Origin of the sequence: Nonomuraea sp. AD125B (assembly GCF_041402765.1) — a bacterium.
Classification (GTDB): Bacteria; Actinomycetota; Actinomycetes; order Streptosporangiales; family Streptosporangiaceae; genus Nonomuraea; species Nonomuraea bangladeshensis.
In genome coordinates, this window is record NZ_JBGLOU010000027.1 from 55,196 (window position 1) to 95,757 (window position 40,562).

General features: G+C 70.8%; 35 protein-coding genes, 4 tRNA genes and 2 pseudogenes (1 of these 41 cut by a window edge). 15 read left to right on the plus strand and 26 right to left on the minus strand.

Annotation, left to right across the window (positions count from 1 at the left end):
* A protein-coding gene (gene lpdA, locus ACBR40_RS44350) for a dihydrolipoyl dehydrogenase (protein WP_329589107.1) crosses the window boundary here: on the plus strand, positions 1-1,266 show its 3' portion. The gene continues 114 nt to the left of window position 1, outside the view; 1,266 of the gene's 1,380 nt are visible here — the last part of the coding sequence; the start codon falls outside the window, past its left edge; its stop codon occupies positions 1,264-1,266.
* Positions 1,267-1,335: 69 nt separating this feature from the next.
* Here lpdA and ACBR40_RS44355 read toward each other — a convergent pair whose 3' ends face one another.
* On the minus strand, positions 1,336-2,253 hold the full coding sequence (locus tag ACBR40_RS44355) for an RNA polymerase sigma-70 factor (RefSeq protein WP_344214059.1): 918 nt from the start codon (positions 2,251-2,253) through the stop codon (positions 1,336-1,338).
* Positions 2,250-2,993 (minus strand): SDR family NAD(P)-dependent oxidoreductase, encoded by a 744-nt coding sequence (locus tag ACBR40_RS44360; protein ID WP_344212925.1) that lies wholly within the window; start codon positions 2,991-2,993, stop codon positions 2,250-2,252. The genes ACBR40_RS44355 and ACBR40_RS44360 overlap by 4 nt, the downstream gene beginning before the upstream one ends.
* A gap of 106 nt (positions 2,994-3,099) precedes the next feature.
* On the opposite strand from ACBR40_RS44360, the gene ACBR40_RS44365 reads away from it, so the two are divergent.
* From ACBR40_RS44365 to ACBR40_RS44380, 4 genes are all read left to right on the plus strand, one after another.
* Positions 3,100-3,804, plus strand: a complete 705-nt coding sequence (locus ACBR40_RS44365) for a Clp protease N-terminal domain-containing protein (protein WP_371252604.1) — start codon at positions 3,100-3,102, stop codon at positions 3,802-3,804.
* Positions 3,805-3,980: 176 nt separating this feature from the next.
* Positions 3,981-5,423 (plus strand): hypothetical protein, encoded by a 1,443-nt coding sequence (locus ACBR40_RS44370; RefSeq protein WP_371252605.1) that lies wholly within the window; start codon positions 3,981-3,983, stop codon positions 5,421-5,423.
* Positions 5,424-5,528: 105 nt separating this feature from the next.
* Complete coding sequence (locus ACBR40_RS44375; RefSeq protein ID WP_344212931.1) at positions 5,529-6,017, plus strand: hypothetical protein; 489 nt, start codon at positions 5,529-5,531, stop codon at positions 6,015-6,017.
* 84 nt (positions 6,018-6,101) lie between these two features.
* Entirely contained in the window at positions 6,102-6,893 is a 792-nt protein-coding gene (locus tag ACBR40_RS44380) for a hypothetical protein (RefSeq protein WP_371252606.1), read from the plus strand.
* 15 nt (positions 6,894-6,908) lie between these two features.
* Here ACBR40_RS44380 and ACBR40_RS44385 read toward each other — a convergent pair whose 3' ends face one another.
* Entirely contained in the window at positions 6,909-7,499 is a 591-nt protein-coding gene (locus ACBR40_RS44385) for a class I SAM-dependent methyltransferase (RefSeq protein ID WP_371252607.1), read from the minus strand.
* Positions 7,500-7,632: 133 nt separating this feature from the next.
* Here ACBR40_RS44385 and ACBR40_RS44390 point away from each other — a divergent pair, with 133 nt between their 5' ends.
* Positions 7,633-9,678 (plus strand): cellulose binding domain-containing protein, encoded by a 2,046-nt coding sequence (locus ACBR40_RS44390; protein ID WP_371252608.1) that lies wholly within the window; start codon positions 7,633-7,635, stop codon positions 9,676-9,678.
* Here ACBR40_RS44390 and ACBR40_RS44395 read toward each other — a convergent pair.
* The 6 genes from ACBR40_RS44395 to ACBR40_RS44420 form a co-directional block, all read right to left on the minus strand.
* Positions 9,650-10,687 carry a P1 family peptidase gene (locus tag ACBR40_RS44395; RefSeq protein WP_371252609.1) on the minus strand — a complete coding sequence of 346 codons (1,038 nt, stop codon included), beginning with the start codon at positions 10,685-10,687 and terminating at the stop codon, positions 9,650-9,652. The genes ACBR40_RS44390 and ACBR40_RS44395 overlap by 29 nt on opposite strands.
* Before the next feature lie 25 nt (positions 10,688-10,712).
* On the minus strand, positions 10,713-11,357 hold the full coding sequence (locus ACBR40_RS44400; protein WP_020544254.1) for a response regulator transcription factor: 645 nt from the start codon (positions 11,355-11,357) through the stop codon (positions 10,713-10,715).
* Positions 11,350-12,507 (minus strand): sensor histidine kinase, encoded by a 1,158-nt coding sequence (locus ACBR40_RS44405; protein WP_344212941.1) that lies wholly within the window; start codon positions 12,505-12,507, stop codon positions 11,350-11,352. Before ACBR40_RS44405 ends, ACBR40_RS44400 begins: the two co-directional genes overlap by 8 nt.
* 3 nt (positions 12,508-12,510) lie before the next feature.
* Positions 12,511-13,206 (minus strand): ABC transporter permease, encoded by a 696-nt coding sequence (locus tag ACBR40_RS44410; RefSeq protein WP_344212943.1) that lies wholly within the window; start codon positions 13,204-13,206, stop codon positions 12,511-12,513.
* Positions 13,207-13,223: 17 nt separating this feature from the next.
* On the minus strand, positions 13,224-14,123 hold the full coding sequence (locus tag ACBR40_RS44415) for an ABC transporter ATP-binding protein (protein WP_344212945.1): 900 nt from the start codon (positions 14,121-14,123) through the stop codon (positions 13,224-13,226).
* Between the two features lie 109 nt (positions 14,124-14,232).
* The gene (locus ACBR40_RS44420; protein ID WP_371252610.1) at positions 14,233-15,906 is read right to left on the minus strand and encodes a hypothetical protein; all 1,674 of its coding nucleotides are present in this window, start codon (positions 15,904-15,906) and stop codon (positions 14,233-14,235) included.
* Between the two features lie 105 nt (positions 15,907-16,011).
* Here ACBR40_RS44420 and ACBR40_RS44425 point away from each other — a divergent pair, with 105 nt between their 5' ends.
* Positions 16,012-18,651: a DUF6493 family protein gene (locus tag ACBR40_RS44425; protein ID WP_371252611.1), complete on the plus strand. Its 2,640-nt coding sequence runs from the start codon at positions 16,012-16,014 to the stop codon at positions 18,649-18,651.
* Here ACBR40_RS44425 and ACBR40_RS44430 read toward each other — a convergent pair.
* The 5 genes from ACBR40_RS44430 to ACBR40_RS44450 all read right to left on the minus strand — a co-directional run bounded on the left by ACBR40_RS44430 (position 18,639) and on the right by ACBR40_RS44450 (position 21,711).
* Positions 18,639-18,983, minus strand: a complete 345-nt coding sequence (locus ACBR40_RS44430) for an ankyrin repeat domain-containing protein (RefSeq protein ID WP_371252612.1) — start codon at positions 18,981-18,983, stop codon at positions 18,639-18,641. The genes ACBR40_RS44425 and ACBR40_RS44430 overlap by 13 nt on opposite strands.
* Before the next feature lie 86 nt (positions 18,984-19,069).
* A complete protein-coding gene (locus ACBR40_RS44435) occupies positions 19,070-19,504 on the minus strand; it encodes a nitroreductase/quinone reductase family protein (RefSeq protein WP_371252613.1) in 435 nt (144 codons plus the stop codon).
* A 93-nt stretch (positions 19,505-19,597) separates the two neighbouring features.
* The gene (locus ACBR40_RS44440; RefSeq protein ID WP_371252614.1) at positions 19,598-20,203 is read right to left on the minus strand and encodes an AAA family ATPase; all 606 of its coding nucleotides are present in this window, start codon (positions 20,201-20,203) and stop codon (positions 19,598-19,600) included.
* A gap of 3 nt (positions 20,204-20,206) precedes the next feature.
* Entirely contained in the window at positions 20,207-20,830 is a 624-nt protein-coding gene (locus ACBR40_RS44445; protein WP_371252615.1) for a maleylpyruvate isomerase N-terminal domain-containing protein, read from the minus strand.
* A complete protein-coding gene (locus tag ACBR40_RS44450) occupies positions 20,827-21,711 on the minus strand; it encodes an NAD(P)-binding domain-containing protein (protein WP_364464026.1) in 885 nt (294 codons plus the stop codon). The genes ACBR40_RS44445 and ACBR40_RS44450 overlap by 4 nt, the downstream gene beginning before the upstream one ends.
* Positions 21,712-21,838: 127 nt before the next feature.
* Between ACBR40_RS44450 and ACBR40_RS44455 the strand changes: the two genes are divergently transcribed.
* Together ACBR40_RS44455 and ACBR40_RS44460 are read left to right on the plus strand one after the other, a co-directional pair.
* Positions 21,839-22,831, plus strand: a complete 993-nt coding sequence (locus tag ACBR40_RS44455; RefSeq protein WP_371252616.1) for a GlxA family transcriptional regulator — start codon at positions 21,839-21,841, stop codon at positions 22,829-22,831.
* Positions 22,832-22,871: 40 nt separating this feature from the next.
* Positions 22,872-24,134 carry an MFS transporter gene (locus ACBR40_RS44460; protein WP_371252617.1) on the plus strand — a complete coding sequence of 421 codons (1,263 nt, stop codon included), beginning with the start codon at positions 22,872-22,874 and terminating at the stop codon, positions 24,132-24,134.
* Positions 24,135-24,335: 201 nt separating this feature from the next.
* Here ACBR40_RS44460 and ACBR40_RS44465 read toward each other — a convergent pair whose 3' ends face one another.
* From ACBR40_RS44465 to ACBR40_RS44485, 5 genes are all read right to left on the minus strand, one after another.
* Complete coding sequence (locus tag ACBR40_RS44465; protein WP_371252618.1) at positions 24,336-24,812, minus strand: hypothetical protein; 477 nt, start codon at positions 24,810-24,812, stop codon at positions 24,336-24,338.
* A 254-nt stretch (positions 24,813-25,066) separates the two neighbouring features.
* Positions 25,067-25,143, minus strand: a tRNA-Phe gene (locus tag ACBR40_RS44470).
* 5 nt (positions 25,144-25,148) lie between these two features.
* Positions 25,149-25,223, minus strand: a tRNA-Asp gene (locus ACBR40_RS44475).
* A 101-nt stretch (positions 25,224-25,324) separates the two neighbouring features.
* Positions 25,325-25,397: transfer RNA gene (locus ACBR40_RS44480), tRNA-Glu, on the minus strand.
* Positions 25,398-25,399: 2 nt separating this feature from the next.
* Positions 25,400-26,959 (minus strand): metallophosphoesterase, encoded by a 1,560-nt coding sequence (locus tag ACBR40_RS44485; protein WP_344212972.1) that lies wholly within the window; start codon positions 26,957-26,959, stop codon positions 25,400-25,402.
* A gap of 33 nt (positions 26,960-26,992) precedes the next feature.
* On the opposite strand from ACBR40_RS44485, the gene ACBR40_RS44490 reads away from it, so the two are divergent.
* Complete coding sequence (locus ACBR40_RS44490) at positions 26,993-27,343, plus strand: metallopeptidase family protein (protein WP_371252619.1); 351 nt, start codon at positions 26,993-26,995, stop codon at positions 27,341-27,343.
* Between the two features lie 134 nt (positions 27,344-27,477).
* A complete protein-coding gene (locus ACBR40_RS44495; protein WP_344212976.1) occupies positions 27,478-28,779 on the plus strand; it encodes an MFS transporter in 1,302 nt (433 codons plus the stop codon).
* Here the strand turns inward: ACBR40_RS44495 and ACBR40_RS44500 are convergent, their stop codons facing one another.
* Positions 28,780-29,109, minus strand: coding sequence for a PspC domain-containing protein (locus ACBR40_RS44500; RefSeq protein ID WP_344212978.1), 330 nt, complete (start codon positions 29,107-29,109; stop codon positions 28,780-28,782).
* A gap of 110 nt (positions 29,110-29,219) precedes the next feature.
* Between ACBR40_RS44500 and ACBR40_RS44505 the strand changes: the two genes are divergently transcribed.
* Both ACBR40_RS44505 and ACBR40_RS44510 read left to right on the plus strand, forming a co-directional pair.
* Positions 29,220-30,374, plus strand: a complete 1,155-nt coding sequence (locus tag ACBR40_RS44505; protein WP_364464089.1) for an acyl-CoA dehydrogenase family protein — start codon at positions 29,220-29,222, stop codon at positions 30,372-30,374.
* Between the two features lie 64 nt (positions 30,375-30,438).
* Positions 30,439-30,514, plus strand: a tRNA-Lys gene (locus ACBR40_RS44510).
* A gap of 154 nt (positions 30,515-30,668) precedes the next feature.
* Here the strand turns inward: ACBR40_RS44510 and ACBR40_RS44515 are convergent.
* The 3 genes and pseudogenes from ACBR40_RS44515 to ACBR40_RS44525 form a co-directional block, all read right to left on the minus strand.
* A pseudogene (locus ACBR40_RS44515) lies at positions 30,669-31,148 on the minus strand (site-specific integrase); the annotation flags it as partial.
* Positions 31,149-31,765: 617 nt separating this feature from the next.
* Complete coding sequence (locus ACBR40_RS44520) at positions 31,766-32,221, minus strand: DUF4383 domain-containing protein (protein WP_371252620.1); 456 nt, start codon at positions 32,219-32,221, stop codon at positions 31,766-31,768.
* A gap of 306 nt (positions 32,222-32,527) precedes the next feature.
* Positions 32,528-34,318, minus strand: a complete 1,791-nt coding sequence (locus ACBR40_RS44525; RefSeq protein ID WP_371252621.1) for a long-chain fatty acid--CoA ligase — start codon at positions 34,316-34,318, stop codon at positions 32,528-32,530.
* A 246-nt stretch (positions 34,319-34,564) separates the two neighbouring features.
* On the opposite strand from ACBR40_RS44525, the gene ACBR40_RS44530 reads away from it, so the two are divergent.
* Positions 34,565-35,656 (plus strand): hypothetical protein, encoded by a 1,092-nt coding sequence (locus ACBR40_RS44530; RefSeq protein ID WP_371252622.1) that lies wholly within the window; start codon positions 34,565-34,567, stop codon positions 35,654-35,656.
* A 540-nt stretch (positions 35,657-36,196) separates the two neighbouring features.
* On the opposite strand, the gene ACBR40_RS44535 is transcribed toward ACBR40_RS44530, so the two are convergent.
* Both ACBR40_RS44535 and ACBR40_RS44540 read right to left on the minus strand, forming a co-directional pair.
* Positions 36,197-37,423: a GDSL-type esterase/lipase family protein gene (locus ACBR40_RS44535; protein ID WP_371252623.1), complete on the minus strand. Its 1,227-nt coding sequence runs from the start codon at positions 37,421-37,423 to the stop codon at positions 36,197-36,199.
* 516 nt (positions 37,424-37,939) lie between these two features.
* Complete coding sequence (locus tag ACBR40_RS44540) at positions 37,940-38,284, minus strand: hypothetical protein (RefSeq protein ID WP_329589040.1); 345 nt, start codon at positions 38,282-38,284, stop codon at positions 37,940-37,942.
* A 449-nt stretch (positions 38,285-38,733) separates the two neighbouring features.
* Here ACBR40_RS44540 and ACBR40_RS44545 point away from each other — a divergent pair, with 449 nt between their 5' ends.
* Positions 38,734-39,876 carry a hypothetical protein gene (locus ACBR40_RS44545; RefSeq protein WP_371252624.1) on the plus strand — a complete coding sequence of 381 codons (1,143 nt, stop codon included), beginning with the start codon at positions 38,734-38,736 and terminating at the stop codon, positions 39,874-39,876.
* A gap of 421 nt (positions 39,877-40,297) precedes the next feature.
* On the opposite strand, the pseudogene ACBR40_RS44550 reads toward ACBR40_RS44545, so the two are convergent.
* Positions 40,298-40,450, minus strand: a pseudogene (locus tag ACBR40_RS44550) (tyrosine-type recombinase/integrase); the annotation flags it as partial.
* Positions 40,451-40,562: the final 112 nt, after the last annotated feature.

The following is a 40,562-nucleotide window of genomic DNA, read 5'->3' on the forward strand; positions in this document are numbered from 1 at the left end:
GGAGGCGTCTGCCTGAACGTGGGCTGCATCCCGTCCAAGGCGCTGCTGCGCAACGCCGAGCTGGCCCACATCTTCCACAACGAGGCCAAGACCTTCGGCATCAGCGGCGAGGTCACCTTCGACTACGGCGCGGCCTTCCAGCGCAGCCGCAAGGTGGCCGACGGCCGGGTCAAGGGCGTTCACTACCTGATGAAGAAGAACGCCATCACCGAGTACGACGGCCGGGGCACCTTCCTCGACGCCAACACCCTCCAGGTGAACGGCGAGACCATCACCTTCTCCCACTGCATCATCGCGGCCGGGGCCACCACCAGGCTGATCCCGGGCACGCAGTTGTCGGAGCGGGTGGTGACGTACGAGGAGCAGATCCTCACCGAGGAGTTGCCAGGCAGCATCATCATCGCGGGCGCCGGCGCCATCGGCGTGGAGTTCGCGTACGTGCTGCACAACTACGGCGTCAAGGTGACCATCGTCGAGTTCCTCGACCGCGTCGTGCCGCTGGAGGACGAGGAGGTCTCGGCCGAGCTGGCCAAGCGCTACAAGCGCCTCGGCATCGAGATCCTGACCTCGACCCGCGTGGACGGCATCGAGGACACCGGCTCCTCCGTCAAGGTCACCGTCACCAAGAACGGCCAGCAGCAGGTGCTGGAGGCCGACAAGGTCATGCAGGCGATCGGCTTCCAGCCGCGCGTCGACGGCTACGGCCTGGAGAAGACCGGCGTGGCGCTGACCGACCGGGGCGCGATCGCCGTGGATGGCCGCTGCCGTACGAACGTGCCGCACATCTTCGCCATCGGCGACGTCACGGCCAAGCTGATGCTGGCGCACGCCGCCGAGTCCATGGGCATCATCGCGGCCGAGACGATCGGCGATGCCGAGACGATGGAGCTCGACTACGTCATGATCCCGCGGGCGACCTACTGCCAGCCGCAGGTGGCGAGCTTCGGCTACACCGAGGCGCAGGCCCGCGACCTGGGTTACGACGTGAAGGTGGCGAAGTTCCCGTTCACGGCGAACGGCAAGGCGCACGGCCTCGGCGACAGCGCCGGCTTCGTCAAGATCATCAGTGACGACACGCACGGCGAGCTGCTCGGCGCCCACCTGATCGGCCCCGAGGTCACCGAGCTGCTGCCGGAGCTGACGCTGGCCCAGCAGTGGGACCTGACCGTGCACGAGGTCGCGCGCAACGTCCACGCGCACCCGACGCTCGGCGAGGCGGTCAAGGAGGCCATCCACGGGCTCGCGGGGCACATGATCAACATGTGATCGCGGCGACGGAGGTCGTACGCGCGCAACGTGACCCCGATGCCCCGCCATCGGGTCACGTTGCCTCGATCATCCCCGCATCGCCTCGCGGGCCTCGCGGCTGACCTGGTACGCGTCCGCCACCGGGCCCAGGTGCCGCAGCTTGTCCGGGTTCGCGACCGCGCGGATCGTCGCGATCCGGCCGTCACGGATCTCCAGCGCCAGCGTGTTGAGCACCTTGCCCTCCGCGTCGCGGAAGACGGCCCCCGGCTCGCCGTTCACCTCGCGCGGCTCGACCGAGCCGCCGATCGCGAGGAGCGCGGGGACCAGCCGGGCGAACACCCGGGCGACGTTGTCCGCGCCGACGAGGACCCGCGCGAGCGCCGGCGCCTTGCCGCCGCCGTCGCCGACCGTCCGCACGTCGGCGGCCAGCACCTCGCGCAGCGCGCCCACGTCGCCGCCGCGGATCGCGTCGAAGAAGCGTCCGGCGAGCTCCGCGCGCTCCCTCCGGCCGGCCGCGAACCGGGGACGGCCCTCGTGCATGTGCCGGCGGGCCCGTACGGCGAGCTGCCGGCAGGCGGCCTCCGACCGGCCCACGGCGGCGGCGATCTCGGGGAACTCGAAGCCGAACACGTCGCGCAGCACGAAGACCGCCCGCTCGGGCGGGCTCAGCCGTTCGAGCATGAGCAGCGCCGTCGTGGAGACCGACTCGGCCAGCTCCGCCGAGCGCTCCGGGTCCTCGTAGGGGTCCTCCAGCAGCGGCTCGGGCAGCCACTCCCCGACGTACGACTCCCGCCGCACCCGGGCCGAGCGGAGCTGGTCGATCGCCACCCTGGTGACCACGGTCGACAGGTACGCCTTGACCGAGTCGGGCTCGGCCCCGGCGTCGGCGTACCGCAGCCAGGTCTCCTGGACCGCGTCCTCGGCGTCGTCCACGCTGCCGAGCAGGCGGTAGGCGATCGAGAACAGCAGCGGGCGGTGCTGCTCGAAGCCCTGGACCCTGGTCACCATCCGATGGGACCCAGGCGGTCGATGAAGATCCCGCTCGGCCCGTCCGGGCCCAGCGTCGCGAGCTCGATGATCGGGTCGCTGCCCTCGGTGACGGTGAGCTGGCCGGTGTGGTGGTTCATGTCGGTGGCGGTGAACTTGCGGTTCACGACCTCCCCCGGGGTGAGGGCGTTGACCTTGACGTGCGGGAGCGCCTGGGCGTAGCGGACGGTGATCATGTTCAGCGCCGCCTTGGACGAGCTGTAGGCGAGTTCGTGCATCTTCGTGACCTGCTGGGTGGGGTCGGCCATGACCGCGAAGGAGCCGCCGCCGCTGGAGACCATCACCACGCGCGGGTTGTCGGCGGCCTGGAGCAGGGGCAGGAACGCGTTCGTGACCCGGATCGGGCCGTAGACGTTGGTGTCGTAGACGGCGTGCACTTCCTCGGCGGTCGTCTGCGCGGGCGGGGTGACGTTGCCTGGCGCGCCCGCGTTGTTGACCAGCACGTCCAGGCGGTCGGTGTGCTCGCGGACGAGCCGTACGGCGTCGGCCACGGACGCGTCCGAGGTGACGTCGAGCGGGACCACGACCACGTCGGCGCCGGCCTCGGCGAGCTTGGCCGCCGCCGCCCGCCCGCGGGTCTCGTCGCGCGAGCCGAGGAACACCTTCCACCCTTCCGCGCCGAGCCGCCGGGCCGTCTCCAGGCCGAGCCCCTTGTTGGCGCCGGTGATGAGCACTGTGGTCTGTTCTGCGTTCGTCATGCCCTCTGAGACGAGATGACCATCCGGCCAGTGACATGGTGTGAGCGGGTTCACACCCGTCAACCCAGGATTGACGGTCCTGATGTCGTCAACCTAGGGTTGACGTATGGAAGAAAGTGTACGACTGGACGACCTCATCTCCGTGATCAGGAAGCGGCACCCGGAAGGGGATCCCCTGGGCGAGCTGACCGACGCCGTCGCGCTCGGCGAGCACATGGGCGAGGTGGCCGACCACCTCATCGGGCACTTCGTGGACCAGGCCAGGCGTTCGGGCGCGTCCTGGACGGACATCGGGCGCAGCATGGGCGTCACCAAGCAGGCCGCGCAGAAGCGGTTCGTGCCCAAGGAGGGCGCGCCGTCGATGGCCGACGACCTGCGGGTCTACGCCCGCTACACGGACCGGGCGCGGGCCGTCGTGGTGAAGGCGCAGCGGGCCGCGCTGAGCGGAGGGCACCGCCACATCGAGCCCGGCCACCTGGTGCTCGGCCTGGCCGACGAGCCCGAGGGGCTCGGGGCGAGGACGATGGCGGCGCTCGGCGCCTCGCCCGAGGCGGTCAGGGACGCCGTGACCCGCGTGCTCGGGCCGGGCACCGAGCCCGCCGGACCCCGGGAGGTGCCGTTCGCCGCCCAGAGCAAGAAGGCGCTGGAGCTGACCCTGCGGGAAGGGCTGCGGCTGGGGCACGAGCATCTGGGCACCGAGCATCTGCTGCTGGGGGTGCTGGGGCTGGAGGACGGGCCGCTGACGCGGGCGCTCACGGACCTTGGTATCACCAAGGAGGGCGCGGAGCGCGAGATCGCCGCGGCCCGCTGACCTCCGGGAGCGGGCGGGCCTCCGGAAGCGGGCGGGCCTTCGGGAGCGCGCGGGCCTTCGGGAGCCGCGCTGGCCTCCGGGAGCGCGCGGGCCACCGGAAGCAGGCGGGCCACCGGAAGCAGGCGGGCCACCGGAAGCAGGCGGGAATGTCATCGTCGGTTGCTAGCGTGCCGGACATGCTGGAGATCGGCGATGTGGTGGCCATCCCGTTGCCGCTGGGCGGCTACGGCGCCTGCCAGGTGACGGCGGCGGGCGAGCGCCTGACGGTGTGCGTGCTCGACTGGCGTTCCGACGCGGTGCCCGAGCTCGACGACGTGCGCTCGGCCGGGCCGCTCCGCGTCGACCACCACTCGTGGTGCGGCGATCCCGAGGTGGTCGACGTCCCCTCAGGCGAGCAGTTGCCCGGCGACGCCGTGCGTCTCGGCCGCCTTCCGGTCCGGCCCGAGCTGCCGGAGGCGTCCACCGCCTACGGCTCCTGGCCGGGCATCGGGCTGCAGGTGGTGCTGCAACGGCGCTGGGAGGCGGAGGTGCCCGGCGCGGTGAGGGAGGCGTACAAACGGGCCGGGCACGGCAGGGTCCAGGTCGACCTGGGGGGCGGGGCCGTGACCAGGCCGGCCGCCCTGCCCGCGCTCGACCTGCGTGACCACGCGGGAGACGTGCGGTGGGAGGGGCTGGACGCGCTGCCCCGCCTGACGCAGCTCAGCTGGCGCGGCCCGGAGCGCGGCCTGCTCGCGGCGCTGGAGGCGCGGCCGCTGATCACCGCCCTGCGCTGGGAGGATCCGCCCGAGCTCGTCGACCTGAGCCGGACCGGCCTCCACGGGCTGACCCTCGTCGCGGGCGCGGGGCCGCGCCGGGTGGTCCTGCCGCCGGGGCTGATGACGCTCTGGCTGCAGGGCGGGGCTCCGGAGGCGGTGGAGGCGGCCGCCGAGGGCCGGTGGATCAGGCTCACCACGCGCTCGGGGGTGCCGCGAGGGTTGCGCGGCGTTCGCGATCTGGCGGTGGAGGCGTCGGGCGACGTCACCGGCGCGTCCCTGGGCGACGTGGAGGGGCTTGAGCGGTTGTCCGTCCGGTGGGGCCGGCCGTACGGCGGCCTGGCCGGGCTCGACGCCCATCCCCGGCTGCACACGCTGGAGCTGGCCGACGCGTACGGCGTCGAGCCGTCGATGCTGCCCGCCCCCGGCGGGCCGCTGCGGCTCCTGCGCGTCGACGGGTTCAGGAGCAGCCGGTCCAGGGCCGTCCGGCAGCGCTACCAGGGCACCGGCGTGTCCGTCGAGATCCGGGGCGCGAAGCCGGACCGCTGGCTGGCGACCAACCTGGACAACCCGCTCCGCGACTGGGTGGACGACCACAAGCGGGCCGGCGAGGCCGCCTGCCGGGCCTACGCGGCGGCCTCCCGCGCGATCTCGGCCCTGGACGTCCACGATCCGGGCGCGGTGGCGGACGCGCGCCCGATCCTGCAGAGCTTCGTCGAGGCGCTCAACGGCATCGAGGAGCGCTACGAGATGATCGACACCCTGCGGCGCGAGGAGGCGGGCGAGGCGTTCTTCCTGCTCGCGGAGGGGGCCGGGGTCCCGCCGTCGGAGGCGGAGGCGTGGTTCGGCGACTGGCGCGAGTTCTGAAAGTGGTTGAGCCGACAATTGTTCTACGTGCCGACAATCACATTTTCATCTAATTTTCAGGTTCCCTACAGGCTTCTCTGACCCTTCGAGGCCAGGGTCCTGACTATGACCTCAACCGCGGAGAGGGCGGCGCACCGCCGCCGGTTCGCTCAAGCAGGCCCGATCTCGCTGCGCCTCGGTCTCCTGGCGCTGGTCGCGATCGGCATCGTGGGAGCCGGGTTCGAGCTGGCCTTCGAACGCCACTGGCGCTCCCCCGTCCAGCTCATCCCCTGGGTCGCCCTGGCCCTTCTCGCGGTCGCGCTGGTGCTGCTCGCCCTGAGCGAGGCCCCGCGGGCGGTCACCGCGGTGCGGGTCCTCGCCGGAGTGGTGCTGCTCGCCTCGGCGTACGGCGTGTTCATGCACGTGTCGGTCAACCACGGCATGGGCTCGATGGCCACCGAGTGGGACACGCTCTCGCCGCTCTCCCAATGGTGGTACGCGCTGACCAAGACGGTCGGCACGGCCCCGCCGCTCGCGCCCGGCATGCTCGCCCAGAGCTCGCTGCTGCTCCTGCTGGCCAGCCTGACCACGAGGAAGAAGGCTGTCGCCTCCTGACCTTCTGGGCCCGGCGGCGAACTTCCGGACCGTGACCGGCGTCACATGGTGCAACAAGCGCATATGTGAGGCTGGTGAAAGTAAGTGACATTAGGTCGCATCTTCATCGCGGTAGCCGCTGTGGCGGCCCTCGCGCTCGGCACCGACGTGGCCGCCAACGCCGCCACCAATACCGCCGCCACCACCGCGGCCGAACCCCGGCAACCGGTCGCCGAGACCCGGGTAACCCCGGGAGCGTACGAGAGCGCCCCCGACGAGCCGGCGTGCGTACGGATCCGCGGCGCGGAGGCGTGCGTCGGCCCGGACGGCAGCGACCGGCCGGGCATCACCGTCGAGGACACCGCCGGCGACCGGCTGCACGCCGCCGTCGAGTACTACCAGCACGGCTACCTCGGCACCGAGTACGTCATCCACAACCTGGCCGGCAAGGGCCAGGTGCGCGGCAGCCGGGAGATCGGCAAGGTCGTCACCTTCCGGGTCGCGCTCTACCGGGGCGACCGCCTGGTGAAGCACGGCCGCTGGAAGACCGTCCAGAACATCGCCAAATATCCAACTAAGCGGGACACCCGGATCACCCCGGCCACCGCCCGCGCCCGCGCCAAGGTCTGCACCACCACCCGCGGCGCGGCCATGACCTGCTTCGCCGAGCGCGGGTCGGCGTACGTCCTCGCCTGTGACGTACGGGCCGACAAGTACCAGGCCCGCGCCGAGTACTTCGTGGGCGGCGACCCGACCACCCGCTTCGAGATCCGCCAGCTCGCGGGCACCGACACGTGCGGCAAGGCCGAGCACGGCGAGCTCGCCATCAGCATGTACCGGGCCGCGCTCTTCGACGGCCGCCACCGGGTCGCCGACCAGCTCTACAGGTACAACTGAGCCCAAGGGGGGCGGTCAGGCGGGCTCGCGGTGGACCAGCAGGTACCGCCAGAACAGCAGCCGGCTGATCCGCGCTCCGGGCAGCAGCCCGGCCGCCTCCCGCCGGATCTCCGCCAGCGACATCTCCGGCGGCCGCACCGGAGCCCGCACACCGGTCTCCTGACCGCGCTCGCGCACCGCCACGGCGGCCCGCGCCACCGCGTTAACCGGGACGGCGGCCAGGCTCCACGCGAGGTCCGCCGGCGTCTCCCGGTAGCAGCCCAGGATGGCGAGGACCCCGCCGGGCGCCAGCGCGCTCCGCAGCCGGGAGACCGTCGCGAACGGCACGTGGTGGATGCTCGCCAGGCACGAGATGAAGTCGTAGTGCCCCTCGGGCAGCTCCATGTCCGTGATGTCCGCGTGCAGGAACCGGGGCCCGCCGCCCGCCGCCCGCGCCGCCTCGATCACCTCCGCCGCCGGGTCCACGGCGTCGACCTCGATGCCGCGCGCGGCCAGCCGCCGGGCGAACCGCCCGGCGCCGCAGCCGACGTCCAGCGCCCGCGCGCAGCCCGGCGGCACCCGGCGCAGCAACGTCCGGTGGTAGTGATCGTTGTGGTCGAAGGGCATGAACGTGATCGTAGGGGGCCGTGAAAGTTTCACGTCCGGTTGACCGGGCCGGACGCCGCGCCACATGATCCTCATGCCTCCTGGTCAGGAGGGGGCGTCGAGTGATGACCGCTATCCGTGGCGAGGTGCTTCGATGCCGAGATCCCTGTTACCGGCCGCGTCCGCAGTCCTGCTGGCGCTGACCGTGCTCAACGCGCCACCGGCGCACGCGACCGCCGCCGACCCGTCCCCGGTCGCCGTGACCGTCAACGCGCGGGCCGCCCTCGCCACCGTCCCCGAGACCGGCATCGGCGCCAACCACGCGATCTGGGACACGAACCTGGGCACCGACGCCGTCGCCGACTCGCTGAAGGCCGCGGGCGTGAAGCTGCTGCGCTACCCCGGCGGCTCCTACTCCGACATCTACCACTGGGAGACGCACACCGCCCCCGGCGGGTACGTCGCCCCGAACACCGACTTCGACACGTTCATGCGCGGCGTCCGCCGCACCGGCGCGCAGGCGATGGTGACCGCCAACTACGGCACCGGCACCGCCGCCGAGGCCGCCGCCTGGGTCCGCCAGGCCAACGTCACCAAGGGCTACGGCGTCAAGTACTGGGAGATCGGCAACGAGAACTACGGCAACGGCCACTACGGCACCGCCTGGGAGGCCGACGACCACGCCGACAAGAGCCCGGCCGAGTACGCCCGCCACGTCGTCGCCTACGCCGACGCCATGAAGGCCGTCGATCCCACCATCAAGATCGGCGCCGTGCTGACCACCCCCGCGAACTGGCCCGACGCCATCACCGGCGAGGGCGACGACGGGAGCTGGAACAAGGTCGTCCTGTCCGCCGCAGGCTCCAAGATCGACTTCGTCATCCTGCACTGGTATCCGGGCGCCCTCGACCGGACGGGCCACGTTCCCGACATGATCCGGCTCACCCGCGAGCAGATCACCAGGTACGCCGGAGCGGGCGCCGACCGGATCGGCATCGCGATGACCGAGTTCAACACCGGCAGCAGCAGCAACGGCACCAACACCCAGCCGGGCGCGCTGGCCGCCGCCGACGCCTACGCCACCCTGCTGGCGAACGGCGTGTTCACGGTCGACTGGTGGAACGTCCACAACGGCATCGGCACGGTCACCGAGGTCGAGGGCCACACCGACTACGGCGACTTCGGCCTGCTGTCGAGCGGCACGTGCACCGCCGACAACTCGGTGTGCGAGCCCGCGCTGAACACCCCGTTCGCGCCCTACTACGCGCTGCAGATGGTGAGCAGGTTCGCCCGGCCCGGCGACCAGTTCGTGAAGGCGGCCACCGACCAGCCGAAGGTCACCGCGCACGCCGCCCGCCGGCCCAACGGCGACCTCGCGGTCATGCTCGTCAACACCTCGTCCGACACCTCGTACCCGGTCACGATCGGCTACGCGGGCTACCGCCCGGCCTCCGGCGCGCCGACCGTCCTGACGCACACCAACGGCGCGACCGCCATCACCACCACCACGTCGGGGACGGCGACGGCCCAGACCCTGCCGCCGCTCTCCCTCACCACGATCGTGCTGCGCCCGGCCACCTCGCAGGCGGGCCTCCCCGGCGCGCCCGGCCAGCCGAAGGCCGCGAACGTCACGGACCAGGCCGCGACGATCACCTGGCCCGCCGCCTCCCCGGGTAGCCGCCCGATCGCCAAGTACGAAATCCACCGCCAGAACGGCGCGATCACCGAGCAGCTCGGCGAGACGCCCGGCACCTCGTACACCGTCGGCAACCTCACCCCGGGCACCCGCTACACGGTCAACGTGATCGCCCGCGACGCCGGCGGCGGACTGTCCTGGTCGTCGCCGCCGCTGACGTTCACCACCGGCACGCCCGCGACCAGCTCCTGCTCGGTCCGCCTGACGAACCAGACCGACTGGGCGAGCGGCTACGTCGGCAGCATCGACATCACCAACCGCGGGGCCGCGCTCAACGGCTGGACGCTCAGCTTCACCTGGCCCCGGGCGTGGCAGAGCCTCGGCAGCGGCTGGGGCGCGGGGTGGACCGAGACCGGCTCGCAGGTCAAGGTCGTCAACGACCCGGCGAGCCCCACGCTGGCGACCGGCGCGACGGTCACGGTCGGGTACGTCGGCAACTACAGCGGCCCGAACGTCCTGCCCGCCGTCTTCACCCTCAACGGCACGGTCTGCCGAACGGAGTGACCTGGGACCGCCGGTCGTACGGCACCGCGTGCGCCGTACGGCCGGCGAACCCGGTCGTGGTCGTCGCCATGAACAGCGAGTTGAGCAGCGCCTCCTCGACCGCGTCCATGACGGCGGCGAACAAGGGGTCGAGCGCCGCGTCCGGCACCGCCGGGCCGCCGGCCGGCGCGGTGCTGAAGGCGATCGCGTAGTCGCCGCTCCCCTGCGCGTACGACGCCCCCACCCGTCCCATGGCGAAGACCGCCCGGCGGGCGAGCCGGCCGAGCCGGCGCGCGTCGAGCGGCGCGTCGGTGGCCACCACGATCATGCACGAGTTCCCCGGAGGCTCCGGCCGCCGCGACCCCGGGACGACCTCCTCGACCGGCACGGGAACGCCCCGCACGGTCAGCACGCCGCCGAAGTTGGCCTGCGCCAGCGCGCCGACCGTCATCTCGGTCCCGCCCGCCGTCACGCGGCGCGACGAGGTGCCGATGCCCGCCTTGAAGCCGAGCGCCGTCGTCCCGGTGCCCGCGCCCACGCACCCCTCCGCGGGCAGCCCGCCGGTGGCTCCTTCCAGCGCGTCGAGCACGTGCCGCTCGGTGATCGGCCGCCGCCGGATGTCGGACAGGAACCCGTCGTTCGTCTCCCCCACCAGCGGGTTGAACGACACCCCGTCGGGGCGGCGCCCCATCAGGTACGTCAGCACCGCGTCGGCCGCGCGGAACACCGACAGCGTGGCGGTCAGCACGACCGGCGACTCCAGCACGCCGAGCTCGTCCACCTGGGTGGAGCCGACCAGCTTGCCGTACCCGTTGCCGGTGTGGACCGCCGCCGGCAGCCCGCCGCCGTCCAGACCCGGGGGGACGATCGCGGTGACCCCGGTGCGCAGGTCCGCCCCGTCGTCCACGGTCGTGTGCCCCACCAGGACGCCGGGGACGTCGGTGATCGCGTTCAGCGGGCCGGTCGGCAGCGCGCCGACGACGACCCCGAGCGAGCGCGCCCGCACCCGCTCACCCCCGTGAGCATGCATGCGCCACATTCTGCTCGACGCCGCCTCAGCGGCCGTCGTCCAGGGTCAGCAGGCCGCGGCGGAAGGCGGTCGCGACGGCGGCGGCGCGGTCGTTGACGCCGAGCTTGGCGTAGATGTGCAGCACATGGCTCTTGACCGTGGCCTCGCTGATGAACAGGCGGGCCGCGGCCTCCCTGTTGGTGGCGCCGTCCGCGATGAGCCGCAGGATCTCCAGCTCCCTGGCGCTCAGCGGGTCGGCGGGCGTACGCACCTGCCCGAGCAGGCGGGTGGCGACCGACGGCGACAGCACGGCCTCGCCGCGCGCCGCCGTCCGGACCGCCCGGGTCAGCTCGTCGCGGCCGGTGTCCTTGAGCAGGTAGCCGGTCGCGCCGGCCTCGATGGCCGGCAGGACGTCCCGGTCGGTGTCGTACGTCGTGAGGACCAGCACCCTGGCCCCGATCCCCAGCTCGGCGAGCCGTTTGATGGCCGTGACGCCGTCCGTGCCCGGCATGCGCAGGTCCATGAGGATCACGTCGGGGTCCAGCGCCCGCGCCAGCTCGACGGCCTGCGCGCCGTCCCCGGCCTCGCCGAGCACCTCGAAGCCGGGATCGCCGGCGAACATGCCGCGGATGCCGTCGCGGACGATGGGATGGTCGTCGGCGATCAGCAGCCGGATCGGTCGCTCAGCCACGCGCCACCGCCGGCAGGCTCGCGGAGATCGCGGTGCCCGCGCCGCTCTCCGACTCGATCTCCAGCGTGCCCGCCAGCCGGTCCACCCGCTTGCGCATCGCGGTCAGCCCGAACGCGGTGAGCTGGGGGTCGAAGCCGATGCCGTCGTCGCGTACGTCCAGGGTGACCACATCCTCCATGTACGACAGGGTGAGCCCGACCCGGGAGGCGTGCGCGTGCTTGGCGACGTTCGCCAGCGCCTCCTGGGCGGTGCGGAGCAGCGTCTCCTCGACCTCGGGGTGCAGGGGGCGGGCCGGGCCGGTGACCGTGAACTCCGGCGTGAGCCCGTTGAGCTCGCCCCACCGGGCGGCGACGTCCCGCAGCGCCTCCGGCAGCGGCGCCGACTCCAGCGGGCCAGGGCCCACCGCGTGCACCGAGCGCCGGGCCTCGGCCAGGCTCTCGCGCGCCAGCCGCAGCGCCAGATCGACGTTCCGGCGCCAGTCGTCGGCCTGCCCGGCCGCCTGGAGCTGGGTGATGATGCCGGTCAGCCCCTGGGCGAGGGTGTCGTGGATCTCGGCGGCCATCCGCCGCCGCTCGTCGAGCACGCCGGCCTCGCGGGCCTGGACGAGGAGCTGGGCGTGCAGGCCCGCGTTCTCCCGCAGGGCCTCCTCAAGCTGGGCCACCATGCGCTCGCGCTCCGCGCTGCGCTCGTCGGTGATCTGGCCGACGAAGCTGAACAGCGCGACCCCGGCCACGATGGCCCCGGTGAAGAACACGTACGTGAGGATCCCGGTCGGCGTGGGCTCGGGCAGCCCGCCGCTGTAGGCGGCCACGCTGAACGCGGCCACCCCCGTCACGCCGGCGAAGCGCCACATCCCGTTCAGGTAGCGCCAGGAGTGCAGATAGCCGATGAAGCCGAAGAAACTCGCGAACCAGATGCTCTGCGTGCTCAGCACGCCGATCAGCAGGACGAGCCCCGCCACGTACACCGGGCCGCGCGGCACCAGCCACACCCACCCGGCGGCCGACGCCGCCAGGCCGAGCGTGACCCACGACACCGTCCCGCCGTCGCTGACCAGGGCGAGCACCACGGAGACCGCCAGCAGCACGTACGGCGCCGCCGCGAGCTGGCGCTCCAGCACCCGTTCCCACCGGTCGAGCCGGCTGGTCATACCTCACTCCCAGCGGAAGAGCCTGGCCGCCGCCGCGCTGACGACCAGGGCGTAGGCCGCCATCACCGCCAGCAGCAGCGGATCGGGAGCGGCCCCCGCCCAGACGTCCCGCAGGCACTGCCCGAACGCCCCCATCGGGGTGTACTCCCCGACACGAGCCACCATATCCGGCATCTGATCGGCAGGCTGCATGAGACCGGCGAGGTACGCCATCGGGAAGTACAGCAGCACGCCGATCCCGTTCGCGGCCCTGCCGTTCGGCGCCAGGGCGGCGATGAGCAGGCCGACCGCGAACATGCTCGCCGTCCCGAGCAGGAACGTCAGCACGACCGCCGGCACCCGGTCCGGCAGGTGGGCGCCGAGCACGGTCCCCGCCACGGCCAGCAGCAGCCCGCAGGCGGTCACCGCGAGCACGAGCTGCAGCAGCAACTGCACCACCAGCAGCCGGCCCGGCCGCACCGGCGTCGCCGACATGCGCCGCAGGATGCCCCGCTCCCGGTAGGTGGCCAGCGTGGTCGGCACCATGTACAGCCCCACGAGTCCCACCGCGATGGCCAGCGCCATCGGCAGCAGCACCCGGTCGCCCGGCTCGATCGAGCTGCCGAACACCACCAGGATGAACAGCGGGATGAGCAGCGAGAACACCGCGCCCGGATCGCGGGCGAGCAGCTTGGTCTCGACGAAGGTGAGCTTCAACATGACTATGTCCTCGGATCTCAGTTGTCGTCGAAGGGACGGCCGGTCAGCGCGGCGAACGCGTCGTCCAGCGTGCGCTTGTCGATCCGCAGATCGCTGACCAGCACCTGGTGGCGGGCCAGGTGCGCGGTGACCGCCGTCGCGAAGTCGCCGCGGCCCGTGACGACCACCCGGTCCCCCGTACGGGACACCCCGGTCACCCCCGGCAGTCCGGACAGGTCCGGCGCCTCGCCCGCCTTCAGCGTGAAACGCATCCGGTGCTCGCCCTCCAGCAGCCCCGCCGGCGTGTCCAGCGCCACGATCCGGCCGCGGTCCAGCACCGCCACCCGGTCGCACAGCTCCTCGACCTCGTCCATGAAGTGGCTGACCAGCACCACGGTGACGCCGCTCGCGCGTACCTGCTTGATCAGCTCCCAGGTGGCCCGGCGGGCCTGCGGGTCCAGGCCGGTGGTCAGCTCGTCGAGGAACGCCACCCGCGGCTTGCCCACCAGCGCGAGCGCGATGAACAGCCGCTGCTTCTGGCCGCCGGACAGCTTCCCGAACCGGGCGTTCCGCTTCTCGGCCAGCCCCCACTCCTCCAGCAGCGCCCGCCAGTCACGCGGGTCGGCGTAGAAGGAGGCGTACAGGTCGAGGGCCTCCCACACCTTCAGGTTCTCCGGCAGCTGGGTCTGCTGGAGCTGCACCCCGATCTGCTCGCGCATCCTGCGCGCGTCACGGACCGGGTCCAGGCCGAGCACCCGTACGGTCCCGCTGTCGGGCCGCCGCAGCCCCTCCACGCACTCCACCGCGGTCGTCTTGCCGGCGCCGTTCGGCCCCAGCACCCCGAAGATCTCGCCCTCCTCCACGGAGAACGACACCCCGTCCAGAACCTTCAGCCCCGCGTAGCTCTTGCGCAGGTCGGTGACTTCGATGACTGCCATGCTCAAAGCATGCTGTGACCTGCCCCGACCCCGAATCGACCGCCCGGCCACGATCGTGCCGGCACCCTGCTGACCGAAAAATCCACCGAACGGTGGATACCGCGCCCGCTCACCGCCGGGCCGGGTAGACGAGGATGAGGTCCACGCCCTCCCGCGTGTACAGCCGCAGCCGGTAACGACCGGGGCCGCCGCGCGCGAGATCCGGGAAGCGCACCCTGCTCGCCGAGAGCGTCTGCATGACCAGGCGGCCCGATCCGCTGACGATGTCCGCCTCGACCACCTTGTCCCAGCCTCGGCGCCGCAGCGGCGGCGGGGCCGAGCGCAGCGCCTTCGCCGTGACACAGGTCGCCCAGTCCTGGGCGGGCGTGAAGACCAGGGCGAGCTGACCGCTGACCGCCAGGGTCTCGGTCGAATAGGCGTCCCAGATCGTCTCGGCATCCCCCGAGGTGTCCGCCTCCGCGTCGTAGATGCCGTAGGGCTGACCGTCCCAGTCGTAGTACGACGCCGTCGCCTGGAACCGCGTACGCAGCGCCGGCCACGGATCGCGGCACCGGGCGTCCTCCGCGCGCGCCTCACGCCTCAACTGCTCGCGCCGCCGGCTCCTCTCCTCGGCCCGTTGCCGCTCCACCTGCGCGGACGACAGCAGCAGCTCCGGATGTCTCCGCCCGATCACCTCCGGGCAGAGCAGCGCGAGCAGCGCGGGCCGCGCCCTGACCGGCTCCCCGCCCGCGAACCTGGCGCACGCGGCCTTCCCCTTGCCGATCAGCTCCTGGTCGGAGACCTCCCGGCCGGGCTTGCGCACGCTGCACAGATAGGCCCGGTCGCGCTCGTGGACGGGGACGTCCGCGACCCGCGGCGGCGTCGAGCGCAGCCAGCAGTCCATGCCTCCCTCGCTGCGCCAGGTGTAGGTGAGCCGTGGCGCGTACTCGGGCCCGACGACCATCAGCAGGGCGACGGCGGCCACGGCCGTGACCGCCGTGGGCACGCGCAGCGGCTCCGGCCGCCTCGGCTCCCGGTTGAGCTCCCGGTTGAGCTCGCGGTTGAGCTCGCGGGCCGTACGCGCCAGCCAGACGACGTAGAGGACGTCCATCGCCTCGGCGATCGACTCGATCGTGCTGCCGCGCGTCAGGGCGTCCACGAGCTCCACCAGGAACGGGCTCGCGAACGTCCCCGCCCCGGCGAGCAGCGTCCCCCGGCTCCAGCGCCCGTCGCGCCGCTGCGCGAGCAGAACCATCACCATCATCACTAACGCGGCCACTCCCGCGACCACGACATGCACCGGGATCATGAGGGTCAGGGGCCGCGGATCGCCGGCGAGGGCGTCCATGCCCGCGCTGACCGGCTCCGCCAGCCCGAACAGGAGCAGAGCCAGCCGGAAGAACCGCCCCGACCCGGTGACCACCACCGTGAGCAGCACGAGCGCGGGCATCCAGAGCGCCAGACCGATGACCGTCTCGACCAGATCCGGCAGGTACGAGGGGATCAGCAGCCACACCACGTTCGCGTACAGCAGCACCCGCAACCACCTGGCCGCCCTGCCCATGGGCACGCCCGCGGGCGCGGGCCTGCGCAGGACCTGCCAGAACATCCACGCGTTCACCAGCCCGAGCAGCAGCAACCCGCCCAGCACCGGCAGCAGCGGCGACCCCCCGACGGCCTCGCCGGGCGGATACCACATGGTGACGAGCCACGCGGGCGTCGCGGACCCGGCCACCAGACCGAGGACGACCGACCCGAGGGCGATGGCGAAATAGGCAGCAGCCGCCAGACGGTGTAATCGCACACGTGATCGTAGTACGACGGACCGGAGAGGCGCTTTGTCGGTGACGATCAATAGCCTGCGACCCATGATGGGAAACGGATCATCCGTCCTGACCGAGGCGTCGGCGTGAACCCCACAGCGCAGGCGGTGCTCGACCTCATCGAGACCGGCTCCGTCACGGACCTCGTGACGTTCCTGCACGGCCTCGACGACGACAGCAGGCGCGCGGTGGCCCGGAGCCTCCCCGCCCACCTGAGCGAACGCAGGCGCGGCGGGTTCGAGGCCGAACGGCGGATCTGGGAGCTCGCGCCCCTCTACCGCCTGGCCGGGGCGGCCTGCTTCGGCGGGGCGGAGCAGGTGGCGTCCTGGCTCAGCCGGCGCGAGCTGACCGGGGTGGAGCCGAAGGCCGACGCCGTGCACGTCATGTCCGTGCTCAGGGACCGCCCGCTGGAGTGGCGCCGCGACCTGGCCGTCCGCCTGGTGCGCCGGTTGCGGCCGGCGCGGTCCGGTTCGACCTGGCGGCGCGCGGAGTCGCTGCGGGCCTGGGACCTGGCCGCGGCGCTGGTGATCGACACGGGTGTGGAGCCGCCGGAGAACGACGCGTTCGTGTCCGGGTGGGTGCTGCGGATGGTCGAGCGGCAGTGGATGAACCAGGGCACCCCGATGCTCGCCGGTGATCCGCTGCTCGGCCACATGCTGCCGCGCCTGTTCGAGGCGGCGGGTGTGGCGGACGGCCTCGACTGGGGCCGGTGGTCGGAGGGCCACCTGACCATCATCGGCGAGCTGGTCGAGCTGGCCCGGACGGGCCGCGTGCCGCGTCAGGTGCTGCTCGACGGCTGCGTGAGCCGGTTCCTGACCGGCGGCGGCGCGGCCGAGGCCGCCCCCTTCGTCACGTTGTGGCGGGCGCTGCGCCCGGAGGCGGCCGAAATCCCGGTGACCGACTTCGTCCGCGTGCTGCCGTCCGCGTCCTCGCCCGTGGTCCAGCTCGCGCTGGAGGAGCTGCGCCGGTCGGAAGCGCTCGACACTGATCTGTTCGCCGAGGCGGTCCAGGCGCTCACCTGCCGGCCGGAGAAGAAATACGTGGCGGCGGCGGTGAAGTGGATCGCCGACGCGCCCCCGGCCAGGGGCGCCGCCGCGGTGGCCGCGCTGGCGCCCGTGTTCGACCTCGACCCGCCCAGCCTGCGCGAACGCGCGGTCCGCGTCGCGGTCAAGCTCGCCCCGCACACCGCCGAGCCCGGCAGGCAGGCGATCCGCGAGGCGGCCACCCGGCTGCCCGCCGACCTGCACGAGCGCCTGGCCACCGCCTTCGGCCCGGTGGACGAGCCCGAGCCCGATCCCGTGGCCGCTCCCCCGCTGACCGCGACCGCGCTCCCCGCCCTGCCCCCGCCCATCGCATCCGTGGCCGAACTGGCCGCCGAGCTGGACAAGCCCCTCTGGCCAGAGGATCCAGCGCGGATGGAACGCATCCTCGCCGCCCTGGTCGAGCTGACCCATCGGAACCGCGACGCCGTCGTGCAGGGGCTGCAACCCTGGTGGCAGACGAACTGGCGGCACCCCTTCGAGGCGGCAGCCTACGCCTACGGCATCTCCGGCTTCGACGAGGACGACATCCCCTCGCTGCTGTTGCGCTGCGCGCTGGCCGTCGTGTCCCCCGCGGACAGCCGTAAGCTGACCGCGCTGCTCAACGGCAAGAGCCAGCGCCGGCGATCCGAGCCCGCCCCCTACCGCTTCGTCCAGCAACGTTTCCGCGAGGTCATCTCCCTGTTCGAACGGGTCGGGACGCTTCCCGTGCTGCTGGCCACGCCGACCGCGCCCACCGGACACGTCGACGCCGCCACCCTGGTCACGCGCATGGAGCGACTCGATGGCGCCGAACCGCTCACGTACGACTTCGTCCAGGCGTTACTGCGCCTGCCGCGCGAGCTCGACCCGGAGCCGGCCGTACGGGCGGAGAAACTGGCCTCGGAGGCGGGCCGGCGGCTGGCAGCCTGCCTACGTGCCGGCGGCTTGCCCGATCCCGACGTGACCTGGGGGCTCGAGTCGTTCGACCGCCCGGCGTCCTACCACCAGTCGCTGTGGGAGGTGCACGCCCGCCTCGCACCGCCCGAGGGCATTCCCGGGCCGCTCGCCGAGCTGTGGACTCTCGCGCCCAAGCCCGGCTATCCCACCTTCTACCGCAACATGACGTGGTGGCCGCCCGTCATGCCCTCGCACCGGGAGGCCCTGGCCGCACACCTCCTCGAATGCCTCCCCTGGAGCCACCAAGTGGAGGCGGTGGCCGCCCTGGCACACAACGACGGCCCTGTGGGCATCGCGACCGCGAGCACGATCGTCATCGGAATGGGGGCGCAGCTCCCCGCCCAGCGGGCGCTGGCCGCCGAGGCGATCCTCACGCTGGCCGCGCACGGCGAGCTTCCCGCGGCCGACCTCGGCCGCGCCGTGGGTCACATGGTCCGCGGCGAACAGGTCAAACTCTTCCGGATCACCGCCGTCCTCGACGAGGTCACGGCGGCCGGGGCACACGCCCACGTGTGGACGGCCCTGGCTGAGGCGGTGCCACTGCTGCTGCCCGCCCCCGGCGAGAAGGCCAGACCAGGGCTGGGCGACCTGCTCAAGGTCGCCGTACGGGCGGCGGCGCTCACCGGGGCACGCGGCGAGTTGCCGGGGCTGGCGGAGCTGGCGGCCCGCAAGGGCTCCAGCCTGCTGCTCCACGAGGCGCGCCGCCTCCACGAGACGCTCTCCGCCGGAGCCGCCTACTCGGGATGATCCCGCAGCCATGCCTCGATCAACCGGCTCGCCAACCAGTGACGGTTGACGAAGGCGAAGTGCTCCGCCGACACCCCTGTGCCGCCGCCCGATCGCCGGCGCGGATCGGCTCCGTTCGCGAGAAGGAGCGCCGTCATGTCGACATGGAGCGGATCGCCTGTCTGCGCGTGGCCGTCCACTTCCACATCGATGGCGTGATGCAGAAGAGTCAACCCGTAGTGCTCCTCATGGACGTCCACGCCTTCGTCCAGGAGCGCCTGAAGCTTCTCGGCGTCCTCCATCTCAACAGCGAGATGCGCGGGACTCATGCCATGGTCGAACCGGTCCTTCATGGCGACATCCACTGGCAGCCCATTACCTCTCGTAGTGATAGCGACAGGCGGCGATCATAGTCGCGTCATCGTCGAGTCGAGCCTCCCTAGTTGATCCGGAAGACGGGAAAGCCCGGAGCGACCGCCTGCACCTGCTCATCGGACGCCTTCGCGCCGACCCCCTCGAAGAACCGGCCGACCTCCCAGCCCCAGCGCTTCAGGTACGCCCGGAGAACGGCCGGCTTCTCGTCGTCGGGCAGTTCGGTGGCGGTGAACGTCTCGACACGGCGGCCCACGTGCAGCTCGCCGTTCCCCGCGACCCGCAGGTTGCGGACCCACTGGGTGACGCCTCGGGGTGCGACCAGGTAGCGGGTGCCGTTCAGGGTCAGCAGGTTGACCGGCGTCGTACGCCATTCGCCGCTGGAGCGGCCACGGACGTACAGGATCCGGGAACCCATGAGGCTGATCCCGAGCCGGGTCAGCCCGGCGACCATGCGGTTGAACAGGTGGTCCATGCGGGTGGGCTCGATGTAGCGGGACATCGCAGGCTCCTCAGACAGAGAGTTCCGAGAGCACTGCTCTCGCTTAAGAACAAGCATGCCGGGAGAACCGCTCACAGTCAAGAGCACTGCTCTCTAATTGGTCCGCCAATCTCCCCGTGAACGGCCACGCACACGCAGCTGTTCGAAGGCGGAGACCACCGGCGGGTTCGCCAGAGCGGCGCTGATCAGCTCGGCGACCTCCGCCGGCCCCTGGACGGAGGTGTCCACCTCCAGGTCGTAACAGCCATGCGCGTGGACCGGCTCATCGAGAGGCGGCGCCGACGTCATCCTGTCGGTTCGCCCCCGCTCACGCCGTTCCACCTCCTCCAGGGGACATCGAATCCCGACGAACAGCACCGGAATCCCCTCGAACAGTGCGAGGTAGTGGTCCAACGTCTGCGGCGTGATCACCGCCTCCGAGATCACGTCATGGCCGAGCAGCGTGAGACTGCGCAGCAGGTGCAGGTAGCCATCGAGCACTCTGCGGAAAAGCACTCCTCCGTGGTCCTGCAGCCAGTGTCGACCCTGGTAGCCGCCGCACAACTCGTCCAGCGAACAGTGGAAGAACGGCTCGGCCAGCTCCTCCTGCAGGGCTTTCGCCACGGTCGTCTTCCCTGAGCTCGGGGTTCCGTTGAGCAGGACCAGTCGCCCGACTCGCTCGGGGACGGGACCGAGAAGGCTGCCCGGGTGAAGGTCCATGACTCACGGTAGGACGGCAGCGGCCACGTGATCCACTGGATTGAGCACGGTCCCGTCCCACTGCCATTCCCCGCGTCGGGCCCGTCCGGGCAGCTCGATGCGGCCCGTGCACCACAGCAGGGTGTCGGTCGAGCCGTGCCCTGACGGCGCGTCGGGGAAGAGGCGGGCGAGGACCGCGCTGCTGAGGTCGCCGGGCGGAGCCCAGGGAAGGCCGAGGGCGCGGGTGAGGTCGTACGTGTGGACGATGAGCTCGGTCATTCCCATGGCGGCGAATCCGGCGGCGTCGGAGTGGCCCCACGGGTGCCAGGCCCGTACGTGGGGAGCCGCGCCGCGGACGGTGGAGGTGAGGAGGGAAACGGCGATGCCGAGCCCGTCCAGGCAGCCGGAGATCGGGGCCTCGGGGTCGAGCGAGGCGAAAAGCGTGACGTAGCGGTCGTCGGGCTGGGCGATGAGCAGGCCGGCGTAGCCGACCAGTCCGAGGGCCAGGTGGTCGAGGGTCTGGCGACAGGTCCAGTCGAGGCCCTGGGCGGGGCGTGACCAGTCCTGGTCGGCTCCCTTGCGGAGCACGCCCAGGCAGTCGTCGGCGGCGGCCGTCAGCAGGTCCGCCCATGGCGTGGCGGCGGTCATCGGCCGTCCGCCGGTTCCCGCAGGACCTCGATCAGGCTCGCGTAGCTGTCGGAGCCGTGGCCCGCGGCCTTGGCGCGTTCCATGAGCGACTTCAGGAGCTCGGGCAGGGCGTTGTCGACGCGCCGGGCCTGCGCGGCGTGGAGGAGGTGGTCGATGGCCGCGATCTGCACGTCGACGGTGGCGTCGTCGCCGGGGTAGCGGCCGGCGTCCACCTGGGGCGCGTAGGCGCTGAGGAAGCCGGCCACGGCGGTCAGCCAGCGGATCGCGACGGGAGTGAAGACCGCGGCCGGCGTCTTCTCCGCGCCGACCACCGCGGCGCCGTGCAGCCAACCGGTCATCGTGGACCACATCAGGCCGAGCAGGGCGGCATCGTACAGAGAGGCGAGACCGGGGTCGGCGCCCAGGTGCAGGGGGTCGCCCAGAGCCGCCAGGGTCGAGCGGTGCGCCTCGAAGACCAGGTCAGGACCGCTGTAGAGGAACATCATCTCGGGGCTGCCGACACCGGGCGGCGTCGTCATGATCGCGCCGTCGAGATAGTCGGCGCCGTGGGAGCCGGCCCAGGCGGCGAACTCGTGCGCCTGCTCGGGGGAGCCGGAGGTGAGGTTGACCAGGACCCTGCCCGAGAGCGACCCGGCGACGGGTTCGAGGACGGCGCGCAGCGCCTCGTAGTCCAGTACGCAGGCCACGATGAGCCGGCTCGCCTCGATCGCCTCCCGGGGCGTCGCGGCCAGGCGGGCGCCCCGGTCGACCAGCGGCCGGGCCTTGTGCGCGGAACGGTTCCACACCGTGGTCGGGTGCCCGTGGTCCAGCAGCGCACCGGCCAGGGCCGAGCCCATCAGGCCCAGCCCGACGACGGTGACGGATCGGCGGTCGGTGTTCATGCCACAACTCCTTGTACGTCCGCAGGTGAAGGTTGATCAGTCGCAGGCAACCCTCGCAGCACGCGCCGTCCGGGAACAGTGACACTGATGACGATCACCACCAAATTCCTGCCATACCCTTCGAGGCATGAGCGCAGGATCCGTGGCCGTGGTCGTGTCCGAGGGGATCGGGGTCCCCTCGTGGGACCTGTACGAGCTGAGCATCCCCTGCACCGTCTTCGGCAAGCCGCAGTCCGACCTGGCCGACCCCTGGTACGACCTGCGCCTGTGCGGCACCGGGGAACCGCCGGCCGACTCCGGGCTGCTGCTGCGGACTCCGTACGGACTCGACGACCTGGTCGGCGCCGGCACGGTCATCGTGCCCTCGGTGCCCGACTCCTGCGTCGAGGAGGGCAAGCCGCTGCCGCAGGCGCTGATCACGGCCCTGCGCCGGGCCTACGAGGGGGGCGCCCGCATGGTCTCCCTGTGCACCGGCGCCTTCGCGCTCGCCGAAGCGGGGCTGCTCGACGGCCGCCCCGCGACGGCCCACTGGATGCACACCGCCCTGCTGGCCGAGCGCTACCCGAAGGTGCGGGTGGACGACTCGGTGCTCTACGTGGACGACGGTGACGTGCTCACCAGCGCCGGCCTGACCGCGGGCCTCGACCTCTGCCTCCACCTGGTACGACGCGACCTCGGCGCGCATGTCGCCAACCAGCTGGCCCGCCGGATGGTGGTGCCCGCCCACCGGCCCGGCGGCCAGGCGCAGTTCATCGACATGTCGGTGCCCGCCGCCGGCGACGAGGGGCTGGCTCCCGTGCTGGACTGGGCCCGGACCCGGCTGGACCAGCCGCTGACGGTGGACGACCTGGCGCGGAGGGCCGCGATGAGCCCGCGCACGTTCTACCGGCGGCTCCAGGCGGCCACCGGGACGACCCCTCTGCAGTGGCTGCTCGACCAGCGCCTGGGACGAGCCCGGATCCTCCTGGAATCGACCGACCTCCCGATCGAGAAGATCGGGGAGCTCAGCGGGCTGGGCACGGCCAACAACCTCCGCCGCCACTTCCTCAGGCACCTCGGCATCTCGCCGAGCGACTACCGGCGCGCCTTCCCCCGTACGACGCCCGCGTCATTCCCCTGATGACACGCCCCGGCTCCGGGCGCGTGGCACAATCTCGCGGATGTCGAAAACGGTATCGCTGTGGCGCCATCGGGATTTCCTGCTCTTATGGAGCGGCCAGACAACCAGCTCCCTCGGCAACGAGATCTCCTACCTGGCGTTACCGCTGGTCGCCGGGCTCGTACTGAACGCCTCACCACTTGACCTCGGTCTGCTGACCGCCGCGCGCCGCCTGCCCATACTGTTCGCCTCGCTGCCCGCCGGAGCGCTGAGCGACCGGTGGCGCAAACGTCCCGTGATGATCACTACGTTCCTGGTCTCCGGTTGTGCGATGGCGACGATCCCGCTGGCCGCCGCCGCGGGCTCGCTCACTCTGTGGCAGTTGTACGGCGTCGCGCTCGTGGTCGCGACCTGCGAGGTGTTCTTCACCCCCGCCTACCAGACCTACCCCCTCATCCTGCTCGGCCCGGACAGTCTGATGGCGGGCAACGCCAAGCTCACCAGCACGATCACGGTCGCGGGCATGGCGGGCCAACCGGTCGGCGGCGTGCTGATCTCCCTGTTCGGCCCGGCCAAGGCGGTGCTCGCCGACGCGCTCTCCTACCTGGCGGCCGCGCTCACGCTCGCGCTGATCCGCGCCCCGGAGCCCAAGCCGGAGAAGGCAGAGAAAGCCCCCAAGCTGCGCACTCAGATCGCCGAGGGGTTGCGTTATGTCACCCGCCACCGCGTCATCGGCCCACTCGTTCTCTACATGGCCACGGTCAGCTTCTGTCTGGCCGGCTTCGCAGCACTTGAGATCAACTACGTGGTACGCGAGCTCGGCTGGTCCAGCATGGCCACGGGCTTGGTCCTCGGGCTGAGCATGGCGGGCGGCCTGGCGGCCGGCGTGATCGCGAAACCGCTCACCGACCGCTACGGCATGCCACGCGTGCTGCTTGGAGCCGCCACCGCCTATCCGCTGTCCACCGCGACGATCGGCCTGGTCGACCCGGGTCTGGCCGGGCAGCTCATCGTCGGCTTCTCCTGGACCATGATGATCATCATCACGCTCATCTTCCAGAGCACCCAGCGCAGCCTCCGTCAGCTCCTGACCCCCCAGGACATGCAGGGCCGCCTGGCGGCCACCTCCCGCTGGCTCACCTGGGCGGCCACCCCGATCGGCGCGCTCCTCGCCGGAGCCCTGGGAACCGGCATCGGCATGCGCGCCACGCTCCTGGTGTTCTCGGCCGGGATGTTGATCGGTCCGATCGTGATGTGGCTCTCGCCACTGCGCGCGTCCCGGCACGAGATCGAGCAGGACGTCAAGATGGCGACGACGAGCTGACCGTCTTGGTGGCCGACGTCGCCGTCCGGGCTGCCGTCGGCACTCAGCGAGGCACTGCCTGCGCGCGGACGCCTCACCGTGGTCCACGCCCGCGGTCGGGCGGATGTGGCACGCCGAACACCCCGACCGCTCGCCGTGGTCTACCTGCACATCATCGGCCCGCCCGGACGCGTCGAGACCTCGGTTCGTCGCGTCGAAACCTCATACTGACTGCGCTACGGTGCCGACGGCGGTCCCCACGAGTCCCACCGCGCCGATCACTGCAGCGTTGACCAGGTGGAAGGCCCGAAGTCTCAGGACCATCCCCACCATGGTGATGAAGATCAGGCCGATGGAGAGGTCGGGGAGCGCTGCCAGGGCGCCCTGCGTTCCCCGGACTCCGGCCCGGTCGCCCCCATTGATGATCTGGGCGGGATAGACATGGCCGGGATCGGCCCACGAGAAGGCGCGGACCGCCGCCTTCTCGCCCGTGGCGTCGTACACGAAGCTCCCCGTGCAGACCTGCCTGCTGCGCCTGCTGGAGCCCCCGTCGTGGCACTCCAGGACGGTCAGGGTTCCGGGAGCGCCGGTGAGGCCGGTCGCCAACCCGATGTCGACCACTGCGGGAACGGTGGCCGTCAGGGTCCATCCCACCGCCGCCGCCGTCGCGGCGATGGCCAGGACGACCCTGGTGAACATGGACTCCTCCGAGGCGTTACGCCCCGACTTCCCACGCGGAGTTCCGCGCCGACTGGAGGAACGCATGCGCAAGGGGTGGCGACCATTCGTACGGGAAGGCATGGTGTCAGCGTGGAGCAGCGTGTTTGCGACTCGCTTGGAGACCACTGGCCGGTGATCGGATCGGTCGGCTCGCCCCGGGGCGCTCCGGCCGGAGGAGAGACAGAAAAGCCCCGAAGCGATAATCGCTACGGGGCATTCTTGCTGCTCAAAAATGGTGGTCAGGGGCAGGGTCGAACTGCCGACCTTCCGCTTTTCAGGCGGACGCTCGTACCAACTGAGCTACCTGACCCAGAGCGGTCCTGACGGGACTTGAACCCGCGACCTCCACCTTGACAGGGTGGCGAGCACTCCAAACTGCTCTACAGGACCTTGCTTGCCTTTCGGCGTTTCTTGCTGTTTGCGCTCGCTTAGCTTACCAGCTCTTCGGTGGTCTTAGACCGGCCGTTTTGCTCGTGCGCTAGACGCTCGCGTGCCCCCAACGGGATTCGAACCCGTGCCGCCGCCTTGAAAGGGCGGTGTCCTAGGCCGCTAGACGATGGGGGCCGTTAGGTTTCCCTGTCGCCTTCCGTCGGAGACCTCTGAAGCATAGGGGACGATGGCCCCTGATGCCAAAGTGGCGGTCCGGCGTCGGGTGACGCGGAGCCGGTGACCGATCCCGTTGGCGACGGGGCGTTCGTGGGCTCCGGGGAAATCATACGTTGTGGGTCGGGCTCCACGTGACGCTGGATGTACACCGACTGCTCCCCCAGCCCGCCGAGGGTGACGTCGTCCCAGGCCCGGAGGCGGCGGGTCTCCTTGTCGAAGTACAGGACGGACGCCTGGACGGGGGTGGGCTGGGCGTGTTCGAGTGCGCGGAGGCCGGCGCCGCCGGTGGAGCCCTGCGTCAGCATGCGCGTGCCGGTGGGGAGCATCGTGGTGCGGCGTTCGTGGGTGTGGCCGGCGAGGATCATGGGGGCGGCACCCGAGAAGCCCTCGCCGATGACCGGGTCGTGTACGGCGATCAGGTCCGCCTTGCCGACCTTGCCCAGGTGCGCGCGGCCGAACTGCTTGAGCGCGTCCGGGTCGGAGTCCACGCTGACCGACTTGTCCGGGGTGAAGCGGGGGTCGCCGAGGCCGTAGATGGTCAGGCCGGCGACCTTGCGCGCCTGGTCGTCGAGGACGATCGCGTTCTTCTGCCGTTCGACGGCCTTCTGGGTGGTCATGGAGTCGTGGTTGCCCCTGACGTACACGTACGGGACGCCGAGCCGGCCGACCTCGTCCACGAACTTGTTCTCGGCCTTGGTCCCGTGGTCGGAGATGTCCCCGGTGTCCACGATCAGGTCGACCTTGAACTGGTCCTTGAGCGAGCGGATGACGTTCCAGGCGATGGGGTTGATGTGGATGTCGGAGACGTGCAGCACCCGGATGGACTTGGGGTCGGCGTCGTACAGCGGGAGGGTCGAGACCGTGTCGTAGAGCTTCGAGACGTTCGTGACGAGTTTGGTGAGCTGCGACCGGTACGACTCGAACCGCGTCACGATCGACTCCGCGCTGCCCACCAGCGACGGCGCGGCGGCGACCAGCCCCGAGTAGCGCGGCTCCACGAGCGAGTTGGGGCGGAAGGTCACGACGGCGAGCACCCCCGTGCCCGCGAGGGCCACGGAGGCAGCCAGAAGGCCCGTGAGGGCCACGCGCGGGCGCCTGAACACCAGCAGGGACGCCGCCAGCGCCCCCGCGCCCGCGCAGAGCAGCGAGCGGACGGCGAGGGCCCGTACGCCGTCCAGGAGGTCCTCCTCGATCACCTGGGGCAGCCGCTCGGCGAGGCGCGGGTCCTCGATGAAGGCCTTGGCACGTTCCTGGTCGATGTTCTCCAGCGTGATGCGCAGGCGCAGGGGAGCGTCGTGGGTGCGGAACGTGAGCGTCCCCAGGGGGCTCGCGTCCACCACGGTCTCCCCGTGCCAGGCCGGCCGGAGCGACATCGCGGTCTCGACGGGGCCGACCTCGGCGCGTACGGAGCCGCTGAGGAAGATGCCCAGCCACGCCCCGACCGCGGCCACGGCGAGGACGCCGGCCACGCGGGCGGCTCGTGAGCGGATGACGACGTTTGTGATGTGAACGAACTTCATGCCGTTTCTTGCTTAGCTGACAGGCGGGGCAGAATGGCAAGGGTGATCGAGGTGTCGCGGGAGAAGTTCGAGGAGCTCGTGGCCGAGGCTTTGGACATGATCCCCGGCGAGCTCGCGGCCGCGATGAGCAACGTCGTCGTGGTCGTCGTCGACGATCCGCCGGAGCCCCACCTGCTCGGCCTGTACACCGGTGTCCCCCTCACCGAACGTGGCGACTGGTACTCAGGTGTCTTGCCCGACCAGATCGAGATCTACCGCAACCCGATATGTGAGATTTGCCAGACGGAAGAAGACGTCGTCGACGAAGTACGCATCACCGTCGTGCACGAGATCGGTCACCACTTCGGCATCTCCGACGAACGGCTGCACGAGCTGGGTTGGTAACCCTTTGCTTTTGGTTGGCTTCTTTGGGTTGCGGCTTGCCATGATGATCGGGCACCTTAGGTGACGTAGCGAGCACGCAAAGCGAGCTTCGAGAGCGCATCGAGAGTCAGGCACAGCGGAGTCCAATGGGGGCCATGCGGGCACGGCGGCCGCCAGGACGTCATCGACGGGGCGAGGCCGGCACGGAAGGACAACGAGCCACCTACCGGGAAGTCATCGCCATCAGGGAGTTCCGGGCCCTGTGGTACGCCCAGGGCCTCTCGCTCCTCGGCGACCAGCTCGCGCAGGTGGCGCTCGCCGTGCTGGTCTATCACCGCACCCAGTCGGCGCTGGCCACGGCCGCGGTTTACGCCCTCACCTACCTGCCCTCGATCGTCGGCGGGCCGCTGCTGGCCGGGCTGGCCGACCGGTTCGCCCGCCGCGGGGTGATGCTGGCCTGCGACCTCATCCGGTTCGCGCTGGTGGCGGCCATGGCGCTGCCGTTCATGCCGTTCTGGGCTTTGTGCGCGCTGGTGTTCCTGGTCGTGCTGCTGAGCGCGCCGTTCTCGGCCGCGCGGGCGGCGCTGCTGCCCGAGGTGCTCGACGGCGACACGTACGTCATCGGCTCCGCCCTCCAGAACATGACCAACCAGGCGGTCCAGATGCTCGGCTTCGCCGTGGGCGGAGCGCTGATCGCCACCATGGGGCCCTACCGGGCGCTCGCTCTCGACGCCGCGACGTTCCTCGGCTCGGCGCTGATCCTGGCCTCCGGCGTACGCCGCCGCCCGGCCCCGTGCGCCGACGACGGCCCCAAACCGTCCATGTGGACGATGACCAGGGCCGGCGCGCGGCTCGTCTTCGGTACGCGAGACCTGCGCACGCTCGTGCTGTTCGCCTGGTTGTGCGGCTTCTACGTGCTGCCCGAGGGGATCGCGGCGCCCTACGCGACCCGGCTGGCCGTGGACGGCCCGCTGCCGGCGCCCGTCATCACCGGGCTGCTGATGGCCGCCATGCCGACCGGCACGGTGATCGGCGCGTTCCTGTTCAGCAGGTTCGTCACGCCCGCGCGGCGGTTGCGGCTCATGGGATGGCTGGCGCTGCTGAGCTGCGCGCCCCTGATCGTGACCGCGCTGCGTCCCCCGCTCGTCGTCGTGCTGGCGGCTTGGGTCCTGTCGGGGATCGGCGGCGCCTACCAGCTCGCGGCCAATGCCGCCTTCGTCCAGGCCGTGCCCGCCGAACGTCGCGCCCAGGCGTTCGGGATCGTGCACTCCGGGCTCATGGCCGTACAGGGAGCGGGGATTCTCGTCGGCGGGTACGCGGCGGAGAGACTCGGTCCCGAGCCGGTGGTCGCGCTGTCCGGCGTCGCCGGGGTGATCTGCGCGGCCGTACTGGCCCTGCTGTGGACCGAGTCCCGGGGCGACCGGGCCGCCCGCCTGTCCGCCGAGGCCCCCGCCTGATCACTGCTGCGGCGGCTTGTGCTCGCCGGTCCAGTCGGTCGTGCCGCGGTTGCGGCTCTGCTGCTTGTCGATGATGTTCTGCAGGACGGAGGTGTCGCTCTTCTCGTCCGGGATGAGGAGCCAGCCGATCGCGTAGACGCCGACGCCGAGGCCGCCGAACAGCGTCACGACCGCCAGGGCGATCCTGATGAGGTTGGGGTCGATGCCCACGTACTCGCCGATGCCGGAGCAGACGCCGGCGACGATCCTGCCCCGGTCCGTCCTGTGGAGCTTCTTGACGTGAGTGCTCTGGGTCTGGGGTTCGCTGCCGTAGTCGTGGTATTCGCTCATGTCTCAAGACTGCCCGTGGGGGTGGTGTTAGCACATCAGGTTTGTCCCTGGTAGAACCCTGGTAGCCCCCTATGCCCGTATGAGGCCACACCGAGGAAGGGACGACCGCCATGGACGACCTGCTCCGGCTCGACGAGCGGCTCGACGCCGACCAGCGGCTCATCCGCGACACGGTCAGGTCGTTCGTCGCCGACCGGGTGCTGCCGCACGTGGGCGACTGGTTCGAGGAGGCCACCTTCCCCGCGCGCGAGCTCGCGCCCGAGCTCGGCGCGCTCGGGCTGCTCGGCATGCACCTGCAGGGGTACGGCTGCGCCGGCACCGACGCCGTCTCCTACGGCGTGGCCTGCCGGGAGCTGGAGGCGGGCGACTCGGGGCTGCGTTCGTTCGTGTCCGTCCAGGGATCGCTGGCGATGTTCCCCATCTGGCGGTACGGCTCCGACGAGCAGAAAGAGGAGTGGCTGCCCCGGATGTCCGCCGGTGAGGCGATCGGCTGCTTCGGGCTCACCGAGCCGGACCACGGGTCCGATCCGGCCAACATGCGGACATATGCCAAGAAGGACGGCTCGGACTGGATACTCAACGGCTCCAAGATGTGGATCACCAACGGGTCCATCGCCGACGTGGCGGTCGTCTGGGCGCAGACGGACGAGGGCGTACGCGGCTTCGTCGTCCCGACCTCCACGCCCGGCTTCTCCGCCCCTGAGATCCACAGGAAGATGTCCCTGAGGGCGTCCGTCACCTCGTCCCTGTACTTCGACGACCTGCGCCTGCCCGCCTCCGCCGCCCTGCCCGGCGTCACCGGGCTCAAGGGGCCGCTGTCGTGCCTGTCCGAGGCCCGCTTCGGCATCGTGTGGGGCGTCGTCGGCGCCGCCCGCGCCTGCCTGGAGTCCGCCGTCGAGTACGCGAAGACGCGCGTCCAGTTCGACAAGCCGATCGGGGCGTTCCAGCTCACCCAGGAGAAACTCGCCTGGATGTACGTCGGCCTCGCCCAGGCCCAGCTCACCGCCCTCCACCTCGGTCAGCTCAAGGACGCCGGCACCCTGGAGCCCCGGCAGATCAGCTTCGGCAAGCTGGCGAACGTACGGGCCGCCCTCGACATCGCCCGCCAGGCCCGCTCGATCCTGGGCGGCAACGGGATCACGCTGGAGTACCCTGTGATCAGGCACATGAACAACCTGGAGAGTGTGCTGACGTACGAGGGTACGCAGGAGATCCACACGCTGGTGCTCGGTGAGGCGCTCACCGGCCTGGCCGCCTACCGGTGACGGTTTGACCGGTGCTGTGGGCGTCGCGGGCGGGGCGGTAGTCTCTGTACCCTTGCTGTTGCTAGGGGCGTTAGCTCAATTGGCAGAGCTGCGGACTTTTAATCCGTAGGTTCCGGGTTCGAGCCCCGGGCGCCCTACCACTCTTAACCCTTCTGACCAGGGATTTCGCCGCTCCCATGGAATCCGCAGGACCGCCGGCGCCCTCTTGGGAGACCGAGGGGAGACCGCCCTCGGAACGATCGCAACGCTCGCCTCGGCCGCCGCGTGCGCCAGCTCCGGCAGGACCGTCGTGTACGTGTTCTCGGTGAAATTGGTCGAACTGTGGCGCAGCATCGTGGACACCATCTTCGTGTCGGCGCCGGCGGCGTAGGCAAGCGTGGCCGCGCAGTGTCGTAGGTCGTGGAGCCGGATCGGCGGCAGGCCCGCCTCATAGGCGAGTTGGGAGAACAGCTCGCTGACCCATGACGGGTGAAGCTCCCTGCCGTCCTCGTGGGTGAAGACGCGGCCGCTGTCGGTCCAGTCCTCTCCCCACTCCAGCCGCTCCTCGTTCTGCCGAGCTCGGTGCTCCTTGAGTACGGAGACCGTGCCGGTGTCGAGGGCGATCACTCCGTCGCTCGATTCTGTCTTGGGCTCCCCCTCTTCGAAGCTCCACCCGATCTGTACGAGCTGCTTGGCGACGTTGAGCGTGCGCTCGTCCGTGTCGAGGTCCTCCCAGCGGACACCGCATCCCTCGCCACGGCGCAGCCCACGGAAGGCGATGAGGTGGAAGGGCATAGAGCCGATGCTGTGCGGCCACGTCGAGGAACGCAACGAGCTGGGCCGGGGTCCACACCATCACGGGTGACGGCCGCAATTCGAGGCTCTCCCAACACCCGTACGGCGCTGAGGGTGTGATGAGCACCTCGACTTGGTCCGCAGCGAGGCGCTGGATGCCAGGAATTACGTCGTGGTGAAGCGCAACCCGGTGGCCGAACCGACGCCGCCGCCGGCCACGGTCGTCCCCGCGAGCAGGCACGTGACGCCCGAACGAGCTCTGCTCCAACCCGGGGATGATGGTGCAGCGGCACACCGTGCAGGAGGACGGCTCCGGTGCGTCACACGCTTCGGCTCGCGGAGGAGTGGGACGGCGGCCTGCTGGCGTGCTGCGAGGTCGGTGGCGAGGTGCTGATGGTGACGCTGGAGGCGGCGGTCTGGTACCTCAAGCCACCCATTTCGGCTAGCAGAAAAGCTCTCGGGAAGGTGCCGCTACCCACTGCTCGAAAAGGGACGCGCCTGCGTCACTCGGCGAGAATGATGATTGAGACGCTGTGCATTCGACATCTCCGGCTCCCCGCTCGACCGGCACCGAACCAAAGGGACCTGGAGCGCGCGGCCACATGCGCCGCGCTCGGCTAGTGAGTGTCCAGGCGGTGCTGGAGCTGCGCACGCGTCGCCATCGCCCCGAGCGCGATCATCACGACCCCCAGCACCAGGTGCAGCCAGTTGTCGGCCGTGTTGAACGGGACGAAGTTGGCCCCGCTGCCGTGCGGGACGAACAGCCCGTAGAGCCAGAGCACCAGGTAGATGATGCCGCCGATGAGCAGGAACCAGCGTGCCCCTGCCCACGTCCTGGCCAGCAGGACGCCGGCGACCCCGAACACCAGGTGGACGATGTTGTGCAGGACCGACACCTGGAACAGGCCCAGCAGCATCGCGCCCGACTCGTGGCCGGCGAACTGCATCTGACCGTGATTGGTGGTGATGCCGGGGATGAACCCGAGGATGCCGATCAGCAGGAACACAGCGCCGACGATGAGCGCCGCCAGCTGAACCGGGGTTTTGGTGGCGGAGGAAAGAACGCCGCTCATGGCGCCTCCTTGTCGTACCGGTGATGACCATCTGTGGCTACCCCTCATGGCAGCCATCAAGCGATATGACCTGCGTGAATGTCGTTCGAAGCCCGGGCTGAACTCCGTCAACGCGAGCGACGCCAGGGGCCGCCGGCGCTGCACAAGGTGAGGGCCGGACGGCGGACGCGAGCCTCGATGACGGGCACCGGGTCTCGGGCCTTCGTCGCGAATCTTGAACACCGGCGGTGTCGCTTGGCAGCGGGTCAGCTGGCGGTGGGGATGGATGACCCGGCTCCGCGTGACAGCGGCAGCACCGTCCGCCACTCAGCGGTACAGCTCCTCGATGTCGGCCGCGAAGTCCTTGTGGACCAGGGCGCGCTTGACCTTCAGGGTCGGAGTCAGATACCCGTTCTGTTCGGTCAGGTCCACCGGAAGGATGCGGAACCTGCGGATCGACTCGGCCCGGCTCACCATCGTGTTGGCCTCGTCCACGGCCGTCTGCAGCCTGGCCAGCAGATCGGGATCGTCGCGAAGCTCGGCCGGGCCCGCCTGCCCGGGCCTGCCGGCGGCCCGCTTCCATGACGCCAGCGCGCCGACGTCCAGGGTGATCAGCGCGGCGGTGTACGGCCGCCGGTCGCCGACGACCACCGCCTGGCTGATGAGCGGATGGGTACGCAGGCGGTCCTCGAGCGGCTCCGGGGCGAGGTTCTTGCCGCCGGCGGTGACGATGATCTCCTTCTTGCGGCCCGAGATCGTCAGGAACCCGTCCTCGTCCAGGGCGCCGACGTCGCCGGTGCGCAGCCAACCGTCGGCGGTCAGGCTCTCCCTGGTCACCTGCTCGTTGCGCCAGTAGCCCCGGAACACGATCGGGCCCCTGATCAGGATCTCGCCGTCGTCGGCGATGCGAATGTCGACCTCGGGCAGGGGCGGCCCCACCGTGCCGATCTTCATCGCGTGGGGCAGGTTCACGGTCGCGGCGGCGCTGGTCTCGGTCAGCCCGTAGCCTTCCAGCACGGTGACGCCGGCGCTTCGGAAGAAGTGGCCCAGCCGCACGCCCAGCGGCGCGCCGCCGGAGATGGCGTAGCCGACCCGGCCACCGAGCGCGGCCCGCAGCCGCCGGTACACCAGCCGGTCGCACAGGCGATGTGCCAGGCGCAGGCGCCGGCCCGGCCGCCCGTCGTCCAGCGCCTGGCTGTAGGCCACGGCGGTCCGCTCGGCCCAGTCGAAGATCCTCCCCTTGCCCTGGGCGTGGGCCCGCTGCTGAGCATCGTTGTAGACCCGCTCGAAAACCCTGGGCACCGCCAGCAGGAACGACGGTCGCAGGGCGGCCAGGTCCTCGGTCAGCCTACCCCGGTCGGCGTTGTGCGCCAGGCACACACCCCGCTCCACGCAGGCCACCTGGATCACCCGCGCGAAGACATGCGCCAGCGGGAGGAACAGCAGCGTCGAGGCGTTCTGGCCGAAGATCCGCTCCAGGCTGTCGATCGCCACGCGAGCCTCGTGCAACAGGTTGCCGTGACTCAGCATGCAGCCCTTCGGGCGCCCGGTGGTGCCCGAGGTGTAGATGATCGTCGCCAGGTCGTCGGCCGACACCATCCGGCGTCGCTCCCGCAGCTGAGCGTCGTCCACGTCTTGCCCGCCCTCGCGGAGACGGTCCAGCCCGCCTCCATCGATCTGCCACACCCGCGGCGGCCTGGACAGCCCCTCGGCCACGTCCTCGACCAGGCGACGATGCGTCTCGCGCTCGACCACCACGGCGGCCGGGCCGGCGTCCTCCAGCACCCAGCGGACCTGCTCGGCCGAGGAGGTCTCATAGATCGGGACCGGCAGCGCCGCCACCGTCCACAGCGCGTAGTCCAGCAACGTCCACTCGTAGCTGGTGGCGGCCAGCAGCGCGACCCGATCGCCGGGCCGGATCCCGGCGGCGAGGAAGCCGGCCGCCAGACTGCGGACGTCGGCCGCGAACTGCCGCGCCGTCACCGGACGCCAGCCGCCGGCCGACCGGCGCTGGAAAAGGACCAGGTCGCTGTTCATCCGATCGTCGGCGAACACCACGTCGGCGAGCTGGGCGTCGGGCGCAACGGTTGTCGGGGCCGGGGCCGCATGGGTACGCATCGTCCATCTCCCTGTGAGTGAGGAAAAGGCCAACCAGGCAGGCTGGGGCACCGGACGCCGCGATAAGCAGCCGCGATAAGCAGCTCAGTGCGCTATTTCCCCAGGTCATCAGGCACAAACGAGGAGGGCCGTACGACGGCGCAACCCGGTTCCCAGGGCGGGACGACGGGCGGCTTCGGTAAAATGGGGGAGCCCCCAACGCTGGGGCCCGCGCAACGGGCTCCTGCCTACGGAGGTGAGCGAGTCATGGTGTTCGACCAGGCAGACCTACGCGAGCTGGCGGTCTTCGGCGACGAGGTCGGCGTGTTGTCGCTCTACACGACGATGGAGCCGGGCACGCAGGCCGGGCGGACCCGGCTGCGCAACGAGATCGCCGCGTTGCGCCAGGACCTGGCCGCGGGCCCCGACCAGGAGCGGGCCAGGCTCGTGGGCCTCCGCCTCGACCTGCTGGAGCCGCGGATCGACGAACTGCTCGACCCGGCGGGTCCCGGTCTCGGACGTGCCCTGTTCGCGCAGGTGGCCGGTGACGAGGTACGCACCGAGTGGCTTCAGCTCCCGGTGGGTGACCTCGCCACCCTCAGGGAACGCGCTTATCTGCTGCCGCTCGTCACCGCTGTACAGGCCGACAGGCCCGCCGGGGTGGCCAGGGTGGGGCGTGACGGCGTGCGGCTGTTCGACTGCCGGTACGGCCTGGCCGACGAGTTGGAGCCGGTCATCTTCAACCTGGCGACCGCAGGCTCGTCCGGAGAGGCGACGCTGCCGGGGCTCTCCCGGCGCGGCATCCACCCCGACCGCTTCGACCAGCGCGTCGAGGAGCACCTGACCAAGTACCTGCGCGACGCGGTCCCGCACGTGGCGGGCCAGGCCCAGCGGCTGGGCTGGGAGACGCTGCTGCTGGTGGGCAACCCCCGCGACACCTCAGTGCTGGGCGAGGCGCTGCCGGCGGGCCCGGAGATCGTCCACATGGACGCCGTGCTCGATCCCGCTTTGTCGCCGTCGGAGGTGCTGGAGTTCGTCCGCCCCGCTCTAGACGAGGCACGGGCCAGGAACGACGCCGCCCTGGCCGTGCGCGCCCGGGACCTGGCCCTGTCGGGCGGCGACGGCGCGGTCGGCCTCGACGACATCCTCTCCCTACTGCGGCAGGGCCGGGTCGAGCACCTGCTGCTCGACGAGGCGGGCCCGTGGAACTCCGAGCCCCTGGGCGTCACCCCCGAGGAGCTGGAGGAGGAGATGATCGAGCTCACCTTCGAGTACGGAGGCGAGGTCACCGTGCTGGAGACCGGAGCGGCGCAGGAGCTCGCCGAGGCGGGCGGAGTGGCTGCGATGCTCCGCTGGTGAGGACCACCCATGTCGACGCCGGTTGGTCGGCGTAGCGCATGACAGCGGCATGGCAGCCGTCTGCGGTGCTCCGCGCCGGCAGCACGGCCTGGCGCTGCAACGCCCAGCCCAGCGCCGCGGTCGGGTCGAGAGGGGCCCCGACGCCCCCGCCGCGGGAGGAGTTCACGGTGTCCGCGAGGGCGGGTGCTGGGGTGCCATTCAGGAAGGTTGCCGGGAATCCTGCGGCGTGGGCGGGCATGCCTCACATGGACTTCTCCGCGATCTAATGCTGGTGTGGCCCGTCGGCGGATGAGGCACCGAAACAGGGCTCACCCCAGCGGGGGGTGAGCCCTGTCCTGTGCTCGGGACGAACAACCGGGCGTCGTTAACAGCCCTGCACGCGTTGAAAAGTCCGCTCACGCACCAGGCCCGCTCGAGTCCGGTGACGTGGCCGCCCCCGGCAAGGCACACTCCCCCTGGGACGGAAGCGCGGGCAACGCCGGCCGTCGGGCGAGTTCGCTGAGGGTGCCTTCGAGGACCATGCACACGCTGTGGAATGGATCAGGTTTGACTCCTGGGCGTGCCCGCGTCGCAGGGCTGGGTGCCGGGATCGCGGTAGAGGGACAGCAGGCAGCGGCCAAGCGCCTGCTGGCCGAACGCGTTAGGGTGCATGGCCTCCTGCTGGTGTCCTTGACTGATCCTCGCGCCGGCGGTGCCGTACCGTACCCACTCCATCGTGTCGCCCAGTTCGGCGGCGTCGTCCAGCGGACCGGCCTGGCGTGTGCCCTCCTCGCACAACGCGTGGCCCTCCACGGCGCCCAGCATGCTCAAAAACTCCACACCGGTCGCGGTGGCGACGCGGCGCAGCATGGCGTCGATCGCCGGTGCCAGGGTGTCGTGCATCAGGTCGAAGTCGACGTCCCACAGCGGGCAACCGCCCACGAGCGTGCGCGTGGCGGTCTTGCCGCCACCGCCCTCGCCGTAGCGCACCCGGGCCGAGGAGGGCACCGGAGAGGGATAGGACTGAAGGATCAGCCGGTAGCCGGCAGAACGGGCCGACGCCTGGCTCATCACCTGGCGGATCTTCTGCACCGCCAGGGTCACCTGTTGCTCCACCGCCGGCAGCGCGGCGACAAACCGATCGCCCTCGCCGGTGGAGGCGCAGGAGCGCTTGTCGCCCGCCATGTACAGCGCGGCGCAGCGGCGCAGCATCCCGGACAGGTTCAGGTCGTTGCCGCCGATCGACAGCACGACCACCTCGACCTGCTGGGTGGCGGCAACCTGCGCAAGCAGTTCGGCTTGGGAGGCGGTGTTCTCCTTGAACGCCTCGTTGATGACGTGCCGGGTCTCCGCCCCCGAACAGGCCAGGTTGACCGGGGTGAGCCCGGCCCGGCTCAGCCCGGTGATCTCGGCCGCATCGGAACGGTGACACCCGGTGCCCTCTCCCTGCACGGCCGTGCCGTCATACACCCGCTGGGGGTCGTAGTGGCAGATCAAACGCCTGCGATAAGCGGCCCGGTCGGTTCCGCCGCGGGTACAGCCCGCAGCGGCAGACACCGTGCTGTTACCCCACCACCGGCCTGCCTCTCCGGAGATGAAGCTGTCTCCCAAGGACACCGCCACCTGCTCGGTTGCCTGGGCCTGGGCGGGTGCGGGAACGGCCAGGGCCGTGGCGCTCAGCGCCAGGATCGCCAGAACCCGACCGGCATGCCCGGCACGGCGCCCGTGACGGGGGCGGTGGGGGACGGCGGGAACGCTGCGGAGATGCTGCGGGACGGTAGCGCTCACTGCTGTTCCTTTCACGGTGCGTGGGAGACGCCTTTTGAGCCGGCCTTCGGGGTGTGGAAGAACGGGAACGTACGCCTGACCTCGGTGTTCGGGGCTGCCGGAGATCCGCTGGCTTTCTTGTCAGATGAGTGGTGTGTTGCGAAGGCGTCCAGTCCTGCCGGGCTGTCTGTGGTCCGGGTCGGGGCCTTCGGCGATGGCGATGTCGCCCCTCAGCGCGTGGAAGCACACAAACATGCGCTTGAGCCCGTTTCCCCAGCTCACGAGGGACGCATGAGACGAGGCAGTCCGGGGAGCAGGTGGACTACGGCGGCGGGCAGGTCGAGGTGGCCGTTCGCACCTGCCCGGACTCCAACCCCAGGTATTGTTCAGCTCGATCCTTGTGCGGTCACGAAGATCCACAGCGGCAAGGGCGCCCCTGGATTGCCTCCTGGCCGCCCGGTCGAGAGCTCTCGCGCGGCGGATGCGACGATCGGCGCCCTGCTGCCGGCCGCAGGGCACCGCGCCCGGATCCGCGCTTCAGGAGAAGACGACGGAGCGCACCAGCAGGCGATCGGAAGCACCCGCGCCGGGGCGCAGGCTGTAGAAGACATCCCCTGTGCAGCCGGCCTCCAGGAAGACCGTGGCGGTTGCGTCGGTCAGGTTCTTCGGCGCGTAGGCGGCCGACGTGCCGTCAGATCCGGCTCCCTGGATGTCGATGCATCTCCTGCTCGGGGGGTCGTTGATGAAACCGACGGCGTCGTACCCGTCGGCGGTCTGGTAGGAGTAGCGGAACTGGCCTGTGGCGGCCGATGCGGGGCCGGGAACGGCCAGAACCAGCATGAGGGCGCCGCCGGCGGCAGCCAGGGCAGAGTGCCGACGCATGGATCTTCCTTTCGCGAGGGACAACGGAAACACGCTCCGTGTTTATAAAGTTACAGTGAGTTATTGTTGTCGAATCCGCAAGGGCTTGCCGGGACACATCCAGGCGCAGTCACCGGCAGCGGCGCTCGGCACGCCGGGCGCGGATCCGTCCGGCCAGGCGAATCAGGGTGTGCAGCGGAATCGCGGCACGGTAAGAAAGCAACGAGGCTCTCCGATAGAGGCATCGGAGCTTGGGCGACTGCTGTCCTACCGGGAGCCTCTTCTCATGCCGACCCGCCCTGGTGTCGCCCCTGCTGACCAGCGCGGTCAGGCTGGAAGAGGCGCTTGATGTCCGAGGCCGCCGTCCCAGTTCACCTTCCACGGGAGGCCGGGCAGCCGTGTGAAACGAGAACGGGCGATCGGGCAGGGTGGCAGGAGGACAGCAGGAGCGGCAGGACGGAGACGAGCGCGTGGCCGGCTGGAGCGCGATGGCGGGGATGCATGACTTCGTCGTGCCCGACGAGGTGGCCGCGCGCGCGTTGGCCGAGCAGCTCGCGGAGTACGGGTTCTCCTGCGTTTTCGCACGTCCGCACCCCCATGGCGGCTGGCTGGTGATGGCGCTCGACGAGGGTCCCTACCCGGTCGACACCGTGGGTCACCGGCAGTTCGATGCGGTGAACCGGGAAGCCGCGGCGATCGCGCGGACGTACGGCGGCCGGCCCCGTAGCGGCAGCCGGTTCGACATCAGCCGGATAGCCGAGCATCGCAGCTGGACCGCCCCGATCGTGGTGAGGGGGACAAAGGCGCGACCGCCGGTCCCGGAGGTCACCATCGCCCCGGCACCACCTCTGGAACCATTGGCGCTCACACCGGACTTCGCCACCCCGGGGGTTGTGGAGCTGACCGGTCTCGACGACGTGTCATGGGGCGATTTGGAGCACGCGCACGGGCCCGCCGACGACATCCCTGGCCTGCTGCGCGAGCTGGCGGACGGCACGGAGGAGTGGGACGAGGTCCTCGATGAGCTGTTCGGCGACGACCTGCTGCACCAGGGCGACTGCTACGAGGCCACAGCTCCCGCGCTGCCGTTCCTCACCCAGCTGATCGTCGCCGACGTGGTGCCGGCCCGGCAGCGCCGGGACCTCTACGTGTGGCTGATGATGGCTGGTGGCCGCCGCAACGACAACCTGGTCGCGTTCGCCGATCTCGCGCTGGACGAAGGGGAGCCGCTCCAGCCGGGTGCGTGGACCGAGGAGGTGTACCGGACCGTCGGCGATCAGGTTCCGGTGCTGCTGCAACGGTGGGAAGCCGAGCCGCCGGGGATCCGGTTCATACTCGCCGTCCTTGCCGCGCAGCATCCCGGGCACGGCGGGAGGGTCGCCGACCGGATCGCTGCGTTGGCGGCCGGGCTCGACGGGACGCAGCAGGGTGCGTACCTGCGGCTCGCCGTGGAACTTGTGCAGGGCCGCGACGCGGATGCGCTGGCCCTCGCCTCGGGGATCATCGATTGGGCGGACCGCCTGGAGCCGAAGTGGCTGGAGGCTCCGGGCGTGCCCGACGGCATCAAGGCGGCGCACGTGCTGGCCGAAGGCGCGCTCTACACGATCACATAGCTGCACCATGCGGCCGCCGGACCACGAGCCTGCTCACCAGCTCGTGCGGCTCGGCAATGTCTGAGGTCGAGCTTCGGCAGGTCTCGCGCATGATCGTCGCTGAGATGCTGATCTCTTTGAAACCGTCGGCACGGCTACCGTCAGTTGCAGTTGCCGTTGCACTTCCATGCCGTCCAGGAGTGTTCAAAGGAGACCGTACACAGCCACTGACCTGCATCGAACGATCTGGACTTTTAATCCGTAGGTTCCGGGTTCGAGCCCCGGGCGCCCTGTCACTCCGACCTGCGGTTTTCCACGATCCTGTAGTCGAGTCGTATGATCGTGAGTCACGGTGCGACACCTGTGAGTCACGTATCACGGCGGGCGTTGTTCACCTTGCGCGCGGTCTTGCGAGCCGCTTTGAGGACCAGCCGTGCGATGGCGCATGTCCGAGCAGGCCTTGCACCACGCGCAGATCCGCTCCTGCCGCCAGGGCCGGCGTCGCGGCTCCATGTCTCAAATCATGCAGCCGCACGGGGGGAAGGCCGCTGGCCATGACCAGCTTGTGGAAGCGGTGGGTGGGTTGCGTCCACGGGAGTGGTGTACGAGTTTGACCTGGTCACAGGCGTGGCGTCGTGAAATGAAGACGGCCATCGCGTGATCCTTCGAGTAGCAAGATCAAGATCGAAGGAGAACCAGGCGATGGC

Bases quoted from the DNA above. Each gene is read 5' to 3' on its own strand.
- ACBR40_RS44525 (WP_371252621.1), bottom strand. From the start codon at position 34,318: ATGCGTACCCATGCGGCCCCGGCCCCGACAACCGTTGCGCCCGACGCC.
- ACBR40_RS44430 (WP_371252612.1), bottom strand. From the start codon at position 18,983: ATGAAGGACCGGTTCGACCATGGCATGAGTCCCGCGCATCTCGCTGTT.
- ACBR40_RS44465 (WP_371252618.1), bottom strand. From the start codon at position 24,812: ATGTTCACCAGGGTCGTCCTGGCCATCGCCGCGACGGCGGCGGCGGTG.
- ACBR40_RS44370 (WP_371252605.1), top strand. From the start codon at position 3,981: ATGCTGGAGATCGGCGATGTGGTGGCCATCCCGTTGCCGCTGGGCGGC.
- ACBR40_RS44375 (WP_344212931.1), top strand. From the start codon at position 5,529: ATGACCTCAACCGCGGAGAGGGCGGCGCACCGCCGCCGGTTCGCTCAA.
- ACBR40_RS44485 (WP_344212972.1), bottom strand. From the start codon at position 26,959: ATGAAGTTCGTTCACATCACAAACGTCGTCATCCGCTCACGAGCCGCC.
- ACBR40_RS44500 (WP_344212978.1), bottom strand. From the start codon at position 29,109: ATGAGCGAATACCACGACTACGGCAGCGAACCCCAGACCCAGAGCACT.
- ACBR40_RS44415 (WP_344212945.1), bottom strand. From the start codon at position 14,123: ATGGCAGTCATCGAAGTCACCGACCTGCGCAAGAGCTACGCGGGGCTG.
- ACBR40_RS44450 (WP_364464026.1), bottom strand. From the start codon at position 21,711: ATGAACACCGACCGCCGATCCGTCACCGTCGTCGGGCTGGGCCTGATG.
- ACBR40_RS44405 (WP_344212941.1), bottom strand. From the start codon at position 12,507: ATGACCAGCCGGCTCGACCGGTGGGAACGGGTGCTGGAGCGCCAGCTC.
- ACBR40_RS44385 (WP_371252607.1), bottom strand. From the start codon at position 7,499: ATGCCCTTCGACCACAACGATCACTACCACCGGACGTTGCTGCGCCGG.
- ACBR40_RS44390 (WP_371252608.1), top strand. From the start codon at position 7,633: ATGCCGAGATCCCTGTTACCGGCCGCGTCCGCAGTCCTGCTGGCGCTG.
- ACBR40_RS44435 (WP_371252613.1), bottom strand. From the start codon at position 19,504: ATGTCCCGCTACATCGAGCCCACCCGCATGGACCACCTGTTCAACCGC.
- ACBR40_RS44520 (WP_371252620.1), bottom strand. From the start codon at position 32,221: ATGAGCGGCGTTCTTTCCTCCGCCACCAAAACCCCGGTTCAGCTGGCG.
- ACBR40_RS44530 (WP_371252622.1), top strand. From the start codon at position 34,565: ATGGTGTTCGACCAGGCAGACCTACGCGAGCTGGCGGTCTTCGGCGAC.
- ACBR40_RS44455 (WP_371252616.1), top strand. From the start codon at position 21,839: ATGAGCGCAGGATCCGTGGCCGTGGTCGTGTCCGAGGGGATCGGGGTC.
- ACBR40_RS44410 (WP_344212943.1), bottom strand. From the start codon at position 13,206: ATGTTGAAGCTCACCTTCGTCGAGACCAAGCTGCTCGCCCGCGATCCG.
- ACBR40_RS44360 (WP_344212925.1), bottom strand. From the start codon at position 2,993: ATGACGAACGCAGAACAGACCACAGTGCTCATCACCGGCGCCAACAAG.
- ACBR40_RS44440 (WP_371252614.1), bottom strand. From the start codon at position 20,203: ATGGACCTTCACCCGGGCAGCCTTCTCGGTCCCGTCCCCGAGCGAGTC.
- ACBR40_RS44460 (WP_371252617.1), top strand. From the start codon at position 22,872: ATGTCGAAAACGGTATCGCTGTGGCGCCATCGGGATTTCCTGCTCTTA.
- ACBR40_RS44505 (WP_364464089.1), top strand. From the start codon at position 29,220: ATGGACGACCTGCTCCGGCTCGACGAGCGGCTCGACGCCGACCAGCGG.
- ACBR40_RS44490 (WP_371252619.1), top strand. From the start codon at position 26,993: ATGGCAAGGGTGATCGAGGTGTCGCGGGAGAAGTTCGAGGAGCTCGTG.
- ACBR40_RS44395 (WP_371252609.1), bottom strand. From the start codon at position 10,687: ATGCATGCTCACGGGGGTGAGCGGGTGCGGGCGCGCTCGCTCGGGGTC.
- ACBR40_RS44540 (WP_329589040.1), bottom strand. From the start codon at position 38,284: ATGCGTCGGCACTCTGCCCTGGCTGCCGCCGGCGGCGCCCTCATGCTG.
- ACBR40_RS44445 (WP_371252615.1), bottom strand. From the start codon at position 20,830: ATGACCGCCGCCACGCCATGGGCGGACCTGCTGACGGCCGCCGCCGAC.
- ACBR40_RS44495 (WP_344212976.1), top strand. From the start codon at position 27,478: ATGCGGGCACGGCGGCCGCCAGGACGTCATCGACGGGGCGAGGCCGGC.
- ACBR40_RS44365 (WP_371252604.1), top strand. From the start codon at position 3,100: ATGGAAGAAAGTGTACGACTGGACGACCTCATCTCCGTGATCAGGAAG.